Below are 55193 nucleotides of genomic sequence, written 5' to 3' on the forward strand. Positions count from 1 at the left end.
ATGAGGGGTTGCGGGAGGGGGAGGCCTTCTTGCCCATGCACTGGACCGACAGCCAGTGCAGCCAAGGCGCGGTCAACCGGCTGGTGGCCCCGCGCACGGATCCGCACTCCGGTCAGCCCATGTTCAAACAGGCCAGGGTGAGGCTCAACAAACAACCCACCCATTGGCAGGGCGTCTGGCTTGGCCAGCAGGCGCCTGCCGAGCGGGGGGACTGGTGGGCGCGCCGCCCTCTGGAGGGCGGGGAGTGCTGGTTGCTTGCCTCCTGGTCTGAGGGGATGAGTGATTGCTGGCAGCGACTGGCCCTGGATGGGCACTGGCTGCGCCTGCCCGTCAAGGGGGGTTGGCTCGCCATTTCCCTCTCCCAGGGACGGATCCAGAGCCTGCTGCTGGTCGGTGAGCGTTGGCCGACCCTGAAGGTTGAGTTGCTGGCGAGCCTGCTCGGCTTGCCTTTGCAGGCGGGGGCCCTCAGCCAGACCCTGAGCGATGCCTTTGCCGGTGACTCCCGGCTCGTCTGCTCCTGCTTCCGGGTGACGGAGGCGCGCATCGTCAACGCCATCCGCGAGCAGGGGGTGAGTGAACTGGCGGGGCTGCAGGGGTTGCTTCAGTGCGGCAGCAACTGCGGCACCTGTCTGCCAGAGATTGACAAGCTATTGATACAACACCGCTTCCTGGAGTCAGCATGATGAAACACTATCCGGAACAGACCGCCGTTCACATCGCTCTGGTGGGGGCAGGCCCTGGCCCTCTCGAGTTGTTGACCCTGAGGGCCTTGCGCCGCATCGAAGCGGCCGAGGTGGTGGTTTACGACCGCCTGGTGGGGGCCGAGATCCTCGCCATCATACCGGTCGGTGCGGCCCGCTTCGATGTGGGCAAGCGCTGTGGCGAGCCCAGCCCGAGCCAGCAGGAGATCAATGCCCTGCTGCTGGCGCTGGCGCGTACCGGCAAGCGAGTGGTGCGGCTCAAGGGGGGGGATCCGCTCATCTTCGGCCGGGGAGGGGAGGAGGCCCTCTATCTGGCCCATCACGGTTTTCGAGCCGAGCTGGTGCCCGGGATCACGGCGGCGCTCGGCTGCGCTGCCAGCACGACCATCCCCTTGACCCACCGGGGGCTGGCTCGCTCGGTGACGTTGGTGACGGGCCATCTGCAGGGGGAAGAGAGCTTCAATGGTTGGCGCACCCTGGTCGGAGAGGGCCAGACCCTGGTCTGTTACATGGGGCTGGAGCAGGCTGGCAAGATAGAGGCTGGCTTGCTGGGGGCGGGCGCCGATGGGGCGCTGCCGGTGGCCCTGATCGTGGCGGGGTGCAGCGAGCATGAGCGGGTGATCCGCTGCCGGCTCGGTGACCTGGCCCGGGCCGCAGAGGCCCTGCGGGGCGCGACGCCAGTGCTCATCATTCTGGGAGAGGTGGTGGCGCTGCGTGATGAACTGGATCAACTGCTCACTGGCCTGGAGAGCCGGGTCGCCTGATCTACCCCTACTACCTAGAGCTGGATAATTTAGGGGTAGATTCAAACACTTGGCCCCCATGTTGCGTCAAAGAGAACCTGTTCGATGGATTGAACTGACAAGAGGTGAGGCATGCAACATCAAGGCGGTAACTCTGAGGGGCGCCACTCCATACTGCTGATCCATGCCGATGACAGGATACAGGCCAACCGGCTGGGTATCCTGGTCAGCCATTATGGTCACAGCCCCCGCATCCTGGATGAGCGGGGGTTGCTGGGCGGCAATATACAAGGGGACGGGCTGCTGATCAGCTGTCGGCGCTTCAGTGCCGAAATCAGGCTGGCCATGACCCAGGGGCAATTACTGCCCCGGATACTGTTTTGCGATCGTCTGACGGCGCAACAGCAGGCTGAGCTGCTGGCCCAGGGAGCCCTGGTGGTGCCCCATGGTTGCGGTGAGCGGGAACCTGTCGAGCAGTGGCTGCGACTGGCCCGCGCCCAGTTGGCCATGGTGCAGCAACAGCAGCAGGCTCAGGATGCATTGAAGGTGAAGCTGGAAGAGCGACGGCTTATCGAGCAGGCCAAGGGGCGCTTGATGCGCCACCAGGGGCTGGATGAGGAGGCGGCTTACCAGGCGATGCGCAGCACCGCCATGGCCCAGAACCACAGCCTGGCGGAGCTGGCCCGCCGTCTGCTCCAGGCGTTGCCCGCCTGAGAGGCGGCGTCACTCAGGCGACCCGAGCGAGGTGAGGGGGGATGGGTGGCCAACTTGGTGCAGATGCGCCGCGCTGGCGCACCCTGGCCCGACGCGCAGCCCCATTCGCCCGGTAGACAGGGCACGTGAGAAGTTGGCACGTATCCTGAATAGCTAATAGAGAGCAATAACAAGCCGGTGCCGCCAAGGGCGGACAGGCGCCAGGCCCTTCGGGGCTATCACCATGAGTGCTGGCATCATGAACGCTGGCACCATGAAAACTGGGCAATGTGGCCCCATCGACCATCAGGTCGATGGGGCCTTTTTTTTTGGCAAAACGGGGATGGCAACAACGCAACGGCGCGTGATGGCCAGACCCGGATGAGCGAAGTGAAGAGGTAACTATGAAGCCAAGAATGATGTGCAAAGGTGCGCTGCTGGCCATGTTGGCCTGGCCAGCCCTGGGGGCGGTAACGGCTGCGTCTGAGACGGTCGGCATCGGAGCCCCCGAGAAGGAAGAGCTCAAGCTGGGCTTCATCAAGTTGACCGACATGGTGCCCCTGGCGGTGGCCTATGAGCAGGGCTATTTCGAGGACGAGGGCCTCTATGTCACCCTGGAGGCTCAGGCCAATTGGAAGGTGCTGCTGGACAGGGTCATCGATGGCGAGCTTGACGGTGCCCAGATGCTGGCGGGCCAGCCCTTGGGGGCTCACATCGGCATAGGCACCCAGGCCGAGCTGGTGACCGCCTTCTCCATGGATCTCAATGGCAATGGCATCACGGTTGCCAACTCGGTGTGGCAGGCCATGCTGCCTCAGCTGGCCAAGCAGGCCGATGGCCAGGTGGTGCGCCCCGTCTCGGCCAGCAGCCTCAAGCCGGTGCTGGACCAGTACCGCCAGTCGGGCAAGGCCTTCAACTTCGGCATGGTGTTCCCCGTCTCATCCCACAACTACGAGTTGCGCTACTGGTTGGCGGCAGGGGGCATACACCCTGGCTACTATGCCCCGCTCAAGGGGGATGACTCGGGTCAGCGTCAGGGGGAGGTGCGGCTCTCGGTCACCCCGCCCCCCCAGATGCCCGCCACCCTGGAGGCAGGCACCATCTCGGGTTACAGCGTGGGCGAGCCCTGGAACCAGCAGGCGATCGCCAAGGGGATCGGAGTCCCGGTCATCACCGACCTTGAGATCTGGCGCAACAACCCCGAGAAGGTGCTGGGCGTCACCCAGGCCTGGGCCGAACGCTATCCCAATACCCATGTCCGTCTGGTCAAGGCACTGATCCGCGCCGCCCACTGGCTCGATGCCAACGACAATGGCAATCGCCGGGCGGCGGCCAAGCTGCTGGCTCGCCCCGATTACGTGGGGGCGGACGAAGGGGTGATCGCCGCCGCCATGACCGGCAGCTTCGAATACAACAAGGGCGACGTGCGCAGCCTGCCCGATTTCAATGTCTTCTTTCGCCATCATGCCACCTACCCCTACTACTCCGATGCCATCTGGTTCCTGACCCAGATGCGCCGCTGGGGGCAGATCCCCCAGGCGCAATCCGATGCCTGGTTCGAGCAGGTCGCCCGCGCCGTCTATCGGCCCGAGGTGTACCAGCAGGCGGCGCTGTCACTCATCGAGGAGGGCAAGCTCAAGGCGACGGATTTCCCGGCGTTTGCGACCGAGAGCGGTTATCGCGGCCCGCAACAAGGTTTTATCGACGGCATCGTCTATGACGGCCGCCATCCCAATGACTATCTGAACCACTTTGCCATCGGCCTCAAGGGCGATGAACAGGTGCAGTGAAGCCAAGGACAAGGAGTCTTCATGATGAAAGCGACAGCGATCGGGCGCCTGCTGGCCCCCTGCTTCGGCATAGTGTTGTTTCTGCTCTGTTGGCAGCTGGGGGCCAGTCAGGTCAAGACCAGTCTGGGTACCTTGCCGGGCCCCGGGGCGACCGCCAGCCAGCTCTGGCAACTGGGCCAGGAGCACCTGGCCGAGCGGGAGCGCGAATCCGGCTTCCTGGCCCGTCAGGCCAGTCGCAATGCCGAGCGGTTGGCGGCGGATCCCGCTGCCAGCATCAAGGTGAGAGCCTACCCAGGACGGGCGACCTTCTTCGACCAGATTGGCACCAGCTTGCTGACGGTGGCCACCGGCTTTGGGTTGGCGACCCTGCTGGCCGTCCCCCTGGGGATAGTGCTTGGCATACACCCGCAGCTCTATCGCATCGCCAATCCGGTGATCCAGCTGCTCAAGCCGGTCTCCCCCCTGGCCTGGCTGCCGCTGATCACCATGGTGGTGAGTGCCGTCTATGTGAGCCCGGATCCCTGGCTGGCGAAATCCTTCGTCAATTCGGCGCTGACCGTGGCCCTCTGTTCACTCTGGCCGACTCTGCTCAACACGGCGGTCGGGGTGAGCTCGGTGGACCCGGATCTCCATAACGTGAGCCGGGTGCTGCGGCTGCCCTTCCTGACGCATATCGCCAAGATAGTGCTGCCCAGCGCCCTGCCGATGATCTTCACCGGCATGCGCCTCTCCCTGGGCGTCGCCTGGATGGTGTTGATTGCCGCCGAGATGCTGGCCCAGAACCCGGGGCTCGGCAAGTTCGTCTGGGACGAGTTCCAGAGCGGCAGTTCCGCCTCCCTGGCCCGGATCATGGTGGCCGTGGTGACCATAGGTCTCATCGGTTTCGCGCTGGATCGCCTGATGTTGGCGCTGCAGCAGTGGTTGTCCTGGGACAAGCGGCAACTGCTGCGTTGATGGCCCTGACGGGCAAGGAGTCGTGATGAAAACCTATCTGGATTTGAGTGAACTCGGCATGTCGTTCACCACTGAGCACGGGGTCTTCGAGGCCCTGACCGGGGTGAACCTGAAGATAGAGAAGGGGGAGTTCATCTCCCTGATAGGCCACTCGGGCTGTGGCAAGAGCACTGTGCTCAATCTGGTGGCCGGGCTGCTGGAGCCGAGCCAGGGGGGCATCATCCTCGATGGCCGCGAGGTGGATGGGCCAGGGCCCGAGCGGGCCATGGTGTTCCAGAACCACGCCCTGCTGCCCTGGCTCAGTGTTCATCAGAACGTTGAACTGGCGGTCAGGCGGCGGGTAACGGGGCGCGAGGAGGTGGCCGAACAGGTGCACTACTTCCTCTCCCTGGTGCAGATGGAGCATGCCAGCCACAAGATGCCCCATGAGATCTCGGGGGGCATGAAGCAGCGGGTCGGCATCGCGCGGGCGCTGTCGCTCTCCCCCAAGGTGTTGTTGATGGATGAACCCTTCGGCGCCCTGGATGCCCTGACCCGGGCTCATCTGCAGGATGCGCTGATGGCCATCCAGGCTGAGCTTGGCAACACCGTCATCATGATCACCCACGACGTGGACGAGGCGGTGTTGCTGTCGGATCGCATCATCATGATGACCAATGGCCCGGCGGCGACCGTGGGGGAAATTCTGGCGGTCAACCTGCCCAGACCCAGGGAGAGGGTGGCCCTGGCCGACGACCCGGCGTACCACAAATTGCGCCAGCAGGTGCTGCGTTTCCTCTACGAGAAGCAGCGCAAGGTGACACAGCTCAAGACGGCCACCGGGGGCGTCATCAGACGCACCGCCTGAATCGGGACAAGGGAACAAGGATGAACGAGATGGATAAACAAAAATTGGTGGTGATAGGCAATGGCATGGCTGGTGAGATAGACCATCACTTCACCGAACAACCCAAGGTGGTTGAGAAACAGCAACTGCTGGTCGTCGGCAATGGCATGGTCGGTCATCACTTCATCGAACAGCTGGTGGCGGCAGATGGACTGGCCCGCTTCGAGGTCACCGTATTGGGGGCCGAACCCGATCCCGCCTATGACAGGGTGCATCTCTCCGAGGTGTTTGGCGGCAAGGCGCCCGACGCGTTGCGTCTCGCCGACCCGGCCTGGTACGCCGAACAAGGGGTGAGCTTGCGGCTCGGTGCCAAGGTCGAGAGTCTGGACAGGGCCGCTCGCCAGCTCTGCCTCGAGTCCGGGGAGCGCCTCGACTATGACCGTCTGGTGCTGGCCACCGGCTCTGTGCCCTTCGTGCCGCCCATCCCCGGTCATGAGCGGGCTGGCTGTTTCGTCTATCGCACCCTGGGGGATCTGGACGAGATCCGCGATGCCTGCGCCGCCGCCCGCACTGGCGTCGTCATCGGCGGCGGCCTGCTCGGCTTGGAAGCGGCCAATGCCCTGCGATTGCTGGGACTCAAGACGCGGGTGGTGGAGTTCGCCCCCAGGCTGATGCCGGTTCAGCTCGATGAGAGCGGCGGCGCCCTGCTCAGGGAGAAGATCCAGGGGCTGGGGGTCGAGGTATACACGGCCACCGCCACCGAGGCCATCGAGGATGGCGAGACGGCGCGCCATCGCCTGCGTTTCGCCGATGGTCAGCATCTGGAGACGGATGTGATCCTCTTCTCGGCCGGGATACGCCCGGCGGATGCCCTGGCCCGTCAGGGGGGGCTGAGGGTGGGTGAGCGAGGGGGTATCTGCATCGATGAGGGCTGCATCAGCTCGGATCCCGCCATCCTGGCCATCGGTGAGTGTGCGCTCTGGCAGGGGCGCATCTACGGACTGGTGGCCCCCGGTTATCAGATGGCCCGTGCCGCCGTGGCGACCCTCTGTGGCGGTGAGACCCGCTTCCAGGGCGCCGACATGTCCACCAAGCTCAAGCTGATGGGGGTGGATGTGGGCTCCATCGGCGATGCCCATGCCAGCAGCGAAGGGGCTCAGGAGCTGTTGCTGCTGGACAGGGTCAATGGCATCTACAAGAAACTGGTGACCGATGGCGAGGGCAAGCGGCTGCTCGGCGCCATCCTGGTGGGGGATGGCAGTGATTATGAGCGGCTGCTCCAGTACTACCAGAACGCTCTGCCCCTGCCCGAACCCGTGCTCTCCCTGTTGATGGGGGAGGGGGTCGAGGCGGCGGCGCCCATGGTGCTGCCCGACAGCGCCATCCTCTGCTCCTGCCATAACGTCAGCAAGGGGGCCGTGGTGGCGGCGGTGCGGGCCGGTAATCAGGATGTGGCCGCCATCAAGTCCTGCACCAAGGCGGGCACCGGCTGTGGCGGTTGCAGCAACTTGCTCAAGCAGGTGGTGGACGTGGCCCTGGCCGAGCTGGGGGTGGAGGCCGACCACAGTCTGTGCGAGCACTTCGCCTACAGCCGTCAGGAGCTCTACCACCTGGCCCGCGTGGGGGAGATCAAGACCTTCGATGCCCTGCGGGATCGTCACGGTCAGGGGCTGGGTTGCGATATCTGCAAGCCGACCGTGGCCTCCATTCTGGCTTCGCTCTGGAACGAGCACGTGCTGGAGAAGCCCCATCGGGGACTGCAAGATACCAACGATGCCTTCCTGGCCAACCTGCAAAGAGACGGCACCTACTCGGTGGTGCCGCGCATCCCCGGCGGCGAGATCACCCCGGACGGCCTCATCACCATCGGCGAGGTGGCCCGCAAATACGGGCTCTACACCAAGATCACCGGCGGCCAGCGCATCGACTTGTTCGGTGCCAGGGTCGATCAGTTGCCGGACATCTGGGGGGAGCTCATCGCGGCGGGCTTCGAGACCGGCCAGGCCTATGGCAAGTCGGTGCGCACCGTCAAATCCTGTGTGGGCTCCACCTGGTGTCGCTACGGGGTGCAGGACTCCATGGGGCTGACCATGCGGCTCGAGCACAGGTACAAGGGGCTCAGAGCGCCCCACAAGCTGAAGTTTGCCGTCTCCGGTTGCACCCGGGAGTGCGCCGAGGCCCAGAGCAAGGACATCGGTGTCATCGCCACCGAGCGGGGCTGGAACCTCTATGTCTGTGGCAATGGCGGCATGCGGCCGCGCCACGCCGACCTCTTTGCCACCGATCTCGATGAGCCGACCCTGATCCGCTACATAGACCGATTGCTGATGTTCTATGTGCGCACCGGGGAGCGCCTGCAGCGCACCTCGGTCTGGATGGAGAGCATGGAGGGGGGGCTCGACTACCTCAAGTCGGTGATCGTGGCGGACAGACTGGGCCTCGGGGCCGAACTTGAGGCCCACATGGAGTCCATTGTCGGCAGTTGGCAGTGCGAGTGGCGGAGTACCCTGGCCGATCCGGACAAGGTGGCGCTGTTCAAGGCATTCGTCGATGACGAGCCGGTTGCCACGCCGCCAAGGCGCGAGGAGCGTGGCCAGTGGGTCCCGGCGATCAAGATCAAGGAGTTGATATGATGCAGCAAGAAACCTGGTTGCCGGTCTGCGCCCTGGCCAGTCTGCTGCCCGGCCAGGGCCGCAGTGCCCGGGTTGGGGAGCAGCAGCTGGCGCTGTTTCTGCTCGGGGAGCGGGTATATGTGCTTGACGACAGGGATCCCGTCTCGGGTATTGCCCTGCTCTCGCGAGGCATAGTGGGGGATCTTGGCGGAGAGCCGGTGGTGGCCTCGCCGCTCTACAAGCAGCGCTATGCCCTGATGGATGGCCGCTGTCTCGACGATCCGGCCCTCGGGGTGCGCGCCTGGCCCACCCGGCTGGAGGGAGAGACCATCTGGGTCAAGCTCTCCTGAGCCAGGTCACCAACATGCAATCAGATGCGTCACCAGCACCGGGCCTGCCCGGTGTTTTTTTGTGCGCCACCCGACAATTCTGCACCGTCCCTCTTATGTCGAAACGTTTTCCTGTTAGCTTAAACAAAAGCCTAGACATGGATATTTGTCTATGACAGACCGTGAGCAAGAGATCCTCGCCCTGCTGCGCCAGGACCCCATGATCCCCCAGCAGGAGCTGGCGACTCAACTTGGTATCAGCCGCTCGGCGCTGGCCAGCCATGTCTCCAGCCTGACGCGGCAGGGGTTCGTGATGGGGCGCGGTTATGTGCTGCGCGAGGGCCCTTACGCCGTGGTGGTGGGGGGAGCCAACATGGATATCTGTGGCCAGAGCCAGGGAGCCCTGCGCATGGGGGATTCCAACCCGGGCTCGGTGCGCACCTCGGCCGGCGGGGTGGGACGCAACATAGCGGAGAACCTGGCGCGGCTTGGCACCGACACCCGTCTGGTGACGGCGGTGGGCAACGATCAGCATGGCCATCAGCTGCTGGAGGTGAGCCAGCAGGCTGGTGTCGATGTGCGCCAGACGCTGGTGCTCGACGGCAAAACCACCTCCTGCTACCTGAGCCTGCACGATGGCCTGGGGGAGATGAGCTGCGCCATCAATGCCATGGGCATCATCGATGAGCTGACCCCTGCCCGGTTGAGCCCCCTTGGCGGTTTTCTCGCTGCCGCCAACGTGCTGGTGCTCGACACCAATCTCGCCACCGGCACCCTGGACTGGCTGTTCGACCGCCATGGGGAGCAGGTGCTCTTTGTCGATACCGTCTCCGTGGCCAAGGTGGAGAAGATCCGCCCCTGGCTCGGCCGCATCCATACCCTCAAGCCCAATCGCAGCGAGGCCGAACAGCTGTGCGGCTTCGCCATTACAGGGCCCGATACCTGGCCCAGGGCGGCGCACTGGTTCCACAGCGCCGGGGTGCAGCGCCTGTTCCTGAGTCTGGGGGAGCAGGGCATTTTTTACAGCGACGGGGAGACGCAGGGTCACCTGCCCATCCTCGGTTGCCCGGTCAGCAATGTGACCGGCGGCGGTGATGCCTTCATGGCCGGCCTGGTCCATGGCTGGCTGGCCGGTAGCGACATGGCGCAAAGCACCCGCTTTGCCCTGGGTTGCGCCGCCCTCACCGTCGGTTGTCATGAAACTGTTTTTTCCGGCCTGTCCAAGGCCGCCGTTGAACGTGTTCTGGAGGAGTACCCATGTTGAACGCTTACCTCGATATCCAACCGGTCGTCGCCGCGGCCCTGGCCGCCGGCAAACCCGTCGTAGCCCTGGAGTCCACCATCATCTCCCACGGCATGCCCTATCCGCAGAATGTGGAGACGGCGCGCCAGGTCGAGCAGGTGGTGCGCGACAATGGCGCCGTGCCGGCCACCATTGCCATCATCGATGGCCGCCTCAAGGTGGGTCTGGATGCAGGGGCGCTGGAGGCGCTGGGCAAGGCCGGTCACGCAGCCACCAAGTGCAGCCGCCGGGACATCCCCTTCGTGCTGGCCAACAAGGGGCTGGGCGCCACCACGGTCGCCTCCACCATGATCATTGCGGCCATGGCGGGGATCCGGGTGTTCGCCACCGGCGGCATCGGCGGCGTGCACCGCGGCGCCCAGGAGAGCTTCGATATCTCGGCGGATCTGCAGGAGTTCGCCCAGACCCCGGTGGCCGTGGTCTGCGCCGGTGCCAAGTCGATACTCGACATCGGCCTGACCCTGGAGTACCTGGAGACCCAGGGGGTGCCGGTCATCGGCTATCAGACCGAGGAGCTGCCCGCCTTCTACATCCGCGAAAGCGGCTTCAAGGTGGATTACCGCCTCGACACCCCGGCGGCCATTGCCGAGGCGCTGCGCCTGAAGTGGGAGCTGGGACTGGCCGGCGGCGCCGTGGTGGCCAATCCCATCCCGAGTGAATTTGCCATGGCCCAGGCCGATATCGACAGCGCCATCAAACAGGCCCTGTGCGAGGCGGAGGAACAGGGCATCAAGGGCAAGGCATCCACCCCCTTCCTGCTGGCCCGGGTGTGCGAGCTGACCGGCGGCAACTCCCTGGCGGCCAACATCCAGCTGGTACTCAATAATGCCGCCCTGGGGGCACGCATCGCCGCCAGCCTGTAACGGCAGGTGGATGAATGCAAAAGAGGGCCTGCGGGCCCTCTTTCTTATTGTGCAAATCGGTTACATAAAACCTTATTGCAGCACCAGGCGACCGTTGAGGGGTTGCACGGGTCTGTTATTGGGGTGGTGCATCATGGCCTTGAAGGCATCGATCTGGGCTTGGCTCACCTGCACCGGCTGCTTCATCACCAGCCAGCGCACCCCTTCCGAGCAGGGCGGCGTGGTCAGCGACCCGCTGAAGCGGTAGTAGTCGCGCCTGGCGGGCAGTAGTGACTCGGCCGAGATCGGTTCCTTGAAGGCGTGGATCTCCCCCGCCTTGACTGGCAGGGTTTGCCAGGCCTGACTCAGTGCCGCATTGGCCTGACCTGGTTCGAACATCACGGCGACCACTGCCAGCTCCCCCTTGTCATTGGCGTGCACCAGGTGTCCCTCCAGGGGGTAGGACCTGCCCTCGATGAGGTTTTCGCTGGGGGCGTGGAAGTGGAACTGCTTGAGCTCGAAACGCATGCCGTCGAGCTCAAGGCTGCTGCCCGGGGCATAGTTGACTTGCACCGTGTGACCGTTGTTGACCAAGGTCTTGCCGCCCGGCAGGTAGTGGAACTGCAGTGGTGCCAGCTCGGCCTCCACCAGACCTGTTAGGTTGACCGGCGACTGGTTGTTGCCCGCGCACTGGCCAAATTCCGGGGTCAGGCTGGCCCATTTCGCCGGGCCGGCCTCACCGCTGTATTCCCAGTGCGGAGCTGCGGCGAAGGCGGTGGGGCACAACAACAGAGAGCAGGCCAACAGGGACTTTCTCATCATGCATCCTTATCTTGATTGAAAAGCGCGGCCATCCGTCTCCCCACTCGGTGAGGGGACAGCAGATGGCATTCTCTGGAATGCGGGATACAGAATGTCAGACCGGATATTTATTATTAAGGATCATTGCAGGCGATATTTATGATGCATTTAATATGAATCTAAATAATCTTAAGCCACTCCTTAATATTGAATGGTGGCTCTGTAAAATGAAAGCAATCTAATTAATTGGCTGGTATCCAAGATGAAATTTTTCATGTCCCTCTCATCGAAGTTAGGCTTTTTCTCCTCGCAAGCCTTCGCTTAAAATCTACCAAAAATATCGCAATGCATTGTTTTTATTGTAATTTTTTATTCCTGTTTTCAACTTTAACAAATGATTAATAATTGCTCCCTGGCAGGCTGAAGCTGCGATTGTTCGCAGACTCAAGAGCGAGAGTAAATATTGTCTGCTGGCGCTGGCCTTGCCCTGAACGGGTAATTGGGCCGATATAATTGGTCAGCCTGGTCAACTGCTGTACCGGGAGGGCTGTGCCTCAGGACAACAAGTCGGCCAGCCGGCTTGCGGACTACGCAGTAACGGTAGATGAGGTGAAGCAGCGGAGCGGGCTCGACGTCTGCGCCGAGCGACCTGATGAGCCGGAAGAGGCCATGGAGTTCAGGCTGATGGCCATATGGGCAGTGGCTCTCCCTCATGACAACAGGGGCCTCGGCCCCGTTGTCATTTACTGATCTCATCCCCGACCTGTTTGACCGCATCACGGGTGCTGTGGCCTATCTCACGGGTGACATCCCGGCTGGTGTGGCCAATCTCGCGGGTCACATGTTTGGTGGTGTGACCTATGGTGCGGCCCGCCTCCTTGATATCGGCGCAACCGGCCAGTACCAGGCCGGCGAGCAGCGCCATCAGGGATGAGTGACGCAGGGATAAATGACGCATGCCAACCTCCTCGCTAAGGGCTGAGGCCATTATTGCCCCTGAGGGAGCGGACGAGCAACCAGCAGGGTGTGACCGGGTCCCGGGATCTCGTGCTCGGCCTCCACATGGAAACCGGCTTCCCGCAGGCACTGGTACATCTGCTTGGAGTGGTAGAAGCGACTGTTGCCGTTGGCGATGGCGGTGAAGTAGAGGGAGGTGGCATTGAGGCTGAAGCTGGCCGCCTCGAAGCTCTGCCTGTCCCAGAACAGCTCAAGGATGCAGACCCGGGCCCCGGGTTTCATGTGTTGGCGAATGCGCTTGAGGATGGCGACTATCTGCTCGTGGCTGAAGCAGTCCAGGAACTGGCTCATCCACCAGACGTCCGCCTCACCGGGCAACGGGCCTTCGGCTTCGAGCATGTTGACGGCATGGCCGCTGACTCTGGCTGCCAGCCCGGCGGCCTCTATCCGGGGTTGGGCCAGGGCGAGCTGCTCGGGCAAGTCCAGTATTGTGACCTTGAGTCCGGGATCCCGGGCCGCGCAAGAGAGTGCCCACTTGCCGGTATTGCCGCCCACGTCATACAGGGTGCGCGGCTCATAGCCCAGCACATGGTCCTGAGCCTGCTGGAAGGCCCAGTCTGAGTAGAAGTGATCGAAGGCAAACCAGCTGGCCCGGGCTGGCTCCGGCAACTCGTCGAGGTGGGGATAGATGGTGGCCCAGTCGCGGTTGAACACCTTGAGCCCCTCGGGCTTGCCTTCCCGAATGGCATCGAGCAGGTGGGCGAGGGGTTGATAGCAGACGTGCTGGGTGAAGTCCATATTGACCCGGGTCATGGGGTCGTTTTGCAGGTATTTGCCCACTTTGCCGAGCACATAGCGCGCCCCGGCCAGATGGCAGATCCCGCCCCCCAACCCCATGTCGAGCAGCACACCGACGCCGTATTCACTGATCGCGCAGTGGCGGGCTATCTCGGCGGTGGTCGCGCCTTCTTTACCACGGCTCTCCAGGTAGGCGAGCACACCGGTTTCACGCAGGCACCAGCTCGCCTGGAACAACATGGGAGCGAAGGCGATGCGCTGCGCCTGGCTGATGGCGGCGAGGGCGTCATGTCCCTCGCTTTGGTAATGTTTCACAGGACTTGCCACTCCGGGGTTATTTATTATTGCTAGTGCGGGACAGCTCGATCTGGATGGCCTGGTTCAATCCCTGGATCCAGCGGTTATAACTGCGGTGTATGGCACCTTTGCCATCATCATCGAGATTGATGCTGCTGACATAATTGATGGCGTAGTCATGAGTGCTATAGGGAATATTGATCACCGCCTGATGTTGGCGCACATTCAATTGACCGCGAATAAGCCCTGGCTGCTCTTTTTTCATCACCCAGCCCTTGCTGAGACCACCATTGAGGATGGCGTTGCCGACCTGCTCTTGGGTCAGGGTGAAGTTCACCTGATTGGCTGGCAAATTATGCACCGGCTGACTGGTGGCGCAGGCGGCCAGCAGGGCGCAGCCGAGCAGCAAGGCGGATTTGGACATCATGTTCATTATTGTTCCCCGAGGTCGGTTTCTTATGAAGCGGGGCAATGAGACAACATAATGGCGTTATTTTCAATAAATATGACTGAAGACAAGGGCTTATATGGTTCGCATCTATTATTTACGGAAAATAATGCTATGATGGCCGCCGAATTAATGACAGGCATGAAACCAGCATTATTTCTCCATGTTTCCCGCCGGATGACAGCCGGCAATCTGATTAACCCAACTCATCAGCCATTGCGCCGCACCAGGACGGAAACTCGTCATCATGTTCTCATTTTCACTCCTTGATGCGCAGGCGCTCTCCCCCGGGCTGAACCAGGTCAGTCAATGGCAACAGTGGGCGGAACAGGGCCTGTGGCCCGATGCTGCCCTGTTGCCACCGACTCCGCTGCTGCCCATGATGATGGCCCGTCGCCTCAGCGCCGGGGCCCGGCTCGCGGTGCAGCTCGGCCTGGAGATGCTCGGTCGCCACGAGATAGACAACGCCATCTTTGTCAGCCGCCACGGTGAGCTGGCCCGCTCTCTCACGCTGTTGCAAGGATTGGCGGCGGCGAACCCCCTCTCGCCCACGGATTTCTCCATGTCGGTGCACAACACCGCGGCCGGACTCTGCTCCATTCAGGGCAAGGCGGCGCTGCCCATGAGCTCGCTGGCGGCAGGGGAAGGGGGACTGATGGCGGGACTGACCGAGGCGGTCGCCAACCTGCAGGCCGGTTACCGGCGGGTGCTGCTGGTGATCTTCGAGGGGGAGATCCCCGCCTTTCATCACCCCTGGATCCCGGCCACTCCCCCCTATGGGGTCGCGCTGGTACTCGGGGATGAGGAGCAAGGCGAGCGCTGGCACTGCGAGGGGGCGAGGATTCATGGCCATGCTCCCGCGCTGGCCCAGCCCCTGGCATTCTGGCGCGCGCACTTGTTGCAGCAAACGACATGCCTGCTGGAGGATGGACGTCAGGAGTGGGCATGGCGGCGCGGCTGAACCGGCTCTGGCGGCTGTTTGGCACCGCCCTTGGCTTCACCCTCTTTGGTTTGGGGGGGCTGCTGCTCAGTCTCTGCTGGTTCCCGCTGCTGGCGCTCTGCCTGCGCGGGGAACGGCGTCGCACCCTGGCCCAGGCCAGCATCAAGCAGAGTTTTCGGCTGTTTATGTCGCTGCTCAAGGGGCTGGGGGTACTGGATTACCGGGTGAGCGGCATGCCTCAGGATCTGCGCGGGGCCTTGGTGGTCGCCAATCACCCCAGCCTGCTCGACTATGTGATGCTGGCCGCCGAGCTGCCGGTATGTGACTGCATCGTCAAGCAAGCCTTGTGGCATAATCCGTTTCTGGGGGGGGTGGTGCGTGCCGCCGATTACATTCCCAATGTGGAGGCCGAGCGGTTATTGCCGCTCTGTATGGCGCGGGTACGCAGCGGCGGCCTGCTGCTGGTGTTTCCGGAAGGGACTCGCACCACCCCAGGCCAGCCACTGCACCTGCAACGGGGGGCGGCTCAGCTTGCACTGCGCAGTCAGGTGCCGCTGCAGCCGGTGCGCATTCACTGCAGTGAGCGCTTCCTCACCAAGCAGGACAAGTGGTTCAGGACACCGAAGCACAAGCCAAGCTTCACCCTGGAATTCCTGCCGCAGATCACTGCCGCAGAGGTGGTCGACAACGAACAGGGCAGCGCCCTGGCCGCCCGCCAGCTAACCCGATTTCTCACCAGGGTCCTGCAACCCGGGGCCCAATGACAGCGTATGGAACAGCAATGCAAGACCTGCAACAAGAAATAAAGCAACTCATTATCGACAGCCTCAATCTGGAAGGATTGACCCCGGACGACATCGACAGCCAGGCTCCCCTGTTTGGGGATGGTCTGGGCCTGGACTCTATCGATGCGCTCGAGCTCGGGCTCGCCATCAAGGGTCGCTACGGCATAGTGCTCTCCGCCGATGACGAGAATACCCGTCGTCACTTTGCCAGTGTCGCAGCCCTGGTTGCCCTGGTTCACTCCCAAGCCTGAGCCCGTCCCTTTTCGGAGAAACGCAGATGAACAGAGACGAGATTTTTACCGAGATCAAGGCCACCCTGGTGAAGCTGTTCGAGGTGGATGAAGGGGAGATCACCCTGGACGCCCAGCTCTATCAGGATCTGGAACTCGACAGCATAGATGCCATCGATCTGGTGGTGCATCTGCAAAAACTGACCGGCAAGAAGATCAAGCCCGAAGAGTTCAAGACGGTGCGCAGCGTGGCCGATGTGGTCGACGCGGTCGAGCGCCTGCTGGCCGATGCCTGATCCCAGGGTCAGACCCGTGCTGCGACTGCTCTCCCTGCTGGCAGGGGGGCTGCTGCTGGCCTATCCCCTGGCCGTTTACTGGGGATTGACCCATTGGGGGGGATCCTCCCTGCTCGCCATCTTGCTGGTCACCTTTGCCTTGCGGCTGCTGCCCGGTGTTTCCCCGGTGCGCGAGTGGCTGCTGCTCGGCCGCCTGCTCGCCGGTGTCGGCCTGCTGCTGACGGGCTTGAGCGCCCTCTTCTCGGCCCAGCACTGGTTGCTCTATTACCCCCTCGCCGTCTCCCTGGCGCTGCTCTGCCTGTTTGGCTGGAGTCTGCGCCAGCCGATGACGCTGGTGGAGCGCCTCGCCCGCCTGACCGATCCCGACTTGCCGCCGGCGGGAGTGCGCTATACCCGCACCGTGACCCAGGTCTGGTGCGGCTTCTTCGTGGTCAATGGCGTGCTTGCCGCCGCCACCATCTGGCACGGAGACCTGGCGTTGTGGAGCCTCTACAACGGTCTCATCAGCTACCTGCTGATGGGGCTGTTAATGGGCGGGGAATATCTGGTGCGCCTGCGGGTCAAACGGAGTTTTGCCTGATGAGTCATGCAGCTGACTCTTTCGCGCCCTGCCAACGTCTGCTCGCCGCCATCTGGGCGCGGGCAGACGAGGAGGTGGTGGCGTTCGGCCCACAGGGTGAGAGCCTGTTCGGTGAGCTAAGAGGCGGCGCCGAGGCGTTGGCCAGCGTGCTGGCGGCCTCACCGGCAACGCGCTGGGCACTCTGCTTCGATGACAGCCTGCTGTTTGCCCAGGCCCTGCTGGCCTGCGCCCTGTCGGGTCGTGAGGTCGTGCTGCCCGGTCATCAGCGCCCGGCCGCCCTGACCGAACTCGGTGCGGGTTTCGACGGCATACTGACCGATAGCCAGCAGCTGGGGGAGGGGTGCGAGCACCCCTGGTTGCGTCTGCCCCTGACGGCTTCGCAGCATGAGAGTCCGGCGCCGCGCTGGGCCGCCCCCACCGGCTTGCAACTGACCCTGTTCACCTCGGGCTCGACCGGCGTGCCCAAGGCGATCCCCAAGGCCTGGCACCAGCTCGAGGCCGAGTTGCGAGTCTTGATTGCGCTCTGGGGGGAGAGGCTCGATGGCACACGTCTGTTGGCGAGCGTCAGCCATCAGCATATCTATGGCCTGCTGTTTCGCATCCTGCTGCCCCTGGTACTGGGTGTGCCCTTCGCCCGCACCCTGACTCTCTATCCGGAGCAGCTCAAGGGGCAGCGAGGGCCCTGGGCCCTGATCGCCTCTCCCGCCTTTCTCAGTCGACTCGATCCTGAGCTCGGGGAGGGGGAGTGCCGCCTGATTGTCTCCTCCGGCGGTCCCCTGGCCCTGGCGGATGCACTCCGCAGCGCTCAGCTGTTTGGTCAGTTGCCCATCGAAGTATTTGGCAGCAGCGAGACCGGTGGCATCGCCTGGCGCCAGAGTCAGGCGCTCCATACCCCCTGGCAGCCCATGCCGGGGATCCGGGTCCTGGTGGCTGCCGAGGATCGCTTGTTGCTGCACTCCCCCTTTCTGCCCGATGGCGAGCCGCTGCTCTGCGCCGATCGCATTCGATGGGAAGAGGCTGGCTTTCATCTGCTTGGGCGCGGGGATCGGCTCATCAAGATCGAAGAGAAGCGGATCTCCCTCGATGAGGTCGAGACCCGCTTGCAGGCCCTGCCCTGGGTGGAGGCCGCCGCCGTGCTGCCCCTGACGGTGGCGACCCGGCAAGCGCTCGGCGCCGTGCTGGTGTTGACCCCTGAGGGGCAGCGCCAGTGGCAGATGCTGGGGCATGGGCGTTTCCTCATCGCCCTGCGCGAGCGGCTCAGACCCTGGCTCGAACCGGTGGCGCTGCCGCGCCGGGTACGACTCCTGGCGACCCTGCCCCTGAGCAGTCAGGGCAAGCGCCCCTGGTCCGAGTTGAAAGCGCTATTTGATGAGCTGCCTGCGGACAAGATGGCGGGTGGCGGAGCCGGTCAGCCGATGAGAAAAGAGATGAACAACAACGACTCAGGGGCTGCCGCCATGCAAGCAAGTACCCTACCGACGCTGCTCGAGCAGACTCAGGCCCAGGATGCGCTGGTGCTGCGGCTTCATCTTGACCCCGCGCTCCCCTGGTTCAGCGGCCATTTTCCGGGGGCGCCGCTGCTGCCCGGCGTGACGCAGGTGCACTGGGCCATCCACTATGGTCGGCAGTTGCTTGGCCTCTCTGGCACCTTTGGCGGTATGAGCCAGCTCAAGTTCCAGCGCCCCCTGCGCCCGGGTCAGCAGTGCAGCCTGCACCTGACTTGGCAGGCCGACAAGGGTCAGTTGTTATTCAGCTATCGACTCGCCGATGAGCTCGCCAGTAGTGGAAGAGTGCGGTTATGTCCCTGACTCCCTGCATCATCATCCCCTGCTACAACCACTCGGCTCCCCTGGCCGGGGTGCTGACCAGGCTGGCCCCCCTGGGGCTGCCCTGTCTGCTCATCGACGATGGCAGCGAGCCGGGCGCCGCCGCCCGTCTCGATGGCTTGGCGAGGGAGCATCAGGCCTGGGTGAGCCTGCTGCGTCATCCCCATAATCTGGGCAAGGGGGCCGCGGTGATGACCGGGCTCAAGGCCGCCTTCGAGCGCGGTTTTAGCCATGGAGTGCAGATAGACGCGGACGGTCAGCACGATCTCGCTGACGTGCCGCGGCTATTGCACGAGGCCGAGGCCCATCCCGAGGCGCTGATCTCGGGCCGCCCCCTCTATGACGACTCTGTGCCCAAGGGGCGGCTCTATGGCCGCTATGTCACCCATGTCTGGGTCTGGATAGAGACGCTCTCCTTCACCATCGAAGACAGCATGTGCGGCTTTCGGGTCTACCCCTTGGCGGCGAGCTGCGCCCTGTTTGACGAGGTGCGCCTCGGCGCGCGGATGGATTTTGACACCGAGATCATGGTGCGCCTCCACTGGCGCGGGGTGAAGAGTCGTTTCGTGGCGACCCGGGTCATCTATCCCGCCGATGGCAGCTCCCATTTTCGGCTCTGGCAAGACAATCTGGATATCTCCTGGATGCACACCCGGCTGGTGTGCCGCCTGCTCTGGGATCTGACCCGCCAGCTGCTGCGCTGGCCCGCTCGCCTCTGGCACCGGGGCAGGGCACACTGGTCGCGCACCCCGGAACGAGGCAGCCTGCTTGGCTTGCGGATCATGCTGGCCAGCTATCGGCTGCTGGGACGCAGGGGCTTCAAGGCGCTGCTCTATCCGGTCATCGGCTACTTCTGGTTGACCGGCCGCCGTCAGCGGGCGGCTTCGGAGCAGTATCTGGCCCGGCTAGAGGCGTTTGCTGCGGCCAACGACATTCCACTGCCTGCCGAGCCGAGATCCAGCTTTCGTCACTTGCTGCGCTTTGGCGAGGCGGCCCTGGACAAGCTGGCGGGCTGGCGCGGCGACATAGCCCCGGAGCAGGTCGAGCTGGTGGGGCGCGAACACCAGGAGGCTGCTCTTGCTTCGGGGCGTGGCCTGTTGCTGCTCGGCTCCCATCTCGGGGATCTCGAGCTGTGCCGGGCCCTTGGCACCCAGGCGGGCCAAGTGCGCATCAACGCCCTGGTGTTCACCCGCCATGCGGCCCGTTTCAATGCCCTGCTCAAGCAGATCAATCCAGGATCCGGGCTCAATCTCATCCAGGTGCAGGAGATGGGGGCCGACACCGCCATCTTGCTCAAGGAGAAGATAGAGGCGGGGGAGTGGGTGGTGATCGTCGGGGATCGCACCTCGGTCACCAGGGAGAAGCGGGTGGTCTGGGCCGATTTTCTCGGCGCCCCGGCCCCTTTTCCCCTTGGCCCCTTCGCCCTGGCCAGCGTGCTGGCCTGCCCCGTCTATCTGATGTTCGGCCTCAAGGAACAGGGTCGATTCCGGGTCCATTTCGAGCCCTTCGCAGAGCGGCTGTTGCTGCCGCGTAGCAATCGGGAGGCGGCGCTGCAGCACTGGGTGCAGGCCTATGCGGACAGGTTGCAACACCACTGCCTGCGAGCCCCTCTCGACTGGTTCAACTTCTTCGATTTTTGGCAGCTAACTCATGATGAACAGTGATACTCCTTCTCCCCAGGTCACCTTCGGCGCAGACAGGCTCACCATAGAGCAGGTAGTGGCCCTGGCCGAGGGGCGGGCCAGACCCGTACTCAACCCGGATCCCGCCTTTATGGCCCGTATCCAGCGCGGCGCCGATTTTCTCGATCGGCTGCTCGAGGATGAGGGAGTCATCTACGGGGTGACCACCGGCTATGGCGACTCCGTGACCCGGGCCGTGCCGCCCGCCCTGGTGGCCGAGCTGCCCCTGCACCTGACCCGTTTCCATGGCTGCGGCCTGGGGGCGGATCTGAGCCTGGAGGCTGGCCGCGCCGTGTTGGCGACCCGGCTCTGCTCCCTGACCCAGGGGGTCTCCGGGGTCAGCCCTGCGTTGCTGGAGCGGCTCTGCTGGTTGCTGGAGCAGGACTTAATCCCCCGTATTCCCGAAGAGGGATCGGTCGGTGCCAGCGGCGATCTCACCCCGCTCTCCTACGTGGCCGCCGTGCTGGTGGGGGAGCGCGAGCTCTATCGGAACGGAGAGTTGGCCGATACCGCCGATGTCTATGGTTCGCTCGGGGTCACACCCCTGATCCTGAGGCCCAAGGAGGGGCTGGCGCTGATGAACGGCACCTCGGTGATGACGGCGCTGGCCTGTCTGGCCTATGCCCGCACCGAATACCTGATGAAGCTTGCCACCCGCATCACCGCCCTGGTCAGCGTCGCCATGGCCGGCAACGCCTTCCACTTCGATGAGCGGCTGTTCGCGGCCAAGCCTCACCCCGGCATGCAGGGCATCGCCGCCTGGCTGCGGGCCGACTTGCAGAGCGGCGAGCTGCCGCGCCACAGCGACCGGCTGCAAGATCGCTACTCCCTGCGCTGCGCACCCCATGTCATCGGCGTGGTGGCCGACAGCCTGCCCTGGTGGCGTCAGCTCATCGAGAACGAGCTCAACAGCGCCAATGACAATCCGCTGATCGATGGCGACTTTGAGCATGTGATGCACGGCGGCCACTTCTATGGCGGCCACATCGCCATGGCCATGGACAGCATGAAGACGGCGGTGGCCAATCTGGCCGACCTGCTCGATCGCCAGCTGGCCCAGCTGGTGGACAGCAAGTTCAACGGTGGCCTGCCGAGCAACCTGTCGGGTGCCAGCGGCGAGCGACGCATGATCAATCACGGTTTCAAGGCGGTGCAGATCGGCGTCTCCGCCTGGACCGCCGAGGCCCTCAAGCTGACCATGCCCGCCAGCGTCTTCTCCCGCTCCACCGAGTGCCACAACCAGGACAAGGTGAGCATGGGCACCATAGCGGCGCGGGATGCCCTGCGGGTGCTGACCCTGAGTGAACAGGTTGGCGCCGCCTGCCTGCTGGCGGCGGTGCAGGGGGTCGAGCTGCGGTTGCTGGCCCAGGGCCGCACCCTCAGCGAGCTTGGCGCTGAGCTGCAGAGGATGGTGCTAGGGGTACGCGAACACCACCCGGCCCTGGTGGAAGACAGGCCCCTGGAGCAGGAACTCAGGGCACTGATCGCCCGTCTGCAGGCCCGTCATTACCCGCTCTATGAGGAGATCTCCCATGGGGAGTGAAGCCTGGATGATTAGCCACAGTATCGAGATAGAGATCCCGTTTCACGACGTGGACATGATGGCAGCGGATGTCTGGCACGGCCCGATGGAGAGTCTGCATGCAGCATGAGTCCTGGATGATTAGCCACAGCATCGAGATAGAGATCCCGTTTCACGATGTGGACATGATGGCTGCGGATGTCTGGCACGGCCCGATGGAGAGTCTGTATGCAGAGTGAACCCTGGATGATTAGCCACAGTATCGAGATAGAGATCCCGTTTCACGACGTGGACATGATGGCAGCGGATGTCTGGCACGGCCCGATGGAGAGCCTGTATGCAGAGTGAACCCTGGATGATTAGCCACAGCATCGAGATAGAGATCCCGTTTCACGACGTGGACATGATGGCGGTGGCCTGGCATGGCCATTATGTGCGTTATATCGAGCTGGCCCGCTGCGCCCTGCTCGAGCGCATCGATTACAACTATCCCCAGATGGAGGCCTCCGGCTATGTCTGGCCCGTCATCGACTTGCGACTCAAGTACATGGCGCCCCTGCGCTTTGGTCAGAAGGTGCGAGTCGAGGCCCGACTCTGCGAGTATCAGAACCGGCTCAAAATCGAGTACGAGCTGTTCGACGCCGCCAGCGGCGTGCGTACCAGCAAGGGCTACAGCATTCAGGTGGCGGTGGACAAGGAGAGTGGCGAGATGTGCCTGGCCTCGCCCCGGGTGCTGCTCGACAAGCTGGGAGTGAGCGAATGAGGCGCTGGTTAAGCCTGGCGCTGCTGCTGACGACTGTGCTGAGCCCGTTACCTCTCCAGGCCGCGGCCATGACCCAGGCCGAGGTGCGTCAGTTGCTGAGCGAGCAGCCCGCTCAGCGCGCCCGGTTTGAGCAGGAGAAACAGGTGGCAGGCTTAAGCCAGCCCCTGCGGGCCAGCGGCGAGCTGCTGCTGGTACGGAGCAAGGGGCTCTGGTGGCATCAGCAGGCGCCCTTTGATCTCGCCCTCAGCCTCACCGACCAGCGCATGAGCCAGCGGGTGGGTCAGGGGCGGGCCGAGGTGATAGATAACCCCCAACTGCTCGAATTCAGCAAGATGCTACTGGCGCTGTTTGGTTCGGACGAGCAGGCGCTGGCCCGCTATTTTGACCTCGATTTTCAGTCCGGCGAGCAGGGGTGGGCCCTGACCCTGACGCCGCTGGCGTCGCCCCTTGACAAGGTATTTGCCAAGCTCACCCTGAGTGGTCGCGAGCAGTTGGATAAGCTGTCGATCGCAGACAGACAAGGGGATGAGACCCGCATCCACTTCTCCCGCTGGCAGGCAGTGACGCTGCCACTTCCCCCTGAGCAAGAGGCCTATTTTGCCCGATAAAGCGCCCATAGTCCCATCGCAGCCGACCCTTGGCATCGGCGAGGCCAGCTGGCGCAAGCTTGCCCTGGGCTGGTTGCTGCTCTGCCTGCTGGCGTTGGCGCTGCTCGGCTATCTGCTGCCCCACAGTCGCATCAACACCAGCCTGATGGATCTGCTGCCCCAAAGTGAGCGTTCCGCCCTGGATCCGGCTCTGCAGCAGGGGTTGCTGCGCCAGCTCGATGGTCAGCTGGTCTGGATGCTGAGCCTGCCGGCGGGCCAGGATGGCCGCGCCGCGGCAGAGGCCTGGGCCGAGTCTCTCGCACGGCTGCCTGAGCTCAGTAGCGTTCGCGGTGCCCAGCCTGAGCTGACGGGAGCTTGGCAAGGGTATCTGCATGACTACGCCTGGCAGCGGCTCGATGAGCGCAGCCGTGTCAGGTTGGCGGCTGGCCCCGAGGCGTGGAGCCAGTGGGTACTCGGCCAGATCTACAGCCCCTTTGGCGGCGTCTCCCGCGCCGAGTGGCAATCCGATCCCCTGCTGCTGACCCGGGCCGGGGTACAGGGCCAGGCAGCCACGCCGCTGCGCCTCGACCATGACTGGCTGGTGAGCCAAGATGAGACGGGACGGCGCTGGTATATGCTGCGGGCCGAGCTGGATCGCTCCGCCTTCGATCTCTCCCGCAACGGCGCCCTGCTCGGCCGACTCGACGAGGCCGAGCAGACCCTCAAGGCGCACTATCCGGGGGTCGATCTGCTGCGTCGTGGCACGCTGTTTTATAGCCAGCATGCCAGCAACCTGGCTCAGGCGGATATCTCCACCATAGGGCTGGGCTCGCTGATTGGGGTGGTGCTGCTCATCTGGGGGGTGTTCCGCTCGGCCCGTGCGCTCTGGCTTGCCCTGTTGCCCATCCTCATCGGTCTGGGCTGGGGGCTCTTGGCCGTGCTGCTCTGGTTTGGCGAAGTGCACCTCTTTACCCTGGTGATCAGCACCAGCCTCATCGGCATCGCCATCGACTATGGCCTGCATTTTCTGAGCGAGCGGCGTCTGCATGGGGGTGAGGAGAGCCCCCATCAGACGAGGATCCGGCTGCTGCCCAGCCTCTGGCTAGCGCTGCTCACCACCCTGATCGGCTATGGCCTGCTCTGGTTGGCGCCCTTCCCCGGTTTGCAACAGCTCGCGCTGTGCGCCCTGGTCGGACTGTTCGCCGCCTTCATCACAGTGATCTGCCTCTTCCCGCTCTGGCTGGGCCCCCTGCCGCAGGGAGAGCCCAGGGGGTTGGTGTGGCTAAGTGGCTGGCTCAATCTGTGGCGCGAGCGACGCGGCTTGCGCTGGGGCCTGCCGCTGACGTGCCTGTTGCTGGTGGTCGCGGGTCTGAGCCGGTTGCAGATCGATGATGATATCGGCCGTCTGCAACCGCTGCCCGCTGAGCTGCAAGCCCAGGAGCAGCAGATCCAGCACCTCATTGGCCAGCAGGGGGGCATGGCGGGTTTCCTGGTGACGGGGAACGATGGGGAGGCGGCCTTGCAACGGCTGGAGGCCCTGACCCGGACGCTTGCCCTGGCCAAGGCCCAGGGGCAACTGACCGGATTCGTCTCGCTGGCGCAGTGGCTGCCATCCCTCGCGCAGCAAAGGGCGGATCACGACGCCCTTGGCAAGCTCCTGCCCGAGGTAGTGGCAGGGCTCAACCAGGCCGGCGTGCCGGTCAAGGGCGTCGCCAGACCCTGGCAACCACTGACGCCCGCGCTGTGGCTGGCCAGCCCGGTCAGCGAGGGGAGCCGCCTGCTCTGGCACGGCATGGCCGATGGCCGGGTCGCCATCTGGCTGCCGATCTCAGGGGTGAGCGCGCCGACGGCCATGGCGAACCTGGCGGCAAACCAGTCCGGCGTCTATTGGCAGGATCAGCGGGCGCAATGGAGCCAGCTGTTCGCCCACTATCGCATCAAGCTGGCCGAGCTGCTGGGAGTGGCCATGGGACTGGTCGCCCTGTTGCTCGGCTGGCGGCTGGGTTGGCGCAAGGGGGGGCGAGTCCTGCTGGTCAACGTCCTGGCCCTGGGGGCGGGCCTGGCCCTGCTTGCCGCCTGTGGTCAGCCGCTCACCCTGTTTGGTGTCCTGGCCCTGAGTCTCATCTTTGGCATCGGCATCGACTACGGGCTCTTTTTTGCCCACAGTGGCGTCGATCCCTACCGGCAGCGCTCGACCCTGCTTGCCATCTTGCTGGCCAACCTGACCACCCAACTGGCATTCGGGCTATTGGCCCTGAGTCACACTCCGGCCATTGCGGGTTTTGGTCTGGTGCTGAGCGGCGGTATCTTTACCGCTTTCCTCCTGTCGCCGCTGGTGCTGGACCGGAGATGATCCCATGATCCACCCCTTTTTGGCCCACCCCAGACGCCCGGGACACAAGATGAAGTCGCTTCTGCCTCTCTGTTTATGCGCCAGCTTGCTGAGCGCCTGTGCCAGTGTGCCGACCGCGGTGCCGGATAATCGCGCTTTCCTGACCCAGGAGACCCGTCTGGTGTTGCCGGCGCCGACCCTGGCTCAGCCGCTCTATCGCCAACAGTTGCTGAGTGCCAGGACCCAGGGGGGTGAGCATCAGCTGCTGACGGTGTTGGAGGCCGATGGCCGCCAGCTCACCCTGGTGGGGTTGACCCCGAGCGGGATCCGGCTGTTTCGCGTGAGTTATGACGGTGAGGCGATTCGCACCGAGCAACTCTCCAGTCTGCTGGGAGGCACGACCCTGCCCCCGGTGGCTCAGGTATTGGCCGATGTCATGCTCAGCTACTGGCCCATTCAATCCTGGCAGCCGCAACTGCCCAGGGGTTGGCAGCTCAAGGACGAGGGCATGGTGCGGCGCCTGCGAGACCCCAAGGGCACGCTGGTGAGCGAGATCTTCTATCAAGATATCGCCGGAGAGCGAGAACCTGTGCGTCTGGTGCAGCATGCCTTCGATTACCAGTTGCAGATGGAGAAGCTGGCCCCATGACCCAGGCAATGACCCCCATTTCCCCCTGCTATATCCAGGCTTACGGCCTGATCTGTGCCCTGGGGGAGGGCAAGGCGGCGGTGAGCACGGCCCTGACCACCTGGCAGGCGGAGGGCATCAGCCCCCTCGACACTGAACAGCAAGCCCTGAGTGATGGCCGACTCACCCCGGTGGGCCGGGTGAGGGAGGCGCTGCCTCCTGTCCCTGACACACTGGCGGCCTATGACTCTCGCAACAATCGACTGCTGCTGGCGGCCCTGGCCCAGATCCGGCCCAGTGTCGATGCGCTGGTGACCCGACTGGGGGCGGATCGCATCGCCATCGTACTGGGTACCAGCACGGCGGGGATTGCCGAGGCGGAGCTGGCTGTGGCGGCCAGGGAGCGAGGGACGTCACTGCCAGCTGCATTTGATTATCGCCAGCAGGAACTGGGCTCGCCGAGTGAGTTTCTGGCACGCCAGCTGGCCCTGACGGGGCCGGCTTACACCCTTTCGACCGCCTGTTCATCCAGTGCCCGCGCCTTTATCAGCGGCCAGCGGCTGTTGGCGGCCGGGTTGGCCGACGCGGTGATCGTCGGCGGGGCCGACAGTTTGTGCGGCTTGACCCTCAATGGTTTTGACAGCCTGGAGTCCCTGAGTCTGGCGCGCTGCCGCCCCTTCGCCGCGGATAGACGCGGCATCAACATCGGCGAGGGGGCCGCCCTCTTTTTGCTGAGCCAGGCCCCGGCGCCGCTGGCGTTGCTGGGGGCGGGGGAATCCTCCGATGCCTGGCATATCTCGGCCCCTCATCCGGAAGGGGTGGGGGCCGAGGCGGCCATGCGCATGGCCCTGCAGCAGGGGGGGGTGGAGGCCAGGGCGCTCGACTACATCAACCTGCATGGCACCGCGACCCGACTCAACGATGAGATGGAGAGCCGCGCCCTGGCCCGGTTATTCGGGGGCGATGAGACGGCCCCCTGCAGCTCCAGCAAGATGCTGACCGGTCATTGTCTGGGGGCGGCGGGCGCCATAGAGGCGGCGCTCTGCTGCCTGTTGATGGAGCTAGGGTTGCCAGCTCCCGGGCAGGGAGGTGTGCAGGATGCGGCCCTGGCCCAGATTGAACTCGTACAGGGACGCGGGTCTGCTCTCGCCGGTGAGCCCCTCGCCCTGACTCTGTCGAACTCCTTCGCCTTTGGTGGCAATAACGTCAGTCTGCTGCTGGGTCGCCGGGACGTGGCAGGCTCCGCCGAGGGGACTGCGCCCCTTGCGACACAAGAGATGAATACCGACCATGAATGAGATAACCATCGCCGAGCTGTTGCCCCATCAGGCCCCCATGCTGCTGCTCGATAGCCTGCTCGATTACCAGGGGACGCGGGTGCGCTGCGAGACCCGGGTGGGGGATCGCCACCGCCTGCTGCTCGATGAGCAGGGGAGCCTGCCCGCCTGGGTCGGCCTGGAGCTGATGGCCCAGACCATAGCCGCCTGGGCCGGGATGCGGGGGCGCGAGCGGGGCGAGCCGGTGCGCATCGGCATGCTGCTCGGCAGTCGCCAGTATCAGAGCCAGCTGCCTGCCTTCGCGGCCGGGGAGCGGCTCGTCATCGAGGCCGAATGCCTGCTGGAAGATGGTGGCATGGCCAGTTTCGAGTGCCGGATCTTGCGCGGCGATAGGCTCTGCGCCGAGGCGCGGCTCAGCACCTATCTGCCCAGTGATAGCGAACTGGCCAATATCTTACCGCTTGACCGATAGCGCCGGGCTGGCCAGGGGGCTGGCTCGGCGGGCAACTGAGTGCCGCCTGAGGGGCGCTCTGGGTGCCTGAGACCCCATTATCTGAATTTGTTAGGGAAGGATTGATTTATGAGTTCCACCGTATTGGTGACGGGTGCCAGCAAGGGCATAGGCCGTGCCATCGCCCTGCAGCTGGCCAGGGATGGCTTCCACATCGTGGTGCACTATCACAGTGACCGTTCGGGTGCCGAGGCAACCCTGGCCGAGCTCGTGGCGGCGGGGGGCCAGGGGCGACTGATCCAGTTCGATATCTCGAACCGGGAGGCGTGCCGCAGCCGGCTCGAGTCGGACATCGAGACCCATGGCGCCTATTACGGCGTGGTCAGCAATGCCGGTGTCATCCGCGACGGTGCCTTCCCGGCCCTGACCGATGAGGATTGGGATGGGGTAGTGCACACCAATCTGGATGGTTTCTACAACCTGCTCAAGCCCTGCATCATGCCGATGATTGGGCTGCGGCGGGGGGGGCGCATCGTCACCCTCTCCTCTGTCTCAGGCATCATGGGCAACAGGGGCCAGGTCAACTACAGCGCGGCCAAGGCGGGCATCATAGGGGCCAGCAAGGCCCTGGCCCTGGAGCTGGCCAAACGCAAGATCACGGTCAACTGCGTGGCCCCCGGGCTCATCGACACCGGCATGGTCAATGCCGAGGTGGAGGCCGAGGCGATGAAGATGATCCCGCTCAAGCGCATGGGCCAGGCAGATGAAGTGGCGGGGCTGGTCTCCTACCTGATGTCGGACGTAGCGGCTTATGTGACCCGTCAGGTGATCTCCATCAACGGGGGCCTGATATGAGCGCGAACAGCAGGCGGGTCGTGGTCACCGGCATGGCCGGGGTGACCGCCTTTGGCAACGATTGGCAGAGCGTGGGGCCCCGCCTCAAGGCCGAGTGCAATGGGGTGCGCCAGATGCCGGAGTGGGCGGTCTATGAGGGGCTCAATACCCGGTTGGCCGCCCCCATCCCGGACTTTGTGCTGCCGAGCCACTATACCCGCAAGCAGACTCGCGCCATGGGCCGGGTCTCACAGCTCTCCACGGTGGCGACCGAGCTGGCCCTGATCCGCGCCGGCCTGATTGGCCACCCTGTCCTCACCGGTGGGCGCACCGGCATCGCCTATGGCTCCTCCATTGGCAGCACCGCGCCCATCAGTGCCTTCGGCGCCATGCTCAACGACAAGACCACCGCCAGCATCACGGCCACCACCTATGTGCAGATGATGCCCCACACGGCGGCGGTCAATACCGGCCTCTTCTTCGGCCTGCGAGGCCGGGTCATTCCCACCTCGAGCGCCTGCACCTCCGGCAGTCAGGGCATTGGTTATGCCTATGAGGCGATCAAGCATGGCTATCAGGATCTGATGGTGGCGGGGGGCGCCGAGGAGCTCTGCCCCTCCGAGGCGGTGGTGTTTGACACCCTGTTTGCGACCAGCTTGCAAAATGAGACCCCGCAGCTGAGCCCCAGGCCCTTCGACAGGGAGCGCGATGGGCTAGTGATCGGGGAGGGGGCAGGCACCCTTATTCTGGAGGAGCTGGAACATGCCCTGGCCCGGGGCGCGACCATACTCGCCGAGTTGGTGGGCTTTGCCACCAACTGCGATGCGGCCCATGTCACCCAGCCCCAGAGAGAGACCATGCAGCTCTGCATGGCGATGGCCCTGAATGATGCAGGTTTGCAGGCAGAGGATATTGGCTATATCAGTGCTCACGGCACGGCGACCGAGCGCGGCGATATTGCCGAAAGCCATGCCACTGGTGCTATTTTCGGGGACAAGACCCCCATCTCCTCATTGAAAAGCTACTTTGGTCACACCCTGGGGGCCTGCGGCGCCATCGAGGCCTGGCTCTCTCTGGAGATGATGAATGAGGGCTGGTTCTCTCCCACCCTCAACCTGAACGAGCCGGATCCCGCCTGCGCCCCGCTGGACCATATCCGCAGCGGTGGCCGGGTGCTGGATGTGGCGTATCTGATGTCCAACAACTTCGCCTTTGGCGGCATCAATACCTCGCTCATCTTCAAGCGCTGGTCGTGACCATCAAGATGGTAAAAGAGGCGCCCCTGGGCGCCTCTTTTTATGGGGGATGAGCTGCGCTTACTGCTTGGGGCGAAAAGGCTTGATGACGCTCTCATCGCACTCGAGATAGGGGCCGTCCATCAGATCGATGCAGTAGGGAATGGCGGGGAAGACCGCATCCAGGCACTCGCGAATGGATTTTGGTTTGCCTGGCAGGTTGACGATCAGGGTGCTGCCCCGCAGCCCCGCGGTCTGGCGCGACAGTATGGCGGTCGGGACGAACTTGAGGGACTCGGCGCGCATCAGTTCACCGAAGCCCGGCATCATGCGATCGCACACCGCTTCGGTCGCCTCCGGGGTGACATCCCGCTTGGCAGGGCCTGTGCCCCCCGTGGTGACGATGAGGCAGCACTGCATGTCATCCGCCAGTTGAGCCAGACACGCCTCAATCTGGGGTTGCTCGTCCGGGATCAGGCGGTAGACGGCTTCCCACTCAGAGCTCAGATAGCAGCCGAGCGTGTCCATGATGGCCTTGCCGGAGAGATCCTCGTAGATGCCTGCACTGGCCCTGTCACTGACGGTGACGATGCCGATCTTTGCCTTATTCATACGACCCCTTGTCTGTCGCGGTGGATAGGGAAATAAAATAGCATAATCAGATAGATATGTTAAATGCTGGCTTTAATGCCCGAGGTGTCGCCTGCTTGATCCGGCTCTTGGCATACGGCTTGAAAATACATTTTCAGGCCGGAAGTCAGTAATGGGAATAATAGTGCTGCCCTGCTTGTGAAAAATGTATAAGGATTGATGGTTAGACAGGATATTGGCGTTTAAAATTCAACGTGCTGATCTGTAATGGTTAATATCTTGATGTCCTGATTGGCAGTATTCAATGGAAGCTTGTCGACTGTCTGGTGGTAAATTGAACTCCGCTCACCCTTGGCATATATAACCAGTAGGAGAGGCTGGAAGAGTCAATGTGCCAGCATCACACCCTCTCAATGCGAGAGTGGAGGGCGACATGGAATTACCTGATTTTGACACCTTGAAACGGCTTGCCGCGACAGAGCCTCATCTGCTTGAGACCCTGCTCTATGAACAGATAGAGGCGGTGATAGAAACGGCCACCCCGGATCAGCAGCGCAGATTGAGAGGGTTGCAGTTTCAGGTCGACTGCCAGCGCAGGCTGGCCAAGAACCCCATCGATAGCTGCCTTCGCATCGTCAATATGATGCAAGACTCCTTCTTCCTGATGCGAAGTGAAATGAGCCGGCTCTGCTATCTCTCGGACGAAGATGAACTCCCTCCCTTACCACCCCGTAATAATGTGATCTCATTGCAGGACCATCGCCACAAATAAGTGTCATTCGGAAATATTCAATGCCGGGTTATAGACGGGAATGGATTATTTCCGGTGACCCAGCTGGGCCGTATTTGGCATATCCCGGTCGTGTTTCCTTTATCGCGCTGACATTAGGTGATCCGAAAGAGACCGCTATCCCATGGGGGCCGTTGGCTGCGCGCTTTATTATGAGTGATACCGGTTGCAAGCTATTTATCATCCGGTTCGTTGATCTTGCCCCCTATTTTACCCTGTCAGGGGTGGGTGAATAGCCTGGCCAGCCAGGCTAAGATAGTGCCTTTAACGCTACGACTCGAAGGGAACATGAGAAGTATCAGTCCAAGAAGGGTGCTGTCCCGGGAACAGCAGACGGAGGTCACCCGTATCCTCGTCAAGGCAGGGCAGATGTTGGCCCAGTTTGGTGCCGAAAGCCGACTCATTGAGCAAACGACAACGCGGCTGGGCCTGGCGCTTGGACTGGAGAGTGTCGAGATGGCCATCTCCTCAAGCGCCATCGTGTTGACCAGCCTCTATCAAGGGCATTGTGTCACCACCACCCGCAGGGTGCGCGAGCACGGCATCAATATGCAGGTGGTGTGTGAGGTGCAACGACTGTGCATCATGGCTGAGAAGCATCTCATTGGGGCGCGGGAAGTCAGGCAGCGACTCGATGCCATCAAGCCCTTCCACTATCACCCCTGGCTGGTCGTGCCCATGGTGGGTCTATCCTGTGGTGCCTTCAGCCTGTTGTTCGGCGGCGATTGGCCCATTTTCCTGGTGACTTTTGTCGCCAGCGCCGTTGCCATGCGGGTACGCCAGCTGATGGCGCGCCACCATCACAGTCCGCTTATCAATTTCGCCTTGACCGGTTTTATCGCAACGCTCCTTGCCTCCAGCGCCACCTTCTTTGGCTGGGGCGAGCAGCCCTACCTCGCCATGGCGGCCAGCGTGCTGTTGCTGGTGCCGGGGTTCCCCCTCATCAATGCGGTCTCTGACATGGTCAAGGGTTACTTCAACATGGGGCTGGCCCGCTGGGGGACGGCGACCCTGCTCACCATCAGCGCCGCCATCGGCATCATACTGGCCATGTCCATCGCCGAGGTCTGGGGAGGCAAGGTATGGTGGAGGCTGATATGAACCGCATCTCGCATGCTATGGCAGCGCTCCCGTCAGCCGGTGGTGATGGGAGCAGGCCATGATGGAGCTGTCATGGTTGTTGGCCAAGGATGCCTTCTGGTCGGCCATTCCTGCGGTGGGGTTTGCCATGTTGTTCAACGTGCCGCCCCGCATGCTCAAGTACTGCGCCATGGGGGGCGCCCTGGCCCATAGTCTGCGCACCTTGCTGATGCACGAGGGGATGCCCATCGAGTGGGCAACCCTGGCGGCGGCGACCACGGTCGGCTTTGTCTGTGTCTATTGGTCGCGGCGGCTGCTGGCCCCGCGCCCCGTGTTCAGCGTGGCCTCTATCATCCCGATGATCCCGGGCAGCTATGCATTCAAGACGATGATAGCCATCGTCGAACTCAACATTCACGGCGTGACCCTGGCGCTTATTCAGAGCGCCTTGGAGAATGGTTTGAAGGCTATTTTTATCGTAGGAGCATTGAGCTTCGGGCTGGCGATACCCTCGCTGGTCGTGTACCGTAATCGCCCCATTGTGTGAGAGACGGCGTGAGAGGCTGAACCCATGAAGATTTCCATGATTGCCGCCATGGCCCGGGATCGGGTGATCGGCAAGGACAACCAGATGCCCTGGCACCTGCCCGCCGATCTGGCCCACTTCAAGAGGGTCACCCTTGGCAAACCGGTATTGATGGGGCGAAAGACATTCGAGTCCATTGGCCGCCCGCTGCCTGGGCGCCGAAATTTGGTGATCAGTCGTAATTCAGGATTTAGCGCGCCCAACATTGAGGTTTTCTCATCCATCGAGGAAGTCTTCGCAACCTTGTCCGAGAGCGAGATGCCCGATGAGTTGATGGTGATTGGCGGGGGTTATCTCTATGCCCAGCTATTGCCGCGCGCGGATCGCCTCTATCTGACTCACATTGAGCTGGCCGTCGAGGGTGACACCCGCTTCCCGGAGTATGAGGGGCAGCAGTGGCATTGCGTGGAGCGGGAAGCCCATCAGCCCGATGAGCGCAATCCCCACCCTTACTGTTTCGAGACCCTGGAGCGGATCGCCCATTGATCCCCTCAGTCGCACCATGAAAAAAGGCCCGTGAGGGCCTTTTTGCTGTCCGTGATGCACCATCCCTTGCTCAGCGAGCATGCAGGGGGCAGGGGGTGCTGATCAGGGCATCATCTTCCAGACGCCACAGGGTAAGAGTGTTGCCCCAGACGCAGCCGGTATCGAGGGCCTTGATATGAGGACGGCCTGTGTTGCCCATCAGTGCCGCCCAGTGGCCGAATACCAGGGTGGGGTCATCGCTGTGACGCTCCCGCAGCTCGAACCAGGGATGCAGGCCGGGGGTCGAGTCATCGGGCCCCAGCTTGCACTTGAAGTCGAGTCGACCATCGGCGTGACAAAAGCGCATCCGGGTGAAGCTGTTGATGATGTAGCGATAGCGCTCTATGCCGAGCAGGCCTTCGTCCCAGCTATCCGGATGATCCCCATACATGTGGTGCAGCAGCCAGAGGTATTGATCGCTTTGCAGCAGACTCTCCACCTCGCGGGCACAGAGGCGGGCGGTATCGGCATCCCAGGTCGGAGAGAGACCGGCATGGACCATCATCACAGGGCGTGTCGGGTGGGGGCACTCGGCAAGCAGCGGTCGATGGCGCAGCCATTCCAGCAGGGCCTCTCTGTCCGGTGCTTCCATCAAGGCCTGCAATCTGTCCTTCTTCTTGAGGGGGGCCACCCCTTCGGCGACGGCGAGCAGATGCAGATCATGATTGCCGAGTATGCAGACGGCCTTGTCACCTAGGGACTTGGCAAAGCGCAGCACGGAGAGGGAGTCCGGCCCCCGCGCCACCAGATCCCCCGCCAGCCAGAGGGTATCTGCCTGGGGATCAAAATCAGCCAGCTCAAGCAGGCGGCGCAGATCGTCATAACAACCCTGGACATCGCCGACAAAACAGTTTGCCATGAAACCTCAATTGATAATGTGGGGAACCGCCAGGGTAAAGGGCGCTATGGGGGCATCAAATTCGTTGCCCGCTTCATCGCGCATCCGATAGCTCCCCTCCATGACCCCGAGGGGGGTATCGAGGGGAACCCCGCTCTGGTAGCGGAAGGTCTCACCAGGGGGGATGACGGGCTGCTCACCGACCACGCCAGGCCCCTCGACCTCCACTATCTTGCCGTTGGCATCGGTGATGATCCAGCGCCGGGCGAGCAGTTGTGCCGGGCCTGGCCCCAGGTTATGGATCTCGATGAGATAGAGAAACTGGTAGGGATCCTGGCTGCCTTCGACATAGCCGGGATGGGGGCGGATATGAATGGTCGGTGTCGCCATGGTGTCAGGCCTGCTGTTGGTCGGCCAGCCAGTTGGCGATGGTCACAAACTGTGCCAGGGAGAGGTTCTCCGGGCGCAGGGTGCTGTCAATGCCAAGCTCGGCGAGCTGGTCCACGGTAATGAAGTTCGCAAAGCTGTTGCGGATGGTCTTGCGACGCTGGCCGAAGCCTTCGGTACAGACCCGGCTCAGGCAGCGCAGATCCTTGGCGACCAGGGGTGGGTTCTTGTGGGGCACCAGGCGTACCACGGCTGAGTCCACTTTCGGGGCTGGCTTGAAGGCGCCTGGGCCCACTTCCAGCACAGGGATCACCTGGCAGTAGTACTGAACCATGACGCTCAGGCGACCATAGGCCTTGCTGCCCGGGCCGGCGCACATCCGCAATACCACCTCTTTTTGCAACATGAAGTGCATGTCCTCGACCCGGTCGGCGAACTCGCACAGGTGGAAGATGAGGGGGGTGGAGATGTTATAGGGCAGGTTGCCGAAGATGCGCAGCGGCCCCTTGCCTTCGCCCATCAGGGTGCCGAAGTCGAAGCGCATGGCATCGGCTTCGATCACGGTCAGCTTCTCTTTCAGGGTGGGGTGCTCGCGCAGGCGTGCGGCCAAGTCACGGTCCAGCTCGACCACGGTCATCTTGTCCATCTGGGAGGCGACCGGTTCGGTCAGCGCCGCCAGACCCGGGCCTATCTCCACCAGGTTCTGACCCGGCTGCGGATTGATGGCGGCCACTATCTGATCGATCACATAGCTGTCGTGCAAGAAGTTCTGACCGAAACGCTTACGGGCCGTGTGGCCCATGTGCATCTTACTGCTCATATTTTTTTCTCTACCATCAGAATGGCGTGGTTAAGCGCGGTGATCAGGCTGCCAGAATCGGCCAGGCCTTTGCCTGCCAAGTCCAGGGCCGTGCCGTGATCCACCGAGGTGCGGATAAAGGGGAGTCCGAGGGTGATATTGACCGAGCGCCCGAAGCCCTTGTATTTGAGCACGGGCAGCCCCTGGTCGTGGTACATGGTCAGTACCGCGTCCGCATCCTTGAGGTACTTCTCCTGGAACAGGGTGTCGGCTGGCAGGGGGCCAACCAGATCGATCCCTTCCTGGCGCAGGGCGGCCAGGGCGGGTTCGATCACGTCTATCTCTTCCCGGCCCAGGTGACCCCCTTCCCCGGCGTGGGGATTGAGGCCGCAGACGTAGATCCTGGGACGAGTGATACCAAACTTGCTGTTCAGATCCGCATTCAGGATCCGGATCACCTTGCCCAGACGCTCCGCCGTAATGGCGCGAGCGACATTGGCGAGGGGAATATGAGTGGTGGCCAGCGCCACCCTCAGGCCGTCGGTGGCGAGCAGCATGACCACATCACCGACCCCTGCCTGCTGGGCAAAGAACTCGGTGTGGCCGCTAAACGAGACCCCGGCCTGATTGATGATGCCCTTGTGCACCGGGCCTGTGACCACGGCGGCAAACTCGCCGCTCAGGTTGCCATCACAGGCTCGCTGCAGGGTGGCCAGCACATAGGCGCCATTGGCTTCGTTGAGCGCGCCTGCGGTCTCAGTTGCCCCCAGGGTGACGGGGCAGAGGGTCAGGCTACCGGCCCGCTGGGGGCTGGCCGGCAGAGCTGGATCATAGGGGACAAGCTCGATATCGAGCCCCAGCATGGCGGCGCGGCGGCGCATCAGCGCAGGATCGGCCACCACCACCAGCTGGTGGGGCCAATCGCGCTGGGCGATGTCGAGCACCAGATCCGGCCCAATACCGGCCGGCTCACCCGGGGTGATGGCGAGACGTTGGCAAATCATCAACTGCCGGCGCCTTCGATGCGGATATAGGCTTCATCGCGCAGCTCATCCAGCCAGGCTTGGGACTCTTCCACGAAGCGGCGATTGTAGATCAGCTGGTAAGCGCGCTGTTCCTGGGCCTTGTCGGTGGCGTCCTGACTGCGTCTGTCTTCGAGCTGCACTATGTGCCAGCCGTGGCTGGTACGGAACGGCTCGCTGTACTGACCGGGTTGCAGGCGATTGACCATATCGCGGAACTCGGGCACATAGACGCCGGGATCGGACCAGCCGAGCTCGCCACCTTGTACCGCAGAACCGGGGTCTTCGGAGTACTTCTCTGCCAGGGCGGCGAAGTCAGCCTTGCCGCTCTTGATGTCGTGGAGGAAGCCATCAAGCATGCCCTTGGCCTTCTCTTCACTCAGGATGATCGAGGGCTTGATCAGAATGTGGCGGGCCTTGACCTCGGTCTGCACCACTTGCTGGGCACCCTTGGCATCAAACACCTTGACGATGTGCAGGCCTGCCCCGGAGCGCAGCGGACCGACGATGTCACCCTTCTTGGCACCCTGCACGGCCTCAGCCATGAGCGTGGGCATCTCTTGCGGGCTCATCCAGCCCCAATCCCCCCCTTCCAGGGCCTTGGGACCATTGCTCTCGGCGATGGCCAGCTCGCGGAAGTCTGCGCCATCACGCAGGCGTTTGAGCAGGCTGTCGATCTTGGCTTTGGCGGCATTGAGCTGTTCGGCGCTCGGGTTGTCCGGCAGGGCTATCTGGATGTGACCGACATGGAACTCCTGCTGTTGCTGGCCCTGTTTCTGCAGTGCCTGCACCACTTGCTTGACCTCTTGATCGGAGATGTTGATGCGGCGACGGATCTGGTTGCGGCGAACCTCGTTCATCAGGATTTCGCGGCGCACCTCTTCCCGGTACTGGGCATAACTCAGACCCTCACGGTCGAGCTGGGCCCGCAGCTGTTCCAGGTTCATCTTGTTATCGGCGGCGATGCTGTTGATCGCCTGCTCGAGCTGGGTATCGCTGATCTTCAGACCTTGCCGGTCCGCCAGCTGCAATTGCAGGCTCTCCTGGATCAGGCGATCCAGCGCCTGTTTGCGCAGGGTGGCGTCATCGGGCAGCGCCTGGCCGCTCTCCTTGGCAGAGAACTTGATCTTGTTGACCAGGGCCTCTTGCTGGCTGGCGAGTACCACGTCTTTGTTGACCACCGCCAGCACCTTGTCGATGAGCTCGGGGGAGGCAAGGGCACTCTGGCTCATGACACCTAACAGGCCTGCAGTCAGCAGGGAAATCCACGTCTTCTTCATATCCATCTCTCAAGGCGTTTTGCGATGACTCACTTGTCCCGCAGGTTAAACGGACGAATGTAAGGCAGGGCATCTGTATCCAGACTGGTGCCCTTGGCCCCTGTACCCACACTACCCAATCCTTTCATTTCAAACTGGATGCCGAAACTACGCTCCGAAGTGGGCTGGTAGGTGACGTTATCCGGGCTGTTGACCCACTCCAGGTTGAAGTTGATGCTCCAGCAACAGGAGTCATATTTGACGCCTATTTTGCGGTCGACTTTGACGTTCTGATCCAGGTCGTAGTAATAGCCGCCATACATGTGCCACTGGTCATTGATGGGCGAGCCCACCACCATGCCGACCTGATTGATGTTGGCCGTCTCACCGCTGCGGGTGAGGTCATAGTTGGCATCACGCACGAAGCGGTAGTTGACCTGGCTGATCAGCTTCTCATGGCGGTATTCCAGGGCACTGTTGGCGGAGCTGAACTCTTTTTCCTGCACGTCATACTGGGCGCCGGCATGGGCGAACCACTGTTCGCTTATCTTGGCATCCCCCTCGAACGACAAGGGGGAGCGGGTGTTGGTGCTCGCCTCATCGCTGGGATAGAGCGTTACCTTGGGGGCGACGAAATCGAATGCCTGAGCCACCGCCAGACGGAGACGTTCATCACCTACGGCATCATAGACCCGGCTGGTGAGACCCACGGAGACCCGGTTGGAATCACTTATCCGATCCAGACCGGCGAAACGGCGATCGCTGAACAGGCTGTAGTAGTCCTGGCGCATGCTGGTCGAGTCATAGATACCAATGTTGTCCTGATCCTTGTAGGGGACATAGAGGTACTGAAACTCGGGCTCCAGGGTCTGGTTGGCAGTTTCACCAAACCAATCCTGCTGGCGATCGAAGGTCATGCCACCCTTGAGGCGGAACGAGGGCAGTACCCGGGTGACCTTGTCGTCGAGATCGGTCAGCCCCTTGTTGCGGTAATAGGACGTGAGCTTGCTGCTATCCGGTACATCCTGGTTGTACTGGGTGTACATCAGCTTGTATTGGCTATCCAGGTAGTAACCAGCCGCATCGATGAGCGGCACCGTCAGGGTAGGCGCACTGTAGAGGCGGGTGCCTGTGTAGGCCTCGCCGATGGTGGACTGATCGTTGTCATAGCCGAAATTGGTCAATTCGGTATTCCAGGCCAGATCGTACCAGTTGCCCTGATGGTAAAAGTTGTGATTGATGCGCGGCAACATGGTGTGAGGCTGCTGGGCACCGGCCAGCAATATCTGATAGGTGCGCGCCTCTGTGGTCAGGTTCCAGTTCTGCTGGTAATAACCGGCCTTGAAGGATTGTTGCAACTGGTTATCGACCTGAGTGCCGACCGGCGGCGAGAAGTCGTTGAAATAGTTGTAATCGTTATCGCGTACCTTGGTGTAGTCGAGGGACATCACCAGGGCATTGTCGAGGAAGCGCGAGGTATGACGGGCACTGAGCAGGTAGCGATGACCATCGGCGAGATAGTCATTGAGGGTATCCGTCTCATCATACTGCTTGTCATCGGCCAGGTTCTCGAAATAGAGGCTGCCGGTATGGGACGGGTTCGGCATATAGCGGAACTCGACCTGCTCCATCAGGCCACGCCTGTCCATGAAACGAGAGCTGATAGTCGCGTCGTAGTTGGGGGCTATGTTCCAGTAAAACGGCTGGTTGATGTCCATGCCGTTCTTGGAGCTCTGCTCGTAGCTAGGGTAGAGCAGGCCCGTCTTGCGCTGATCCTTGATCGGAAAGTTGATATAGGGGAAGTAGAACACCGGGTAGTCATAGAGCCAGAGACTGGCGTTCCAGGCTTCGCCAAACACCTCGTTCTGATCGATGTCGATGCTGCCCGCCTTCAGGGTCCAGGCTTCCTGGCCCGGTGGGCAGGTGGTGTATTGCGCGCCTTCCAGGGTGATGTTCTGGTTGTTATTGGTCATGATGACCCGGTCGGCGGAGCCACGCACCGGTGAGCCATGCACCTGATAGACACCCTCTTCCAGCTCGGAATCTTTGGTGGTGAGGTTGGATTTCAGGGTCTTGTCGCTGGTGACAGTGACCTGGCCGTCGTTGTAATAGATGTTGCCGATGGCGATCACATCCCGGCTCTTCTGATCGACCTGGGCATAATCAGAATCAAACTTGCGCACACCCTGGCGAACCTTGACGTCGCCCTGATAGACGGCGGTGCCACCCTGCTTGGCCTCGAGCCTGTCGGCATCGACCTCCACCGGCAGGGCGTTGGCGTCCTCATTGGCGGGGGCTTTCTCTATCTTGGGAACATAGTCATAGCAGAGCCCGTCCAGCAGACCAGTGGCGGCGGGTACGCTCAATGGCGCAGCCTGGAGATATGCCGGGCTGGCAAGGCCAATGGTCAGGGCGATGGGACAGGCACGCCCCAGTGTCCATTTTGTCATTTAGAAGACTCGCGCAATCCGTATCGAAACGGCTGATTCAAGAGCATGCATAATACGCCAGGACTCATCGAGTTGACATTGCATCTCATTGCTTTATGTTAGCCGGCAATGATAAAGCATTATTGCGGCCAGGGCTAACAGCCAAGCGCTGCTTTCCACCTTCAGCCGGTCCTTCACTCATGTCCAATCGCTTCGACTCCCTGCTCCAGTTTGCTCGCCAGTACACCGGCGACCCCCAGCTGACGCTGACCCTTATCTCTGGCGATGCCAGTTTCCGCCGTTACTATCGGGGGGCAGATCTTGTCTGGGTGGATGCCAATCCCCACACCGAAAAGAATCACGAATTTGTTCGCAATGCGGCAGCCCTGCATGCCTGCAATCTGCTGGCGCCCGAAGTGCGAGCTGTCGATTACAGCCTGGGCCTGCTGGCAGTGACAGATCTTGGCGATATCCAGCTCATTCATTGTCTGGGTGAGCACAGCGTACTGGCCTGGTACGAGAAAGCCATTGCGCTGCTGCCCCGGCTGGGGGGCGTGGCGTTGCCGCTCGAGCCTTTCGATGATCTCTTCATGGCCCGGGAAAACGCCATCTTCCCCGAATGGCTGCTGGGCAAGCATCTGCAACTGCTGCTCAGCGACGCAGAACAGCAGTTGCTGGATGACACTTTCGCCTGCCTCACCGCCAATAACCTGGCTCAGCCCCAGGGGGTGATGCACAGAGATTTCCATAGTCGCAATCTGATGGTGTGCAGCGAAGGGGCGGGGGACCCTGTCCCGGCCCTGAGCGAGTTGGCCATCATCGATTTTCAAGACATGGTCATGGGCCCCCTCAGCTATGACCTCGTCTCGCTGCTGAAGGATTGCTACGTGCGCTGGCCCGATGAGGTGCTCGAGCAGGGAATGCAGCTTGGCTATGCCCGATTGAGTCAAGCCGGGCTGCTCGGCGAGCTGGATTATGCCAGTTTCCGTCGTCATGCGGACCTGACCGGTATGCAGCGTCACCTGAAGGCGGCGGGCCTGTTCACCCGTCTCTATCATCGCGATGGCAAGTCAGGTTACCTCAAGGATATTCCCCGTACTCTGGGCTATGTGGTGGACGTGTGCGAGCTGCACGGCACCGCCTATCCGGTGCTGGCCGAGTTCGGAGAGTGGCTGGTGCGCCGGGTTCTGCCCGGTTTTGATGGCGCAGTGCTGGAGGGCAAGGGCCCATGAAGGCCATGATACTGGCGGCCGGTCGCGGTGAGCGGATGCGTCCGCTCACCGACAGTGTGCCCAAGCCGCTGCTGAGGGTGGGGGGCAAGCCGCTTATCGTTCATCATCTCGAGAAGCTCAAAGCCGCTGGCATCAGCGAGGTGGTCATCAACCATGCCTGGCTAGGCGACAAGCTGGTGGCGGCGCTCGGTGATGGCAGTGACGTCGGGGTACAGATCGCCTGGTCTGCCGAGGCTGCGGCGCTCGAAACGGCGGGCGGCATAGTGCAGGCCCTGCCACTGCTGGGGGATGGCCCTTTTCTGGTGATCAATGGGGATACCTGGCTGGGAATGGATTACGCGCCTCTGGTGTCTCAGTCTCTGGGAGACGATCTCGCCCATCTCTGGCTGGTGCCCAATCCTCCCCAGCACCCTCAGGGGGATTTTTCCCTCGAGGGAGACAGAGTACAGGATCGCCCCGGATTGACCTTTAGCGGCGTCGGTCTTTACCACACGTCAGCCTTCAGTGCCCTCACCCAGGGCAGTCGTAAACTGGCCCCGCTGCTGCGCGACTGGATGGCGCAAGGGCGAGTGGGTGGCTCACAGCTGATCGGGGACTGGCGCGATATCGGCACTGTGGCGCGGCTGCGTGCCCTGGACGACGAGTTAAGCTCCACTAATTAATATGAGGTCTTGAGTCATGCGTATTTGGGGCAAGGTGCTCGGCGCCTTCTTCGGTTTTTTACTCGGCAATATCTTCGGGTTGCTGATTGGTCTCTGGCTCGGTCACCGGTTTGACCGTGGTATCGGCATCCAGGGGGCATTTCGTCGCACCCCGAGCGCCGAGCAGCAAGCCATCTTCTTCCACGCGACCTTCGCGGTCATGGGCCACATTGCCAAGGCGGGTGGCCAGGTCACCGAGCAGGAGATCCGGGTCGCTGCGGCGTTGATGGAGCGGATGCGGCTCTCCCCCGAGCAGCGCAGCAACGCCCAGCGTTCATTTCGCGAGGGTAAAGAGGCTGATTTTCCCCTGCGTCAGACCCTGGCCGGGTTTCGCAGTGCGAGTCAGGGCCAGCGCGACATCTTGCGTTTCTTCCTGGAGGTACAACTGCAAGCGGCCTTTGCCGATGGTCAGGTCGAAGCGGCCGAGCGCGCCATCTTGCAGACCATTGCCGAGGAGCTGGGCTTTAGCCAGATAGAGCTGGCGCGGATCCTGGCCATGGCCGAGGCACAGATGAACTTCTTCCGCCACGGCGGCCGGGGCCAGTATCAGGGCGGTCATCACTCCGCGGGCCAGCAGCCACCGAGCCGTGACAGGCTCAAGGACGCCTACCAGTTGCTGGGGGTGAGCGAAGAGATGTCGGATGCCGACGTGAAGAAGGCCTATCGCAAGGAGATGAGCAAGCATCACCCGGACAAGCTGGCCGCCAAGGGTCTGCCGCCGGAGATGATGGAGATGGCCAAGGAGAAAGCCCAGGAAATACAGCAGGCCTGGGAGTGGATCCGCGAGGCGCGCGGCATTCGTTGAACCTTGCCTGTTGCCCACCAACAAAAATGCCCGTCGATGACGGGCATTTTTGTGTGCGCAAGCCGGGGTTTAGTGGCTATCGACCCAGACGAATTTGATCACGAACAGCAGGGCGACCACCAGCACGCAGGGGTTGATCTCGCGCCAGCGACCGGTACCCGCCTTCATCACGCAATAAGAGATGAAGCCCACGGCGATCCCCTCGGTGATGGAGAAGCTGAACGGCATCATCACCGCTGTCATGAAGGCCGGCACCGCCTCGGTCAAGTCTTCCCATTTGACTTTGGTCAGCTCGGAGCACATCAGCACGCCCACGTAGATGAGCGCGCCGGCGGCGGCATAGGCGGGCACCATGGCGGCGATGGGGGAGAAGAAGATCGCCAGCAGGAACAACACGCCGACCACTATGGCGGTCAGGCCGGTGCGACCACCGACGGCGACCCCTGAGCTGCTCTCGATATAGGCCGTGACCGAGGAGGTGCCCATAAAGGCGCCGCCAACCGAGCTGATGCTGTCGACCATCAACGCCTGTTTCATGCGCGGGAAGCGGCCCTTGTCATCGGCGAGCTTGGCCCGGCTGGTGACACCTATCAGGGTACCGGAGGAGTCAAACAGGTTGACCAGCATGAAGGAGAAGATGATCCCCGCCAGGCTGATGTCCAGCGAGCCCATCAGATCCAGCTGGCCGAACACCGGGGTGATGCTGGGCGGCAGGGAGACGAAGCCCTTGAAGGTCACATCCCCAAACAGCCAGCCCAGGGTGGTGGTGACCACTATGGCGATCAGCACGGCGGAGTGCACGCCGCGGGCGGAGAAGATGCAGATCAGGAAGAAGCCAAGCAGCCCCAGCAGGCAGGGCAGGGAAGTGAGATTGCCCACCGTCACCATGGTGGCCGGGCTCGCCACTACTATGCCGGCGTTGTGCAGGCCGAGCAGGGCGATGAGCAGACCGATACCGGCGGTGATGCCGACTCGCAGGGTGAGCGGAATGTTGGCGATGAGCCAGTAGCGCACCCGCAGCAGGGTGAGGATCAGCAAGCCCAGGGCGCCCCAGAAGATGGTGCCCATGCCGACCTGCCAGGAGTAACCCATGCCGGCGACGACCACGAAGGCGAAGAAGGCGTTGAGACCCATGGCGGGGGCCAGGGCGATGGGCAGGTTGGCCAGCAGACCCATCAGAATGCTGCCGATGCCGGCGATGAGGCAGGTAGTGACAAATACCGCCTGGGTGTCCATGCCCGCATTGGAGAGGATCTGCGGGTTGACGAACACGATGTAGACCATGGTCAGGAAGGTGGTGACCCCGGCGATGACCTCGGTGCGGGCGGTGGTGCCATGGCCTTTCAGGGCGAACAGGCGTTCGAGCAATCCTTGCCCGGCAGCTTGGCTGGCGGCCTGATGATCGGTTTGATGTGGTTGATTCATGTTGTATTCCAATGGGTGACGTGAAATAAGCAGCAGGCTCGCGGCCAGACCCATCCATGAGGGATCCTGACCGGCGTCGCTGGCTAATGAATAGCCGGACTCGTCCTGATACCGTGACAGCGCGCACATTTTCACACAGGCGTCGTCGTTTACAAACCCCGGATCTGCGAAGGGGATCAACGAATAGAGTAAAAATTCAAACGTTTGCCGTCAGTGCAGTGAAAATGGAACTCGATAGAGACCATGATACCGTCGGGTGAGGCTCAGAGGGTCTTGAAGTAGCGTTCGACCAGCAGTGCCAGCATGGCATCGCTGCGCTCCTGCAGGGTGGCAAGATCCAGCCCCAAGCGACTCATCAGTTGAGCGGCTTGCTCCTCGCTCAATTTGCGATCCCCGAGGAAGAACGTCTGTTCGGGCAACTGCTTGTCATGGCGCGGTAGCAGCACCCAGTGCACCCGTTCGGGTTCGATGGCCGCAAAAATGCGGGTGGCTGCGGCGCAGAAGGTCTCTATGTGTGACTTGCCGTCGGGGCCGAGGCAGCCGGGTTCGAGCCGGATCTGGATAGTGAGTCTCTTCGCGGTGACAGTGGTCTGGGTCATCGGCTGGTATCGGTAGGGGAAGGCGGGGAGATTGTAAGTCAAAAGGCAGTAGAAAGGGGAGCCTTGGCTCCCCTTGTCACGATGCAATCACCCTGATGGGGCGATACGCTTGCCTATCTGGTTCGGTGCGTGATCGCTTACTTGGTGATGCGTTTGTACTTGGCTCTGTGCGGCTGAACCGACTCGGCACCATAGGTCTTCTTCTTCCACTCTTCATATTCGGTGAAGTTACCCTCGAAGAAGGCGATGTTGCCCTCGTCCTGATAATCGAGAATATGCGTGGCGATGCGGTCAAGGAACCAGCGATCGTGGGAGATGACCATGGCGCAACCCGGGAACTCCAACAGGGCGTTCTCGAGGGCGCGCAGGGTTTCGATGTCCAGATCGTTGGTCGGTTCATCGAGCAGCAACACGTTGCCACCGGTTTGCAGCAGCTTGGCCAGGTGCAGACGGCCACGTTCACCCCCGGAGAGCTCGCCGACCCGCTTCTGCTGATCGGCACCTTTGAAGTTGAAGCGGCCAATATAGGCGCGGCTCGGGAACTCATGGTTGCCAATGCGCAATATGTCCTGGCCGTCCGCCACTTCCTGGAACACCGTCTTCTTGTCATCCATGCTGTCACGGAACTGATCCACAGAGGCCAGCACCACGGTATCCCCCAGGCTGATGGTGCCGGAATCCGGTTGCTCCTGGCCTGACATCATGCGGAACAGGGTCGATTTACCGGCACCGTTCGGGCCTATGATGCCGACGATGGCCCCCTTCGGAATGGCGAAGGAGAGATCGTCGATCAGCACGCGGTCCCCATAGGACTTGCGCAGGTTGCTCACTTCCAGCACCTTGTCGCCGAGGCGGGGTCCGGGGGGAATGAACAGCTCGTTGGTCTCGTTGCGCTTCTGGTAGTCGTTGTTGTTGAGCTCTTCGAAGCGCGCCATCCGGGCCTTGGACTTGGCCTGACGACCCTTGGGGTTTTGACGAACCCACTCCAACTCTTTCTCGATGGACTTGCGACGAGCAGCCTCGGAGCTGGCTTCCTGGGCCAGGCGGGCATCTTTTTGCTCCAGCCAGGAGGAGTAGTTGCCCTCCCACGGAATGCCTTCGCCGCGGTCCAGCTCCAGGATCCAGCCCGCCACGTTGTCGAGGAAGTAGCGGTCGTGGGTGATGGCGACCACAGTGCCCTCGTAGTCGTGCAGGAAGCGCTCCAGCCAGGCTACGGACTCGGCATCCAGGTGGTTGGTCGGTTCGTCCAGCAGCAGCATGTCCGGCTTTTCCAGCAGCAGGCGGCACAGGGCCACCCGGCGGCGCTCACCACCGGAGAGGTGCTGGATCTTGGCATCCCAGGCGGGCAGACGCAGGGCATCGGCCGCGCGCTCCAGCTGGTTTTCCATGTTGTGGCCACCCTGGGACTCGATGATGGCCTCCAGCTCGCCCTGTTCGCGGGCCAGCTTGTCAAAGTCGGCATCCGGGTCGGCATAGGCCGCATAGACCTCGTCCAGACGGGCCATGGCGCGCTTGACTTCGCCAATGGCCTCTTCGACCGCTTCGCGCACTGTCTGCTCCGGATCCAGCTTGGGCTCCTGGGGCAGGTAGCCAATCTTGATGCCGGGCTGCGGACGGGCTTCCCCTTCGATCTCGGTGTCTATCCCCGCCATGATGCGCAGCAGGGTGGATTTACCGGCGCCATTCAGACCCAATACGCCTATCTTGGCGCCCGGGAAGAAGGAGAGGGAGATGTTCTTGAGAATATGACGCTTGGGCGGTACGACTTTACCCACCCTGTTCATGGTGTAAATAAATTGAGCCATTGGCTAATTCTCTTTCCTTTTCATCAGGTTAACTTTATTTCGTCAACAGGCTGATGTCGTGGTGGGGCCAACTGGCGACAGGGGCCAGCCGGTTCCGAATAACGGTGCGATTGTAAACCAATGGCCGACGGGGGGAAAGTCGGTGCCGGTGTGGAAATGGCGCACGAGAGGGGCATTCAATGGGGGATAAGAGGTTGAGTGTCATACAAGGTTCTGCGTGGGCTCAGTGGTGGGACTATGGCTTGCTGGTTCGGCTCCTGGCCTGGTGTGGGGTGGGCTCTTTGCCCGCGAAGTAGAGCACCTTGCGCACATATTGCTGGGTCTCGGCATAGGGGGGGATGCCGCCGTATTGATCCACGGATTTTTCCCCGGCGTTATAGGCCGCCGATATCCGCACCCAGTCGCCGTCGAAGCGGCGATGCAGCCACTTGAGATAGGCCATGGCACCGCGGATGTTCTGCTCGGGATCGAAGGGGCGAGTGACACCGAAGCGAGCCTGGGTGGCGGGGATGAGCTGCATCACGCCCTGGGCATTTTTGGGGGAGATGGCGCCGGGTTCGAGATTGGACTCGGCGATGGCGATAGCCAGTACCAGACGCGGGTCTATATCGTGGCGATCGGCGGCCTGACGCAACATATTCACCAGTTTTCGTTTTTCGGGGGATTGACGCGCCACATAGGCGTCGAGGTTGAAGGGGGTAGTGGGAATGGCAAAATAACCGCCCCCCCCCGCGATGCCCGCGCCGCAATTGTCCCCCATGGGGACATTGCCAACCCGGCTGTTGTAGTAGCGGGCGGCTTGCTGGTTGCCAAGGCGCATCGCCATGGAGAGATAGCCGTTGGCCAACTTGGGGTTGCGGGGGGCGAGCAGGCGACCAATACGATAATAGCCTTCGGGGTTGCCGGTGCTGGCGGCGACACAATAGTGCCGTATCGCCTGGCTGATGTTGCCCCTATTTTGAGCCGCCTGCCCCTGCTGGAGGGCATTGATGGCGCGAGGTGCCTGACGAAATGGCTCCTTGGTGGCGGCCTCTGCTATCCCAGTGCTGAGTAACAGCAGGGTCAATAGCATAAACAGCTGCTTCTCTAGCCCATTCACCATGACATCTCTCCATTCAACGTCCAAAAGCTATAGGGGAAATGCGGAGGAAGTGCCAGCCAGAGGGTGGACTCTGTGGTTATGGTATGGCGAGCTTCAAGAACGAAATGGTCTGGAACTTATCGCCGGACGCCCTGACGCCGAGGCAAACCACAAGGATGCGAATGAATTGATGCACGAGGTAATGCCAAACATGGTGCTAATAACTACTTTGTTATTAGATTCTGTGTGGCTGCCTCTGGACGAGGAGCGATGATGGCTAAGGATTGCCTATGACCTCTGATGATATCGATTTGGTACAACGGACCTGGAGCCGTATTTCCCTGTTCAGCAATGATTTTGTCAGGGAGATCTACCGGGAGTTGTTTATCCTGGACCCGGGCCTTGTCCCCATGTTCACCATGACGAATGAGCAGCTTGTCAGCAAGGTCTCCCAGACCCTCAACATTGTGCTGACCAGCCTGGAGCAGCTCGACGCGTTGCGTTTTATCATTCGCCACCTGGGACAGCAACACAGGCGCTATGGCGTCACCTCCGAACACTTCGCGTTGGTCAAGCTGGCCATGACCAATGTCATGGCCAAGCGATTGGGCGAGCACTTTACCCCGGCGCTCGCTCTGGCCTGGTCCAGCGCCTATGACGAGATAGCCGCCATCATGATTGAAGGGCTGCAGGCCGAACAGCCCTGCAAGGAAGGGACTGACATGGATATCTCTTGATCACTCCGGGGGTGGTGGGCCGCTTTATATTGGTGCAACCCCTGTCAAGGTGAGGTGACAGATACCAAGTTGGTGCATGCTGGTTGGCTATTGTGATCCTGTTCACAAAAAATAGACTGGTGCGAATCAAGAAGGCCCTGAAGAGAGGGCCCGCACTCGCCTGGCTCAGCAAGGCGCACTCCTTCGCAAACGGATACAACTTATGGACAAGACCCCCCACACCAGTGCACATCCCCTCTATGAGGATGTGCTGGCCCTGCTGATCGCATCTGGCTTCGTTTCTCTTGGCATCTTTCTGTTTCATCAGGTAGGTCTGCTCACCGGTGGCACTGCTGGCCTGGCGTTGCTGCTGCAACAGGTGACAGGGCTGAGCTTTGGTCTGCTGTTCTTTGGCATCAACCTGCCTTTTTATGCCCTGGCCTGGCTGAGGATGGGGCCCCGTTTTACCCTCAATACCTTTGTCTCTGTGGCGGCGGTCTCCTTCATGACGGATCACCTCAATGGCGTGTTGCAGATAGGCAAGATTGAGCCCGCCTACGCGGCCCTGATTGGCGGCACCCTGATAGGCATGGGATTGCTCATCATGTTTCGCCATAAATCGAGTCTGGGGGGCTTCAATATCCTGGCGTTGTTTATCCAGGACAGGTTCGGCATCCGCGCTGGCAAGCTGCAAATGGGGCTTGATTGCGCCATCGTCGTCACCTCCTTCTTCGTGGTATCCCCTTGGCTGCTGGCCCTTTCCGTGGCGGCGGCCATCATCTGTAACCTGATGTTGACACTCAACCACAAGCCGGGCCGTTATCAGATAGCCTGAATCCAGTACAGCCATCCCATTGAAAAGAGCGCCACAGAGGCGCTCTTTTCGTTGTTGTTATCTGGTTTAGCTGACGATGGGCAGCCCGCTCTGGGGGTGAAACATGACCTCGGCGGGATAGTCATAGAGAGACTGGATAAGGGTCGGCGTCAGCACCTCGGCGGGAGGGCCGTCGGCCATCAGCTTGCCATCGGCCAGCATCAGCAGGCGATCGGCGTAACGGGCGGCGAGATTGAGATCGTGCAACACCACCAGTACCGCGGTATCACGGGCCGCCAAGGCACGTGCCAGGGTGAGCAGCTGATGCTGGTATTTCAGATCCAGTGCCGAGGTGGGCTCATCGAGCAGCAGCAGCCGAGGGGAGCTCGGTGCATTGGGCGCTTGCCAGATCTGGGCCAGTACCCGGGCGAACTGCACTCGCTGGCGCTCACCCCCCGATAGCCCAGGGTAGAGGCGATTGGCCAGATGCTCGACCCCGCAGTGGGCCATGGCGGCACTGACAATCTCGCGCTGGCGTGCCGCAGGTTCGCTGTGGGGCAGACGGCCCATGGTGACCACCTCTTCGCACAGAAACGGAAAGTTCAAAGAGGAGCTTTGGGGCAGCACACCCAGTCGATGGGCCAGGATACTGGCCTGCCACTGCTCACGGGGCTGGCCGAATAGCCGTATCTCACCACCATAATCGAGCTCGCCGGTGAGGCACTTGAGCAGGCTGCTCTTGCCTGCGCCATTGGGGCCGAGCAGGGCGGTGAGGGTGCCGCCACTCAGGGCCAGGTTCAGGTCACGGAGTATCGGTTTGCCACCGCGGTGCAGGTTGAGGGCGTGGCAACTGAGCAGCGGCTCGGCCGGATTGTGTTGGGGGGGGATGGACATGGGGCGCCTAGAGTGTGCGACGGCCGCGCAGCAGCAGCCAGATGAAGAAGGGGGCGCCGAGCAGGGCGGTGATGATGCCGACCGGCAACTCGGCTGGCGCCAGCAGGGTGCGAGCCAGCATGTCGGCACCCAGCAGCAGGGCCGCACCGACCAGTGCCGAGAGGGGCAGCAGGCGAACATGGTTGGGTCCACACAGCAGCCGCACCAGATGCGGCACCACCAGGCCGACAAAACCTATCATGCCGGCGATCGCCACGGCGACACCGACACCGGCGGCGGTGAGCAGGATCAGTCGCCGCTTCAGGGACTGCACATTGACCCCCAGATGACGGGCCTCGGACTCCCCCAGCAGCAGGGCGTTGAGCGGACCGGCATCGCGGCTAAATAGCAGCAGGAGTATGGCCAGGGTCGCGAGGGAAAGCAGCATGTCAGCGGGCTTCCCAGCCGCAAGCGTGCCCATCTGCCACAGGCTGAGATCCCGCAGCATCTGATCGTCTGCCAGGTAACTGAGCAGCCCCATCACGGCGCCCGATAACGCCGTGATGGCCACCCCGGCCAGCAACATGACGGTGACGGAAGTCCCCCCCTGGCGACTGCCGAGCAGATAGACCAGGGTGGTGGTGATGGCTCCGCCGAGAAAGGCGAGCAGAGGCAGCAAGCCGATGCCGAGCTTGGCTTGCAGTTGTTGCTCCAGGGGGGCCAGCAGCACTATGGCCAGGGCGGCGCCCAAGGCAGCGCCTCCTGAAACCCCTATGATGCCGGGATCGGCGAGGGGGTTGCGAAACAGCCCCTGCATCACGGCGCCGCACAGGCCCAGTATGCCGCCCACGGCCAGGCAGAGCAGGGTCCGGGGCAGGCGGATCTCTTGTACTACCAGCAATTTGTGAGGTGCAAGCTGGCTGGTCTCACTGGCCAACAGCGCCTGCAAGCTCTCGCTGAACGAGAGAGGCAGCGGCCCTGTGGCCAGGGAGCCGAGCAGGAGCCCGCTCAGCAGCAGACCGAGTCCAAGCAGCAACCAGGGGAGGGGCAGCCGCATCATGAACCCTGTTTGATCCAGCCGGCGACCTTGCTGGCCTGTGCCAAGGTCGTCAGGCTGAGCCCCCCCTGCAGAGCATGCCCATCGATGGCATGAATGGCGAGGCGCTTGCCTGCCGGGGTGGCGCTCAGGGAAGAGACTTGCTGCAACACTGTGTGGGGATCCTGATATTGTTGCCAGTCACGCCCACTGACCAGTACCAGGTCGGGCTGCATCTCGATCAATGACTCGGCCGAGACGGGCTTGTAACCGCGCAGGGTAGCGACCGGATTGACGCCTCCGGCGAGGGTGATCAGGGCACTGGCCGTGGTATCGCCACCGGCAATGCTGGTGGGCTGCCCCTTGTGCAGCAGCAGGAAGACCACGTTGAGCGGCTTGTTCTGTTTCGCTTCGGTGGCGAGGCTGGCGGCCTCCTGATTGACGCGCGCGTTCAATGCATCACCGGCTTGCGGCATGCCGAGCAGCGTGGCGAGGGTCGTGATGCGTTGATTCAGGTTGGCCAGGGTAGGTGCGGTGGCTTGCACTTCCACTTTGACGCCTGCACGGCCGAGCTGTTCCAGGGTGGCCTTGGGCCCCATCTCATCACTGCCGACCACCAGGGTGGGGGAGAGGCTCAATATCCCCTCTGCGGCCAGGGCCCTGTGATAACCCACCCTGGGTAACCCCTTGGGATCCTGGCTGCTGATATCGGTCGCGACGAGCTGTTTTTCGCCGCCGAGTGCCAGGATAAGTTCAGTGGTGGCGGGGCCTACGCTGATGATGCGTTCTGCCGCCATGATGGAGGCGGACAGGGGAATGCAACTCAGCCAGAGGGCGAGGGCAAGGCGTGGGGCCATGCTAATCTCCAGAAGATAGATAGGGGGTGAACGGGGTTGGTAGTCAACAACTCAAATATGAACACAAATGCAAACAATTATCAATTGTGCTTTTTGCCACGTTTTATTAGAGTGCCACCACGATTTGCAGAGGGGATGTGAGTCCCGAGGGAGAAAACAGATGAGCATTGCACTGCGCATTCATGAACTGCTGGAACAGGATCCCGGCGCTCACCCATCGAGCATAGCGAGCCAGTTGGCGGTCAGTGAATGGGAAGTGGTTCGCCATTTGCCGAGGGAGCTGGTCACCCTGTTGGCAGGGGATCAAGCCGAAGGCTTGTTGGCGGATCTGGCCGATTGGGGACAAGTGACCACGATTGTGGAATCAGAGGGGTCCATCTTCGAAGTGAAGGCGCCTTTCCCCAAGGGCAAGAATGCCCGGGGTTATTACAACCTGATGGGACGAGATGGCGAGATGCACGGTCACCTCAAGCTCGACAACGTCCTGCACGTGGCCCTGGTCAGCAAGCTGTTCATGGGCAAGGAGGGTCACTCCTTCCAGTTCTTTGGCCACAGGGGCCGCTGCATTTTCAAGGTCTATCTGGGCCGGGATGAGAAGCGTCAGCTGCTTCCCGCCCAAGTCGAGCGTTTCATGGCCCTGCGCCATCAGCATCAAGAGGAAGTAAAAGCATGAGTGAACGTCAGGAGCGCCTGCAAAATCGGTTGCAGCCGGAAATCCGCGAGTTTCGTGATGCATGTCGCACCCTGCAGCTCGCGACCGTGGATGGCGAAGGGCGACCCAATGCCAGCTATGCCCCCTTTGTGCTGCAATCCGATGGCTATTATGTGCTTATCTCCGAGATAGCCCGTCACGCCCGCAACTTGCAGCAGGTGCCCCAGGTCTCGCTGATGCTGATCGAAGATGAAGGCGGTGCCCGTGAGTTGTTTGCGCGCAAGCGCCTCACCTTCGATGCCAGCGCCGAAGTGGTGGCACGGGATGATGGCCGCTGGCAGGCCGCGGTGACCGCCCTGCAGGATCGTTTCGGCGAGATCATTGCCGGTCTGTCCAGGCTGGAGGACTTCAAGCTGTTCTGCCTCAAGCCCCAGCAAGGTCTGTTCGTGAAAGGATTTGGCCAGGCCTTCCAGGTCTCGAGTGATGAGCTGGTGGAGGTGGTGCATCTGGTGGAAGGCCACAAGCGCGTCGATACAGGTGAAGCGATCACCCGCACCGACAAGGTGCTTTAAGCGCCCCTTCGACATAAAAACGGACAGCCTTGGCTGTCCGTTTTTATGTCGGGTACTTCAACGCTCATCAACCTTGCCAGTCAACCCGGTTGGGGAAGGCCTGGCGATCACCCTCATTGGCAGTCTCATTGCATTCGCCCCTGATCCGCCAGGAGGTCTGACTCAGCACGATGAAACCCTGATGGCAGTAACCCCGCTCTTCCAGTGTTTGCTGGAGCTGGGCATCCTGCAGGGCGGTGCGTCGTTCGAGCAGGCTCTGCTGGCGTTGCAACTTGCTACCATCGTCATCTTGCAGCCGGGTGGGCAATGTCTCCAGCGGCGCGGCCTCGAACAGGAAGCGTTTGCTGCCCTCCTCATTGATATGAGTGCTGAACAGAGGGGGCGGCTGATCCGATGGCTGAGTGAAGCCACAGGCAACCAGGCCTGGCAGCATGACGATGAGCAAAGCGGTATGGGGGCGCACGGGAAATTTCATTCAAATAATCTGTTCTGTGGGTTGAACCAGGACGAGACGCTCTCCCGGCAGGGCCAGGTTCTCCCACATCCAGTTATGGTGTTTGATGATGAGGTTTGCATTCAGGTGAGCCCTGTCTGCCGTGGTATGTGCATCCTGTGCCACTGTGACGTCGAAGCCGTGAGAGGCGGCGCTGCGCACTGTGGTATCGACACAGAAGTCGGTCGCGCAGCCACACAGGATCAATCTGTCCACGCTCTGCTCCGCCAGCAGGAAGCCGAGTTCGGTATCGAGAAAACTGTCACATGCCGTCTTGCGTACCCGGCTGTCTGTGGGTCTTGGGGAGAGGGCCGCATGGATTTGCCAGGCCGGACTACCTGGTTCGAGTTCGCCACCTGGTTCGTCATGTTGCACATAGATGACTCGGCCACCGCCCTGACGCACACCGTCGGTCAGGCGATTGATATTGGAGAACACCTGGGTGTCCTCATGGCGCGGAACATCAAACAGCCCTTGTTGCACATCGATAACCAGTAACACGTCCATATGCACTCCTCAAAGAGGTTGGGGGAGTCCCCCATCTCGGCTGTGTGGTGGAGCATCAGGGAGCCTGATGCTCGTCATCTTGCGCTGATCACCCCTCGGGCCCTGGTCAGGGCTGTAACCACTGGTTGCAGTCCCGCTGCCGGGATTGATGCAGTGCGCCCATATCTTGCTTCATTTCCCCCTCGCTTTGCCAGCGTTTGGGTAAAGCTTCGATGCTGACCCCCACCTCGGCACGGCGCCCTGCAACCTGATCGGTGCCGCTCTGGGGCACCACCAGGGCAACCTTGAGTGCCGGATTGCGACTGGCAATGCGGCTGGCAAGGCCCAATCCACCCTCTACATGGAAATTGCCGGCGATGTGCATGATGCGTCTGCCCGGATGGGATCTGAGGTAGTCCACCATGGTTTCGGCCATGGTGTCATCCCAGCCCGTCTGGGCGGCAAAGCGGCGGTCATTGCTATCCGCATCCCCATGATGCATGGAGGCCATGAATGTCTGGCGGTAAGGGTCATCGCCCAGGGTCAGCTCCCGGGCCAGCTGGCTGCGGCGGGTGGCAGGCAGCTTGTCCAGCCAGGCGGGGCCTTCCTGGCCGACGCAGCTGATCAGGGGTTTGGGGGCATTGGCGGCCAGCACAGTGAGTCGCTGGGATTTGGCAA

At 62.1% G+C, this 55193-nt stretch carries 59 protein-coding genes (1 of these 59 running past the window's edge); 38 read left to right on the top strand and 21 right to left on the bottom strand.

Annotation, left to right across the window (positions count from 1 at the left end):
- The 10 genes from BN1130_RS02580 to BN1130_RS02625 form a co-directional block, all read left to right on the top strand.
- The coding region (locus BN1130_RS02580) for a (2Fe-2S)-binding protein (protein ID WP_042040120.1) at window positions 1–683 on the top strand (683 nt) is incomplete at its 5' end.
- Window positions 680–1465 carry a uroporphyrinogen-III C-methyltransferase gene (gene cobA, locus BN1130_RS02585; protein ID WP_232301915.1) on the top strand — a complete coding sequence of 262 codons (786 nt, stop codon included), beginning with the start codon at window positions 680–682 and terminating at the stop codon, window positions 1463–1465. The genes BN1130_RS02580 and cobA, both read left to right, overlap by 4 nt.
- Before the next feature lie 111 nt (window positions 1466–1576).
- The gene (locus tag BN1130_RS02590) at window positions 1577–2158 is read left to right on the top strand and encodes an ANTAR domain-containing response regulator (RefSeq protein ID WP_042040122.1); all 582 of its coding nucleotides are present in this window, start codon (window positions 1577–1579) and stop codon (window positions 2156–2158) included.
- A 383-nt stretch (window positions 2159–2541) separates the two neighbouring features.
- Window positions 2542–3927, top strand: coding sequence for a CmpA/NrtA family ABC transporter substrate-binding protein (locus BN1130_RS02595; RefSeq protein WP_084218104.1), 1386 nt, complete (start codon window positions 2542–2544; stop codon window positions 3925–3927).
- Window positions 3928–3948: 21 nt separating this feature from the next.
- Window positions 3949–4881, top strand: coding sequence for an ABC transporter permease (locus BN1130_RS02600; protein ID WP_042040125.1), 933 nt, complete (start codon window positions 3949–3951; stop codon window positions 4879–4881).
- A gap of 25 nt (window positions 4882–4906) precedes the next feature.
- Window positions 4907–5728 (top strand): ABC transporter ATP-binding protein, encoded by an 822-nt coding sequence (locus BN1130_RS02605; RefSeq protein WP_157013867.1) that lies wholly within the window; start codon window positions 4907–4909, stop codon window positions 5726–5728.
- Between the two features lie 65 nt (window positions 5729–5793).
- A complete protein-coding gene (gene nirB / locus BN1130_RS02610; RefSeq protein WP_042040237.1) occupies window positions 5794–8340 on the top strand; it encodes a nitrite reductase large subunit NirB in 2547 nt (848 codons plus the stop codon).
- On the top strand, window positions 8337–8669 hold the full coding sequence (gene nirD, locus BN1130_RS02615) for a nitrite reductase small subunit NirD (RefSeq protein WP_042040128.1): 333 nt from the start codon (window positions 8337–8339) through the stop codon (window positions 8667–8669). Before nirB ends, nirD begins: the two co-directional genes overlap by 4 nt.
- A 151-nt stretch (window positions 8670–8820) precedes the next feature.
- Window positions 8821–9912, top strand: a complete 1092-nt coding sequence (locus BN1130_RS02620; RefSeq protein ID WP_042040129.1) for a PfkB family carbohydrate kinase — start codon at window positions 8821–8823, stop codon at window positions 9910–9912.
- Window positions 9906–10814 (top strand): pseudouridine-5'-phosphate glycosidase, encoded by a 909-nt coding sequence (locus BN1130_RS02625; protein ID WP_042040130.1) that lies wholly within the window; start codon window positions 9906–9908, stop codon window positions 10812–10814. The genes BN1130_RS02620 and BN1130_RS02625 overlap by 7 nt, the downstream gene beginning before the upstream one ends.
- A gap of 72 nt (window positions 10815–10886) precedes the next feature.
- Here BN1130_RS02625 and BN1130_RS02630 read toward each other — a convergent pair whose 3' ends face one another.
- The 4 genes from BN1130_RS02630 to BN1130_RS02650 all read right to left on the bottom strand — a co-directional run bounded on the left by BN1130_RS02630 (window position 10887) and on the right by BN1130_RS02650 (window position 14079).
- The gene (locus tag BN1130_RS02630) at window positions 10887–11612 is read right to left on the bottom strand and encodes a carbonic anhydrase (protein ID WP_042040133.1); all 726 of its coding nucleotides are present in this window, start codon (window positions 11610–11612) and stop codon (window positions 10887–10889) included.
- A gap of 721 nt (window positions 11613–12333) precedes the next feature.
- Window positions 12334–12552 carry a hypothetical protein gene (locus BN1130_RS02640; protein ID WP_042040239.1) on the bottom strand — a complete coding sequence of 73 codons (219 nt, stop codon included), beginning with the start codon at window positions 12550–12552 and terminating at the stop codon, window positions 12334–12336.
- A gap of 29 nt (window positions 12553–12581) precedes the next feature.
- Window positions 12582–13664: a methyltransferase gene (locus tag BN1130_RS02645; protein WP_042040136.1), complete on the bottom strand. Its 1083-nt coding sequence runs from the start codon at window positions 13662–13664 to the stop codon at window positions 12582–12584.
- 19 nt (window positions 13665–13683) lie between these two features.
- Window positions 13684–14079: a hypothetical protein gene (locus BN1130_RS02650; protein WP_042040138.1), complete on the bottom strand. Its 396-nt coding sequence runs from the start codon at window positions 14077–14079 to the stop codon at window positions 13684–13686.
- A 51-nt stretch (window positions 14080–14130) separates the two neighbouring features.
- On the opposite strand from BN1130_RS02650, the gene BN1130_RS22070 reads away from it, so the two are divergent.
- From BN1130_RS22070 to BN1130_RS02730, 17 genes are all read left to right on the top strand, one after another.
- Window positions 14131–14364, top strand: coding sequence for a hypothetical protein (locus BN1130_RS22070; protein ID WP_157013868.1), 234 nt, complete (start codon window positions 14131–14133; stop codon window positions 14362–14364).
- Complete coding sequence (locus BN1130_RS02655) at window positions 14342–15055, top strand: beta-ketoacyl synthase chain length factor (RefSeq protein WP_042040140.1); 714 nt, start codon at window positions 14342–14344, stop codon at window positions 15053–15055. Before BN1130_RS22070 ends, BN1130_RS02655 begins: the two co-directional genes overlap by 23 nt.
- Window positions 15040–15798, top strand: coding sequence for a lysophospholipid acyltransferase family protein (locus BN1130_RS02660; RefSeq protein WP_042040141.1), 759 nt, complete (start codon window positions 15040–15042; stop codon window positions 15796–15798). Before BN1130_RS02655 ends, BN1130_RS02660 begins: the two co-directional genes overlap by 16 nt.
- Window positions 15799–15815: 17 nt before the next feature.
- A complete protein-coding gene (locus tag BN1130_RS02665; RefSeq protein WP_042040142.1) occupies window positions 15816–16070 on the top strand; it encodes a phosphopantetheine-binding protein in 255 nt (84 codons plus the stop codon).
- A 26-nt stretch (window positions 16071–16096) separates the two neighbouring features.
- Window positions 16097–16345, top strand: a complete 249-nt coding sequence (locus tag BN1130_RS02670; RefSeq protein WP_042040144.1) for an acyl carrier protein — start codon at window positions 16097–16099, stop codon at window positions 16343–16345.
- A 16-nt stretch (window positions 16346–16361) separates the two neighbouring features.
- Window positions 16362–16925 carry a COG4648 family protein gene (locus BN1130_RS02675; protein ID WP_198135218.1) on the top strand — a complete coding sequence of 188 codons (564 nt, stop codon included), beginning with the start codon at window positions 16362–16364 and terminating at the stop codon, window positions 16923–16925.
- Entirely contained in the window at window positions 16925–18733 is a 1809-nt protein-coding gene (locus BN1130_RS02680) for an ApeI family dehydratase (RefSeq protein ID WP_042040146.1), read from the top strand. Before BN1130_RS02675 ends, BN1130_RS02680 begins: the two co-directional genes overlap by 1 nt.
- Window positions 18730–20415: a glycosyltransferase family 2 protein gene (locus tag BN1130_RS02685; protein WP_042040242.1), complete on the top strand. Its 1686-nt coding sequence runs from the start codon at window positions 18730–18732 to the stop codon at window positions 20413–20415. Before BN1130_RS02680 ends, BN1130_RS02685 begins: the two co-directional genes overlap by 4 nt.
- A complete protein-coding gene (locus BN1130_RS02690) occupies window positions 20405–21976 on the top strand; it encodes an HAL/PAL/TAL family ammonia-lyase (RefSeq protein WP_042040147.1) in 1572 nt (523 codons plus the stop codon). The genes BN1130_RS02685 and BN1130_RS02690 overlap by 11 nt, the downstream gene beginning before the upstream one ends.
- 316 nt (window positions 21977–22292) lie before the next feature.
- Complete coding sequence (locus tag BN1130_RS02695) at window positions 22293–22718, top strand: acyl-CoA thioesterase (protein WP_042040148.1); 426 nt, start codon at window positions 22293–22295, stop codon at window positions 22716–22718.
- Entirely contained in the window at window positions 22715–23326 is a 612-nt protein-coding gene (locus BN1130_RS02700) for a LolA family protein (protein WP_042040149.1), read from the top strand. The genes BN1130_RS02695 and BN1130_RS02700 overlap by 4 nt, the downstream gene beginning before the upstream one ends.
- A complete protein-coding gene (locus BN1130_RS02705) occupies window positions 23316–25658 on the top strand; it encodes an MMPL family transporter (protein WP_084218106.1) in 2343 nt (780 codons plus the stop codon). Before BN1130_RS02700 ends, BN1130_RS02705 begins: the two co-directional genes overlap by 11 nt.
- 49 nt (window positions 25659–25707) lie before the next feature.
- Entirely contained in the window at window positions 25708–26286 is a 579-nt protein-coding gene (locus tag BN1130_RS02710) for a DUF3261 domain-containing protein (RefSeq protein ID WP_042040245.1), read from the top strand.
- Window positions 26283–27563, top strand: a complete 1281-nt coding sequence (locus tag BN1130_RS02715) for a beta-ketoacyl-[acyl-carrier-protein] synthase family protein (protein WP_042040150.1) — start codon at window positions 26283–26285, stop codon at window positions 27561–27563. Before BN1130_RS02710 ends, BN1130_RS02715 begins: the two co-directional genes overlap by 4 nt.
- Window positions 27556–28014, top strand: coding sequence for a hotdog family protein (locus BN1130_RS02720; protein ID WP_042040152.1), 459 nt, complete (start codon window positions 27556–27558; stop codon window positions 28012–28014). Before BN1130_RS02715 ends, BN1130_RS02720 begins: the two co-directional genes overlap by 8 nt.
- A 108-nt stretch (window positions 28015–28122) precedes the next feature.
- A complete protein-coding gene (locus BN1130_RS02725; protein WP_042040154.1) occupies window positions 28123–28848 on the top strand; it encodes a 3-ketoacyl-ACP reductase FabG2 in 726 nt (241 codons plus the stop codon).
- Window positions 28845–30083, top strand: coding sequence for a beta-ketoacyl-ACP synthase (locus tag BN1130_RS02730; RefSeq protein ID WP_042040155.1), 1239 nt, complete (start codon window positions 28845–28847; stop codon window positions 30081–30083). The genes BN1130_RS02725 and BN1130_RS02730 overlap by 4 nt, the downstream gene beginning before the upstream one ends.
- A gap of 60 nt (window positions 30084–30143) precedes the next feature.
- Here the strand turns inward: BN1130_RS02730 and mog are convergent, their stop codons facing one another.
- Entirely contained in the window at window positions 30144–30674 is a 531-nt protein-coding gene (mog, locus tag BN1130_RS02735; RefSeq protein ID WP_042040156.1) for a molybdopterin adenylyltransferase, read from the bottom strand.
- A 412-nt stretch (window positions 30675–31086) separates the two neighbouring features.
- On the opposite strand from mog, the gene BN1130_RS02740 reads away from it, so the two are divergent.
- The 4 genes from BN1130_RS02740 (at window position 31087) to folA (ending at window position 33595) form a co-directional block, all read left to right on the top strand.
- Window positions 31087–31425, top strand: a complete 339-nt coding sequence (locus BN1130_RS02740) for a DUF3135 domain-containing protein (protein WP_042040157.1) — start codon at window positions 31087–31089, stop codon at window positions 31423–31425.
- A 306-nt stretch (window positions 31426–31731) separates the two neighbouring features.
- Window positions 31732–32544: a threonine/serine exporter family protein gene (locus BN1130_RS02745; RefSeq protein ID WP_042040158.1), complete on the top strand. Its 813-nt coding sequence runs from the start codon at window positions 31732–31734 to the stop codon at window positions 32542–32544.
- Window positions 32545–32602: 58 nt separating this feature from the next.
- Window positions 32603–33070: a threonine/serine exporter family protein gene (locus BN1130_RS02750; RefSeq protein WP_042040159.1), complete on the top strand. Its 468-nt coding sequence runs from the start codon at window positions 32603–32605 to the stop codon at window positions 33068–33070.
- A gap of 24 nt (window positions 33071–33094) precedes the next feature.
- Complete coding sequence (folA, locus tag BN1130_RS02755; protein ID WP_042040160.1) at window positions 33095–33595, top strand: type 3 dihydrofolate reductase; 501 nt, start codon at window positions 33095–33097, stop codon at window positions 33593–33595.
- Between the two features lie 70 nt (window positions 33596–33665).
- On the opposite strand, the gene BN1130_RS02760 is transcribed toward folA, so the two are convergent.
- The 6 genes from BN1130_RS02760 to lptD are packed head-to-tail and all read right to left on the bottom strand — an operon-like array spanning window position 33666 to window position 40389.
- Window positions 33666–34493 (bottom strand): symmetrical bis(5'-nucleosyl)-tetraphosphatase, encoded by an 828-nt coding sequence (locus BN1130_RS02760; protein ID WP_042040161.1) that lies wholly within the window; start codon window positions 34491–34493, stop codon window positions 33666–33668.
- A gap of 6 nt (window positions 34494–34499) precedes the next feature.
- Window positions 34500–34862, bottom strand: a complete 363-nt coding sequence (gene apaG, locus BN1130_RS02765) for a Co2+/Mg2+ efflux facilitator ApaG/CorD (RefSeq protein WP_042040162.1) — start codon at window positions 34860–34862, stop codon at window positions 34500–34502.
- A gap of 4 nt (window positions 34863–34866) precedes the next feature.
- Window positions 34867–35679, bottom strand: coding sequence for a 16S rRNA (adenine(1518)-N(6)/adenine(1519)-N(6))-dimethyltransferase RsmA (rsmA, locus tag BN1130_RS02770; protein ID WP_042040163.1), 813 nt, complete (start codon window positions 35677–35679; stop codon window positions 34867–34869).
- Entirely contained in the window at window positions 35676–36662 is a 987-nt protein-coding gene (gene pdxA, locus BN1130_RS02775; protein WP_042040165.1) for a 4-hydroxythreonine-4-phosphate dehydrogenase PdxA, read from the bottom strand. The genes rsmA and pdxA overlap by 4 nt, the downstream gene beginning before the upstream one ends.
- Window positions 36662–37960 carry a peptidylprolyl isomerase SurA gene (gene surA / locus BN1130_RS02780; RefSeq protein WP_042040166.1) on the bottom strand — a complete coding sequence of 433 codons (1299 nt, stop codon included), beginning with the start codon at window positions 37958–37960 and terminating at the stop codon, window positions 36662–36664. Before surA ends, pdxA begins: the two co-directional genes overlap by 1 nt.
- A gap of 29 nt (window positions 37961–37989) precedes the next feature.
- Entirely contained in the window at window positions 37990–40389 is a 2400-nt protein-coding gene (lptD, locus tag BN1130_RS02785; RefSeq protein ID WP_042040168.1) for an LPS assembly protein LptD, read from the bottom strand.
- Between the two features lie 179 nt (window positions 40390–40568).
- Here lptD and BN1130_RS02790 point away from each other — a divergent pair, with 179 nt between their 5' ends.
- From BN1130_RS02790 to djlA, 3 genes are read left to right on the top strand one after another with little or no spacing between them, the layout of a single operon-like run.
- On the top strand, window positions 40569–41600 hold the full coding sequence (locus BN1130_RS02790; protein ID WP_042040169.1) for an aminoglycoside phosphotransferase family protein: 1032 nt from the start codon (window positions 40569–40571) through the stop codon (window positions 41598–41600).
- Window positions 41597–42262 carry an N-acetylmuramate alpha-1-phosphate uridylyltransferase MurU gene (gene murU / locus BN1130_RS02795; RefSeq protein ID WP_042040171.1) on the top strand — a complete coding sequence of 222 codons (666 nt, stop codon included), beginning with the start codon at window positions 41597–41599 and terminating at the stop codon, window positions 42260–42262. Before BN1130_RS02790 ends, murU begins: the two co-directional genes overlap by 4 nt.
- A gap of 16 nt (window positions 42263–42278) precedes the next feature.
- Window positions 42279–43106, top strand: a complete 828-nt coding sequence (gene djlA, locus BN1130_RS02800; RefSeq protein WP_042040173.1) for a co-chaperone DjlA — start codon at window positions 42279–42281, stop codon at window positions 43104–43106.
- Window positions 43107–43175: 69 nt separating this feature from the next.
- Here the strand turns inward: djlA and BN1130_RS02805 are convergent, their stop codons facing one another.
- From BN1130_RS02805 to BN1130_RS02820, 4 genes are all read right to left on the bottom strand, one after another.
- Entirely contained in the window at window positions 43176–44531 is a 1356-nt protein-coding gene (locus BN1130_RS02805) for an NCS2 family permease (protein WP_042040246.1), read from the bottom strand.
- Between the two features lie 263 nt (window positions 44532–44794).
- Window positions 44795–45130 (bottom strand): hypothetical protein, encoded by a 336-nt coding sequence (locus tag BN1130_RS02810; RefSeq protein ID WP_042040174.1) that lies wholly within the window; start codon window positions 45128–45130, stop codon window positions 44795–44797.
- Window positions 45131–45267: 137 nt separating this feature from the next.
- Entirely contained in the window at window positions 45268–46935 is a 1668-nt protein-coding gene (gene ettA, locus BN1130_RS02815; RefSeq protein WP_042040177.1) for an energy-dependent translational throttle protein EttA, read from the bottom strand.
- A gap of 235 nt (window positions 46936–47170) precedes the next feature.
- Complete coding sequence (locus BN1130_RS02820) at window positions 47171–48037, bottom strand: lytic transglycosylase domain-containing protein (RefSeq protein WP_042040179.1); 867 nt, start codon at window positions 48035–48037, stop codon at window positions 47171–47173.
- 269 nt (window positions 48038–48306) lie between these two features.
- Here BN1130_RS02820 and BN1130_RS02825 point away from each other — a divergent pair, with 269 nt between their 5' ends.
- Window positions 48307–48753: a globin domain-containing protein gene (locus BN1130_RS02825; protein ID WP_042040180.1), complete on the top strand. Its 447-nt coding sequence runs from the start codon at window positions 48307–48309 to the stop codon at window positions 48751–48753.
- A 202-nt stretch (window positions 48754–48955) separates the two neighbouring features.
- On the top strand, window positions 48956–49567 hold the full coding sequence (locus tag BN1130_RS02830; RefSeq protein WP_042040182.1) for a YitT family protein: 612 nt from the start codon (window positions 48956–48958) through the stop codon (window positions 49565–49567).
- Between the two features lie 66 nt (window positions 49568–49633).
- Here BN1130_RS02830 and BN1130_RS02835 read toward each other — a convergent pair whose 3' ends face one another.
- The 3 genes from BN1130_RS02835 to BN1130_RS02845 are packed head-to-tail and all read right to left on the bottom strand — an operon-like array spanning window position 49634 to window position 52312.
- Window positions 49634–50440, bottom strand: coding sequence for a heme ABC transporter ATP-binding protein (locus BN1130_RS02835; protein WP_042040184.1), 807 nt, complete (start codon window positions 50438–50440; stop codon window positions 49634–49636).
- Window positions 50441–50447: 7 nt separating this feature from the next.
- On the bottom strand, window positions 50448–51479 hold the full coding sequence (locus tag BN1130_RS02840) for a FecCD family ABC transporter permease (RefSeq protein WP_042040185.1): 1032 nt from the start codon (window positions 51477–51479) through the stop codon (window positions 50448–50450).
- Window positions 51476–52312, bottom strand: coding sequence for a heme/hemin ABC transporter substrate-binding protein (locus BN1130_RS02845; RefSeq protein WP_042040186.1), 837 nt, complete (start codon window positions 52310–52312; stop codon window positions 51476–51478). Before BN1130_RS02845 ends, BN1130_RS02840 begins: the two co-directional genes overlap by 4 nt.
- A 160-nt stretch (window positions 52313–52472) precedes the next feature.
- On the opposite strand from BN1130_RS02845, the gene hutX reads away from it, so the two are divergent.
- Window positions 52473–52985, top strand: coding sequence for a heme utilization cystosolic carrier protein HutX (hutX, locus tag BN1130_RS02850; RefSeq protein ID WP_042040188.1), 513 nt, complete (start codon window positions 52473–52475; stop codon window positions 52983–52985).
- A complete protein-coding gene (gene hutZ / locus BN1130_RS02855; protein ID WP_042040189.1) occupies window positions 52982–53536 on the top strand; it encodes a heme utilization protein HutZ in 555 nt (184 codons plus the stop codon). The genes hutX and hutZ overlap by 4 nt, the downstream gene beginning before the upstream one ends.
- A gap of 67 nt (window positions 53537–53603) precedes the next feature.
- On the opposite strand, the gene BN1130_RS02860 is transcribed toward hutZ, so the two are convergent.
- The 3 genes from BN1130_RS02860 to BN1130_RS02870 all read right to left on the bottom strand — a co-directional run.
- Window positions 53604–54011 carry a hypothetical protein gene (locus BN1130_RS02860; RefSeq protein ID WP_157013871.1) on the bottom strand — a complete coding sequence of 136 codons (408 nt, stop codon included), beginning with the start codon at window positions 54009–54011 and terminating at the stop codon, window positions 53604–53606.
- Window positions 54012–54536 (bottom strand): cysteine hydrolase family protein, encoded by a 525-nt coding sequence (locus BN1130_RS02865; RefSeq protein ID WP_042040190.1) that lies wholly within the window; start codon window positions 54534–54536, stop codon window positions 54012–54014.
- A gap of 106 nt (window positions 54537–54642) precedes the next feature.
- A protein-coding gene (locus BN1130_RS02870) for a ChaN family lipoprotein (protein WP_042040191.1) crosses the window boundary here: on the bottom strand, window positions 54643–55193 show its 3' portion. It continues 421 nt past the right edge of the window; the window shows 551 of its 972 coding nt (coding positions 422–972); the start codon falls outside the window, past its right edge; it ends in the stop codon at window positions 54643–54645.

Origin of the sequence: Aeromonas rivuli, assembly GCF_000820045.1 — a bacterium.
Classification (GTDB): Bacteria; Pseudomonadota; Gammaproteobacteria; order Enterobacterales; family Aeromonadaceae; genus Aeromonas; species Aeromonas rivuli.

Excerpts from the sequence above, each read along its gene's own strand:
- surA (WP_042040166.1), bottom strand. The coding sequence starts at position 37,960 with ATGAAGAAGACGTGGATTTCCCTGCTGACTGCAGGCCTGTTAGGTGTC.
- apaG (WP_042040162.1), bottom strand. The coding sequence starts at position 34,862 with ATGGCGACACCGACCATTCATATCCGCCCCCATCCCGGCTATGTCGAA.
- BN1130_RS02865 (WP_042040190.1), bottom strand. The coding sequence starts at position 54,536 with ATGGACGTGTTACTGGTTATCGATGTGCAACAAGGGCTGTTTGATGTT.
- BN1130_RS02605 (WP_157013867.1), top strand. The coding sequence starts at position 4,907 with ATGAAAACCTATCTGGATTTGAGTGAACTCGGCATGTCGTTCACCACT.
- BN1130_RS02625 (WP_042040130.1), top strand. The coding sequence starts at position 9,906 with ATGTTGAACGCTTACCTCGATATCCAACCGGTCGTCGCCGCGGCCCTG.
- BN1130_RS02730 (WP_042040155.1), top strand. The coding sequence starts at position 28,845 with ATGAGCGCGAACAGCAGGCGGGTCGTGGTCACCGGCATGGCCGGGGTG.
- BN1130_RS22070 (WP_157013868.1), top strand. The coding sequence starts at position 14,131 with ATGGCGTTATTTTCAATAAATATGACTGAAGACAAGGGCTTATATGGT.
- pdxA (WP_042040165.1), bottom strand. The coding sequence starts at position 36,662 with ATGATTTGCCAACGTCTCGCCATCACCCCGGGTGAGCCGGCCGGTATT.
- BN1130_RS02670 (WP_042040144.1), top strand. The coding sequence starts at position 16,097 with ATGAACAGAGACGAGATTTTTACCGAGATCAAGGCCACCCTGGTGAAG.
- BN1130_RS02700 (WP_042040149.1), top strand. The coding sequence starts at position 22,715 with ATGAGGCGCTGGTTAAGCCTGGCGCTGCTGCTGACGACTGTGCTGAGC.
- BN1130_RS02740 (WP_042040157.1), top strand. The coding sequence starts at position 31,087 with ATGGAATTACCTGATTTTGACACCTTGAAACGGCTTGCCGCGACAGAG.
- lptD (WP_042040168.1), bottom strand. The coding sequence starts at position 40,389 with ATGACAAAATGGACACTGGGGCGTGCCTGTCCCATCGCCCTGACCATT.
- BN1130_RS02640 (WP_042040239.1), bottom strand. The coding sequence starts at position 12,552 with ATGCGTCATTTATCCCTGCGTCACTCATCCCTGATGGCGCTGCTCGCC.
- BN1130_RS02810 (WP_042040174.1), bottom strand. The coding sequence starts at position 45,130 with ATGACCCAGACCACTGTCACCGCGAAGAGACTCACTATCCAGATCCGG.
- BN1130_RS02790 (WP_042040169.1), top strand. The coding sequence starts at position 40,569 with ATGTCCAATCGCTTCGACTCCCTGCTCCAGTTTGCTCGCCAGTACACC.
- BN1130_RS02665 (WP_042040142.1), top strand. The coding sequence starts at position 15,816 with ATGCAAGACCTGCAACAAGAAATAAAGCAACTCATTATCGACAGCCTC.
- BN1130_RS02840 (WP_042040185.1), bottom strand. The coding sequence starts at position 51,479 with ATGATGCGGCTGCCCCTCCCCTGGTTGCTGCTTGGACTCGGTCTGCTG.
- folA (WP_042040160.1), top strand. The coding sequence starts at position 33,095 with ATGAAGATTTCCATGATTGCCGCCATGGCCCGGGATCGGGTGATCGGC.
- BN1130_RS02830 (WP_042040182.1), top strand. The coding sequence starts at position 48,956 with ATGGACAAGACCCCCCACACCAGTGCACATCCCCTCTATGAGGATGTG.
- BN1130_RS02860 (WP_157013871.1), bottom strand. The coding sequence starts at position 54,011 with ATGAAATTTCCCGTGCGCCCCCATACCGCTTTGCTCATCGTCATGCTG.
- BN1130_RS02745 (WP_042040158.1), top strand. The coding sequence starts at position 31,732 with ATGAGAAGTATCAGTCCAAGAAGGGTGCTGTCCCGGGAACAGCAGACG.
- mog (WP_042040156.1), bottom strand. The coding sequence starts at position 30,674 with ATGAATAAGGCAAAGATCGGCATCGTCACCGTCAGTGACAGGGCCAGT.
- BN1130_RS02595 (WP_084218104.1), top strand. The coding sequence starts at position 2,542 with ATGAAGCCAAGAATGATGTGCAAAGGTGCGCTGCTGGCCATGTTGGCC.
- BN1130_RS02725 (WP_042040154.1), top strand. The coding sequence starts at position 28,123 with ATGAGTTCCACCGTATTGGTGACGGGTGCCAGCAAGGGCATAGGCCGT.
- BN1130_RS02690 (WP_042040147.1), top strand. The coding sequence starts at position 20,405 with ATGAACAGTGATACTCCTTCTCCCCAGGTCACCTTCGGCGCAGACAGG.
- rsmA (WP_042040163.1), bottom strand. The coding sequence starts at position 35,679 with ATGAGCAGTAAGATGCACATGGGCCACACGGCCCGTAAGCGTTTCGGT.
- BN1130_RS02600 (WP_042040125.1), top strand. The coding sequence starts at position 3,949 with ATGATGAAAGCGACAGCGATCGGGCGCCTGCTGGCCCCCTGCTTCGGC.
- hutX (WP_042040188.1), top strand. The coding sequence starts at position 52,473 with ATGAGCATTGCACTGCGCATTCATGAACTGCTGGAACAGGATCCCGGC.
- BN1130_RS02820 (WP_042040179.1), bottom strand. The coding sequence starts at position 48,037 with ATGGTGAATGGGCTAGAGAAGCAGCTGTTTATGCTATTGACCCTGCTG.
- BN1130_RS02680 (WP_042040146.1), top strand. The coding sequence starts at position 16,925 with ATGAGTCATGCAGCTGACTCTTTCGCGCCCTGCCAACGTCTGCTCGCC.
- BN1130_RS02760 (WP_042040161.1), bottom strand. The coding sequence starts at position 34,493 with ATGGCAAACTGTTTTGTCGGCGATGTCCAGGGTTGTTATGACGATCTG.
- BN1130_RS02650 (WP_042040138.1), bottom strand. The coding sequence starts at position 14,079 with ATGAACATGATGTCCAAATCCGCCTTGCTGCTCGGCTGCGCCCTGCTG.
- BN1130_RS02590 (WP_042040122.1), top strand. The coding sequence starts at position 1,577 with ATGCAACATCAAGGCGGTAACTCTGAGGGGCGCCACTCCATACTGCTG.
- BN1130_RS02620 (WP_042040129.1), top strand. The coding sequence starts at position 8,821 with ATGACAGACCGTGAGCAAGAGATCCTCGCCCTGCTGCGCCAGGACCCC.
- nirD (WP_042040128.1), top strand. The coding sequence starts at position 8,337 with ATGATGCAGCAAGAAACCTGGTTGCCGGTCTGCGCCCTGGCCAGTCTG.
- BN1130_RS02630 (WP_042040133.1), bottom strand. The coding sequence starts at position 11,612 with ATGAGAAAGTCCCTGTTGGCCTGCTCTCTGTTGTTGTGCCCCACCGCC.
- BN1130_RS02825 (WP_042040180.1), top strand. The coding sequence starts at position 48,307 with ATGACCTCTGATGATATCGATTTGGTACAACGGACCTGGAGCCGTATT.
- BN1130_RS02845 (WP_042040186.1), bottom strand. The coding sequence starts at position 52,312 with ATGGCCCCACGCCTTGCCCTCGCCCTCTGGCTGAGTTGCATTCCCCTG.
- ettA (WP_042040177.1), bottom strand. The coding sequence starts at position 46,935 with ATGGCTCAATTTATTTACACCATGAACAGGGTGGGTAAAGTCGTACCG.
- BN1130_RS02805 (WP_042040246.1), bottom strand. The coding sequence starts at position 44,531 with ATGAATCAACCACATCAAACCGATCATCAGGCCGCCAGCCAAGCTGCC.
- murU (WP_042040171.1), top strand. The coding sequence starts at position 41,597 with ATGAAGGCCATGATACTGGCGGCCGGTCGCGGTGAGCGGATGCGTCCG.
- BN1130_RS02715 (WP_042040150.1), top strand. The coding sequence starts at position 26,283 with ATGACCCAGGCAATGACCCCCATTTCCCCCTGCTATATCCAGGCTTAC.
- cobA (WP_232301915.1), top strand. The coding sequence starts at position 680 with ATGATGAAACACTATCCGGAACAGACCGCCGTTCACATCGCTCTGGTG.
- BN1130_RS02660 (WP_042040141.1), top strand. The coding sequence starts at position 15,040 with ATGGCGGCGCGGCTGAACCGGCTCTGGCGGCTGTTTGGCACCGCCCTT.
- BN1130_RS02695 (WP_042040148.1), top strand. The coding sequence starts at position 22,293 with ATGCAGAGTGAACCCTGGATGATTAGCCACAGCATCGAGATAGAGATC.
- BN1130_RS02835 (WP_042040184.1), bottom strand. The coding sequence starts at position 50,440 with ATGTCCATCCCCCCCCAACACAATCCGGCCGAGCCGCTGCTCAGTTGC.
- BN1130_RS02655 (WP_042040140.1), top strand. The coding sequence starts at position 14,342 with ATGTTCTCATTTTCACTCCTTGATGCGCAGGCGCTCTCCCCCGGGCTG.
- BN1130_RS02750 (WP_042040159.1), top strand. The coding sequence starts at position 32,603 with ATGATGGAGCTGTCATGGTTGTTGGCCAAGGATGCCTTCTGGTCGGCC.
- hutZ (WP_042040189.1), top strand. The coding sequence starts at position 52,982 with ATGAGTGAACGTCAGGAGCGCCTGCAAAATCGGTTGCAGCCGGAAATC.
- nirB (WP_042040237.1), top strand. The coding sequence starts at position 5,794 with ATGGCTGGTGAGATAGACCATCACTTCACCGAACAACCCAAGGTGGTT.
- BN1130_RS02710 (WP_042040245.1), top strand. The coding sequence starts at position 25,708 with ATGAAGTCGCTTCTGCCTCTCTGTTTATGCGCCAGCTTGCTGAGCGCC.
- djlA (WP_042040173.1), top strand. The coding sequence starts at position 42,279 with ATGCGTATTTGGGGCAAGGTGCTCGGCGCCTTCTTCGGTTTTTTACTC.
- BN1130_RS02720 (WP_042040152.1), top strand. The coding sequence starts at position 27,556 with ATGAATGAGATAACCATCGCCGAGCTGTTGCCCCATCAGGCCCCCATG.